This window comes from Geodermatophilus marinus (assembly GCF_003428645.1).
GTDB lineage: Bacteria > Actinomycetota > Actinomycetes > Mycobacteriales > Geodermatophilaceae > Geodermatophilus.
The window spans coordinates 56,143-110,423 of sequence record NZ_QVQH01000011.1 but is presented as its reverse complement, the minus strand read 5'-3'; the positions used below and the strand labels follow the sequence as shown (position 1 = coordinate 110,423).

The 54,281-nt window shown below is 76.4% G+C and carries 54 protein-coding genes and 1 tRNA gene (2 of these 55 only partly in view); 26 read left to right on the top strand and 29 right to left on the bottom strand.

Features of this window, described 5'->3' with window-relative positions:
- Together D0Z06_RS13970 and D0Z06_RS25395 are read right to left on the bottom strand one after the other, a co-directional pair.
- A protein-coding gene (locus D0Z06_RS13970; RefSeq protein WP_117378048.1) for an SDR family NAD(P)-dependent oxidoreductase crosses the window boundary here: on the bottom strand, nt 1-119 show its beginning. Its footprint begins 622 nt before the window's first position; 119 of the gene's 741 nt are visible here — the first part of the coding sequence; the start codon lies at nt 117-119; the stop codon falls past the left edge of the window.
- Nucleotides 120-233: 114 nt separating this feature from the next.
- Complete coding sequence (locus tag D0Z06_RS25395) at nt 234-698, bottom strand: hypothetical protein (RefSeq protein ID WP_158579989.1); 465 nt, start codon at nt 696-698, stop codon at nt 234-236.
- 83 nt (nt 699-781) lie between these two features.
- Here D0Z06_RS25395 and D0Z06_RS25390 point away from each other — a divergent pair, with 83 nt between their 5' ends.
- The 4 genes from D0Z06_RS25390 (at nt 782) to D0Z06_RS13955 (ending at nt 3,890) form a co-directional block, all read left to right on the top strand.
- Nucleotides 782-1,108 (top strand): TrkA C-terminal domain-containing protein, encoded by a 327-nt coding sequence (locus tag D0Z06_RS25390; protein WP_158579988.1) that lies wholly within the window; start codon nt 782-784, stop codon nt 1,106-1,108.
- A 65-nt stretch (nt 1,109-1,173) separates the two neighbouring features.
- A complete protein-coding gene (locus D0Z06_RS25385; protein WP_158579987.1) occupies nt 1,174-1,746 on the top strand; it encodes a GNAT family N-acetyltransferase in 573 nt (190 codons plus the stop codon).
- Nucleotides 1,747-1,811: 65 nt separating this feature from the next.
- Nucleotides 1,812-2,876 (top strand): winged helix DNA-binding domain-containing protein, encoded by a 1,065-nt coding sequence (locus tag D0Z06_RS13960; protein WP_233517673.1) that lies wholly within the window; start codon nt 1,812-1,814, stop codon nt 2,874-2,876.
- A 42-nt stretch (nt 2,877-2,918) separates the two neighbouring features.
- Nucleotides 2,919-3,890, top strand: coding sequence for an aldo/keto reductase (locus tag D0Z06_RS13955; RefSeq protein WP_117378046.1), 972 nt, complete (start codon nt 2,919-2,921; stop codon nt 3,888-3,890).
- 45 nt (nt 3,891-3,935) lie between these two features.
- On the opposite strand, the gene D0Z06_RS13950 is transcribed toward D0Z06_RS13955, so the two are convergent.
- Nucleotides 3,936-4,907: an ABC transporter substrate-binding protein gene (locus D0Z06_RS13950; RefSeq protein WP_233517672.1), complete on the bottom strand. Its 972-nt coding sequence runs from the start codon at nt 4,905-4,907 to the stop codon at nt 3,936-3,938.
- An 86-nt stretch (nt 4,908-4,993) separates the two neighbouring features.
- Nucleotides 4,994-5,437, bottom strand: coding sequence for a nitroreductase family deazaflavin-dependent oxidoreductase (locus D0Z06_RS13945; RefSeq protein WP_117378044.1), 444 nt, complete (start codon nt 5,435-5,437; stop codon nt 4,994-4,996).
- A 103-nt stretch (nt 5,438-5,540) separates the two neighbouring features.
- Here D0Z06_RS13945 and D0Z06_RS13940 point away from each other — a divergent pair, with 103 nt between their 5' ends.
- The 4 genes from D0Z06_RS13940 to D0Z06_RS13925 are packed head-to-tail and all read left to right on the top strand — an operon-like array spanning nt 5,541 to nt 8,716.
- The gene (locus D0Z06_RS13940) at nt 5,541-6,389 is read left to right on the top strand and encodes a formate/nitrite transporter family protein (protein ID WP_117378085.1); all 849 of its coding nucleotides are present in this window, start codon (nt 5,541-5,543) and stop codon (nt 6,387-6,389) included.
- The gene (locus D0Z06_RS13935; RefSeq protein WP_117378043.1) at nt 6,340-7,029 is read left to right on the top strand and encodes an SIMPL domain-containing protein; all 690 of its coding nucleotides are present in this window, start codon (nt 6,340-6,342) and stop codon (nt 7,027-7,029) included. Before D0Z06_RS13940 ends, D0Z06_RS13935 begins: the two co-directional genes overlap by 50 nt.
- Complete coding sequence (gene ypfJ, locus D0Z06_RS13930) at nt 7,026-7,934, top strand: KPN_02809 family neutral zinc metallopeptidase (protein WP_117378042.1); 909 nt, start codon at nt 7,026-7,028, stop codon at nt 7,932-7,934. Before D0Z06_RS13935 ends, ypfJ begins: the two co-directional genes overlap by 4 nt.
- Nucleotides 7,935-7,936: 2 nt before the next feature.
- Nucleotides 7,937-8,716 carry an enoyl-CoA hydratase/isomerase family protein gene (locus tag D0Z06_RS13925; protein ID WP_117378041.1) on the top strand — a complete coding sequence of 260 codons (780 nt, stop codon included), beginning with the start codon at nt 7,937-7,939 and terminating at the stop codon, nt 8,714-8,716.
- 18 nt (nt 8,717-8,734) lie between these two features.
- On the opposite strand, the gene D0Z06_RS13920 is transcribed toward D0Z06_RS13925, so the two are convergent.
- Nucleotides 8,735-9,580, bottom strand: a complete 846-nt coding sequence (locus D0Z06_RS13920; protein WP_117378040.1) for a siderophore-interacting protein — start codon at nt 9,578-9,580, stop codon at nt 8,735-8,737.
- Between the two features lie 382 nt (nt 9,581-9,962).
- Here D0Z06_RS13920 and D0Z06_RS13915 point away from each other — a divergent pair, with 382 nt between their 5' ends.
- From D0Z06_RS13915 to D0Z06_RS25380, 5 genes are all read left to right on the top strand, one after another.
- Complete coding sequence (locus D0Z06_RS13915) at nt 9,963-10,871, top strand: hypothetical protein (protein WP_117378039.1); 909 nt, start codon at nt 9,963-9,965, stop codon at nt 10,869-10,871.
- Between the two features lie 7 nt (nt 10,872-10,878).
- Entirely contained in the window at nt 10,879-11,406 is a 528-nt protein-coding gene (locus D0Z06_RS13910) for a phage holin family protein (protein ID WP_117378038.1), read from the top strand.
- A gap of 31 nt (nt 11,407-11,437) precedes the next feature.
- The gene (locus D0Z06_RS13905; protein WP_117378037.1) at nt 11,438-12,106 is read left to right on the top strand and encodes a DUF3618 domain-containing protein; all 669 of its coding nucleotides are present in this window, start codon (nt 11,438-11,440) and stop codon (nt 12,104-12,106) included.
- 128 nt (nt 12,107-12,234) lie between these two features.
- Complete coding sequence (locus D0Z06_RS13900) at nt 12,235-13,533, top strand: sensor histidine kinase (protein WP_147332051.1); 1,299 nt, start codon at nt 12,235-12,237, stop codon at nt 13,531-13,533.
- A gap of 99 nt (nt 13,534-13,632) precedes the next feature.
- A complete protein-coding gene (locus D0Z06_RS25380) occupies nt 13,633-14,328 on the top strand; it encodes a hypothetical protein (RefSeq protein WP_158579986.1) in 696 nt (231 codons plus the stop codon).
- Here D0Z06_RS25380 and D0Z06_RS13890 read toward each other — a convergent pair.
- Nucleotides 14,310-15,011, bottom strand: coding sequence for a response regulator transcription factor (locus D0Z06_RS13890; protein ID WP_117378035.1), 702 nt, complete (start codon nt 15,009-15,011; stop codon nt 14,310-14,312). The two genes, D0Z06_RS25380 and D0Z06_RS13890, sit on opposite strands and share 19 nt — an antisense overlap.
- Before the next feature lie 226 nt (nt 15,012-15,237).
- Here D0Z06_RS13890 and D0Z06_RS13885 point away from each other — a divergent pair, with 226 nt between their 5' ends.
- Nucleotides 15,238-16,497, top strand: coding sequence for an acyltransferase family protein (locus D0Z06_RS13885; protein ID WP_117378034.1), 1,260 nt, complete (start codon nt 15,238-15,240; stop codon nt 16,495-16,497).
- A gap of 22 nt (nt 16,498-16,519) precedes the next feature.
- On the opposite strand, the gene D0Z06_RS13880 is transcribed toward D0Z06_RS13885, so the two are convergent.
- Both D0Z06_RS13880 and D0Z06_RS13875 read right to left on the bottom strand, forming a co-directional pair.
- The gene (locus D0Z06_RS13880; RefSeq protein WP_158579985.1) at nt 16,520-17,086 is read right to left on the bottom strand and encodes a methyltransferase domain-containing protein; all 567 of its coding nucleotides are present in this window, start codon (nt 17,084-17,086) and stop codon (nt 16,520-16,522) included.
- Between the two features lie 151 nt (nt 17,087-17,237).
- On the bottom strand, nt 17,238-18,962 hold the full coding sequence (locus tag D0Z06_RS13875) for an HNH endonuclease signature motif containing protein (protein ID WP_117378032.1): 1,725 nt from the start codon (nt 18,960-18,962) through the stop codon (nt 17,238-17,240).
- A gap of 349 nt (nt 18,963-19,311) precedes the next feature.
- On the opposite strand from D0Z06_RS13875, the gene D0Z06_RS13870 reads away from it, so the two are divergent.
- From D0Z06_RS13870 to D0Z06_RS13860, 3 genes are all read left to right on the top strand, one after another.
- Nucleotides 19,312-20,370 (top strand): DUF2293 domain-containing protein, encoded by a 1,059-nt coding sequence (locus D0Z06_RS13870; RefSeq protein ID WP_199522314.1) that lies wholly within the window; start codon nt 19,312-19,314, stop codon nt 20,368-20,370.
- A gap of 102 nt (nt 20,371-20,472) precedes the next feature.
- A complete protein-coding gene (locus tag D0Z06_RS13865) occupies nt 20,473-22,725 on the top strand; it encodes a glycoside hydrolase family 3 C-terminal domain-containing protein (RefSeq protein WP_117378031.1) in 2,253 nt (750 codons plus the stop codon).
- A gap of 404 nt (nt 22,726-23,129) precedes the next feature.
- Nucleotides 23,130-24,440 (top strand): sialidase family protein, encoded by a 1,311-nt coding sequence (locus D0Z06_RS13860; protein WP_147332050.1) that lies wholly within the window; start codon nt 23,130-23,132, stop codon nt 24,438-24,440.
- A 253-nt stretch (nt 24,441-24,693) separates the two neighbouring features.
- On the opposite strand, the gene D0Z06_RS13855 is transcribed toward D0Z06_RS13860, so the two are convergent.
- The 4 genes from D0Z06_RS13855 to D0Z06_RS13840 all read right to left on the bottom strand — a co-directional run bounded on the left by D0Z06_RS13855 (nt 24,694) and on the right by D0Z06_RS13840 (nt 26,478).
- Nucleotides 24,694-24,766, bottom strand: a tRNA-Ala gene (locus D0Z06_RS13855).
- Between the two features lie 84 nt (nt 24,767-24,850).
- A complete protein-coding gene (locus D0Z06_RS13850; RefSeq protein ID WP_199522313.1) occupies nt 24,851-25,264 on the bottom strand; it encodes a VOC family protein in 414 nt (137 codons plus the stop codon).
- A gap of 20 nt (nt 25,265-25,284) precedes the next feature.
- On the bottom strand, nt 25,285-25,698 hold the full coding sequence (locus D0Z06_RS13845; protein WP_117378029.1) for a helix-turn-helix domain-containing protein: 414 nt from the start codon (nt 25,696-25,698) through the stop codon (nt 25,285-25,287).
- A 57-nt stretch (nt 25,699-25,755) separates the two neighbouring features.
- Nucleotides 25,756-26,478: a M23 family metallopeptidase gene (locus D0Z06_RS13840; protein ID WP_117378028.1), complete on the bottom strand. Its 723-nt coding sequence runs from the start codon at nt 26,476-26,478 to the stop codon at nt 25,756-25,758.
- A gap of 332 nt (nt 26,479-26,810) precedes the next feature.
- Between D0Z06_RS13840 and D0Z06_RS13835 the strand changes: the two genes are divergently transcribed.
- Both D0Z06_RS13835 and D0Z06_RS13830 read left to right on the top strand, forming a co-directional pair.
- The gene (locus tag D0Z06_RS13835; protein WP_117378027.1) at nt 26,811-27,962 is read left to right on the top strand and encodes a CDP-glycerol glycerophosphotransferase family protein; all 1,152 of its coding nucleotides are present in this window, start codon (nt 26,811-26,813) and stop codon (nt 27,960-27,962) included.
- On the top strand, nt 27,959-28,801 hold the full coding sequence (locus tag D0Z06_RS13830) for a phosphocholine cytidylyltransferase family protein (protein WP_117378026.1): 843 nt from the start codon (nt 27,959-27,961) through the stop codon (nt 28,799-28,801). Before D0Z06_RS13835 ends, D0Z06_RS13830 begins: the two co-directional genes overlap by 4 nt.
- 22 nt (nt 28,802-28,823) lie before the next feature.
- Here the strand turns inward: D0Z06_RS13830 and D0Z06_RS13825 are convergent, their stop codons facing one another.
- From D0Z06_RS13825 to D0Z06_RS13805, 5 genes are read right to left on the bottom strand one after another with little or no spacing between them, the layout of a single operon-like run.
- Nucleotides 28,824-29,894, bottom strand: a complete 1,071-nt coding sequence (locus D0Z06_RS13825; protein ID WP_117378025.1) for a hypothetical protein — start codon at nt 29,892-29,894, stop codon at nt 28,824-28,826.
- Complete coding sequence (locus D0Z06_RS13820) at nt 29,891-30,550, bottom strand: SCO family protein (protein ID WP_117378024.1); 660 nt, start codon at nt 30,548-30,550, stop codon at nt 29,891-29,893. Before D0Z06_RS13820 ends, D0Z06_RS13825 begins: the two co-directional genes overlap by 4 nt.
- The gene (locus tag D0Z06_RS13815; RefSeq protein WP_117378023.1) at nt 30,547-31,290 is read right to left on the bottom strand and encodes a YcnI family protein; all 744 of its coding nucleotides are present in this window, start codon (nt 31,288-31,290) and stop codon (nt 30,547-30,549) included. Before D0Z06_RS13815 ends, D0Z06_RS13820 begins: the two co-directional genes overlap by 4 nt.
- Nucleotides 31,291-31,319: 29 nt before the next feature.
- Nucleotides 31,320-33,113: a copper resistance CopC/CopD family protein gene (locus D0Z06_RS13810; RefSeq protein ID WP_117378022.1), complete on the bottom strand. Its 1,794-nt coding sequence runs from the start codon at nt 33,111-33,113 to the stop codon at nt 31,320-31,322.
- Complete coding sequence (locus D0Z06_RS13805) at nt 33,110-33,757, bottom strand: zf-HC2 domain-containing protein (RefSeq protein WP_117378021.1); 648 nt, start codon at nt 33,755-33,757, stop codon at nt 33,110-33,112. The genes D0Z06_RS13810 and D0Z06_RS13805 overlap by 4 nt, the downstream gene beginning before the upstream one ends.
- A gap of 85 nt (nt 33,758-33,842) precedes the next feature.
- Between D0Z06_RS13805 and D0Z06_RS13800 the strand changes: the two genes are divergently transcribed.
- Complete coding sequence (locus tag D0Z06_RS13800; protein ID WP_117378020.1) at nt 33,843-34,391, top strand: sigma-70 family RNA polymerase sigma factor; 549 nt, start codon at nt 33,843-33,845, stop codon at nt 34,389-34,391.
- Between the two features lie 273 nt (nt 34,392-34,664).
- On the top strand, nt 34,665-35,681 hold the full coding sequence (locus D0Z06_RS13795) for a sulfite exporter TauE/SafE family protein (RefSeq protein ID WP_117378019.1): 1,017 nt from the start codon (nt 34,665-34,667) through the stop codon (nt 35,679-35,681).
- A 152-nt stretch (nt 35,682-35,833) separates the two neighbouring features.
- Here D0Z06_RS13795 and D0Z06_RS13790 read toward each other — a convergent pair whose 3' ends face one another.
- From D0Z06_RS13790 to D0Z06_RS13770, 5 genes are all read right to left on the bottom strand, one after another.
- Nucleotides 35,834-36,814, bottom strand: a complete 981-nt coding sequence (locus D0Z06_RS13790; protein WP_117378018.1) for an NAD-dependent epimerase/dehydratase family protein — start codon at nt 36,812-36,814, stop codon at nt 35,834-35,836.
- A gap of 129 nt (nt 36,815-36,943) precedes the next feature.
- A complete protein-coding gene (locus D0Z06_RS13785; protein ID WP_117378017.1) occupies nt 36,944-37,432 on the bottom strand; it encodes a DUF5994 family protein in 489 nt (162 codons plus the stop codon).
- Nucleotides 37,433-37,690: 258 nt separating this feature from the next.
- Nucleotides 37,691-39,580 carry a translational GTPase TypA gene (gene typA, locus D0Z06_RS13780; protein WP_117378016.1) on the bottom strand — a complete coding sequence of 630 codons (1,890 nt, stop codon included), beginning with the start codon at nt 39,578-39,580 and terminating at the stop codon, nt 37,691-37,693.
- Between the two features lie 105 nt (nt 39,581-39,685).
- A complete protein-coding gene (locus D0Z06_RS13775) occupies nt 39,686-40,036 on the bottom strand; it encodes a hypothetical protein (protein WP_117378082.1) in 351 nt (116 codons plus the stop codon).
- A gap of 342 nt (nt 40,037-40,378) precedes the next feature.
- Entirely contained in the window at nt 40,379-40,945 is a 567-nt protein-coding gene (locus D0Z06_RS13770; RefSeq protein WP_117378015.1) for a YceI family protein, read from the bottom strand.
- Between the two features lie 88 nt (nt 40,946-41,033).
- Between D0Z06_RS13770 and D0Z06_RS13765 the strand changes: the two genes are divergently transcribed.
- Nucleotides 41,034-41,537 (top strand): MarR family winged helix-turn-helix transcriptional regulator, encoded by a 504-nt coding sequence (locus D0Z06_RS13765; RefSeq protein WP_117378014.1) that lies wholly within the window; start codon nt 41,034-41,036, stop codon nt 41,535-41,537.
- Nucleotides 41,538-41,679: 142 nt separating this feature from the next.
- Here D0Z06_RS13765 and D0Z06_RS13760 read toward each other — a convergent pair whose 3' ends face one another.
- From D0Z06_RS13760 to D0Z06_RS13750, 3 genes are read right to left on the bottom strand one after another with little or no spacing between them, the layout of a single operon-like run.
- Nucleotides 41,680-42,564, bottom strand: coding sequence for an enoyl-CoA hydratase-related protein (locus D0Z06_RS13760; RefSeq protein ID WP_117378013.1), 885 nt, complete (start codon nt 42,562-42,564; stop codon nt 41,680-41,682).
- Nucleotides 42,561-43,553, bottom strand: coding sequence for an acyl-CoA dehydrogenase (locus D0Z06_RS13755; protein ID WP_117378012.1), 993 nt, complete (start codon nt 43,551-43,553; stop codon nt 42,561-42,563). The genes D0Z06_RS13760 and D0Z06_RS13755 overlap by 4 nt, the downstream gene beginning before the upstream one ends.
- Complete coding sequence (locus D0Z06_RS13750) at nt 43,550-44,779, bottom strand: acyl-CoA dehydrogenase family protein (protein WP_117378011.1); 1,230 nt, start codon at nt 44,777-44,779, stop codon at nt 43,550-43,552. Before D0Z06_RS13750 ends, D0Z06_RS13755 begins: the two co-directional genes overlap by 4 nt.
- 109 nt (nt 44,780-44,888) lie before the next feature.
- Here D0Z06_RS13750 and D0Z06_RS13745 point away from each other — a divergent pair, with 109 nt between their 5' ends.
- Entirely contained in the window at nt 44,889-45,524 is a 636-nt protein-coding gene (locus tag D0Z06_RS13745; protein WP_117378010.1) for a TetR/AcrR family transcriptional regulator, read from the top strand.
- A 108-nt stretch (nt 45,525-45,632) separates the two neighbouring features.
- Nucleotides 45,633-47,204: a long-chain-fatty-acid--CoA ligase gene (locus D0Z06_RS13740; protein ID WP_199522312.1), complete on the top strand. Its 1,572-nt coding sequence runs from the start codon at nt 45,633-45,635 to the stop codon at nt 47,202-47,204.
- On the opposite strand, the gene D0Z06_RS13735 is transcribed toward D0Z06_RS13740, so the two are convergent.
- The 3 genes from D0Z06_RS13735 to D0Z06_RS13725 all read right to left on the bottom strand — a co-directional run bounded on the left by D0Z06_RS13735 (nt 47,143) and on the right by D0Z06_RS13725 (nt 50,398).
- Nucleotides 47,143-47,895, bottom strand: coding sequence for a DsbA family oxidoreductase (locus D0Z06_RS13735; RefSeq protein WP_117378009.1), 753 nt, complete (start codon nt 47,893-47,895; stop codon nt 47,143-47,145). The genes D0Z06_RS13740 and D0Z06_RS13735 overlap by 62 nt on opposite strands.
- Nucleotides 47,896-47,981: 86 nt before the next feature.
- Nucleotides 47,982-49,130: a glycerophosphodiester phosphodiesterase gene (locus D0Z06_RS13730; RefSeq protein WP_117378008.1), complete on the bottom strand. Its 1,149-nt coding sequence runs from the start codon at nt 49,128-49,130 to the stop codon at nt 47,982-47,984.
- Between the two features lie 416 nt (nt 49,131-49,546).
- Entirely contained in the window at nt 49,547-50,398 is an 852-nt protein-coding gene (locus tag D0Z06_RS13725) for a patatin-like phospholipase family protein (protein WP_117378007.1), read from the bottom strand.
- An 82-nt stretch (nt 50,399-50,480) separates the two neighbouring features.
- Between D0Z06_RS13725 and D0Z06_RS13720 the strand changes: the two genes are divergently transcribed.
- Entirely contained in the window at nt 50,481-52,223 is a 1,743-nt protein-coding gene (locus D0Z06_RS13720; RefSeq protein WP_117378006.1) for a class I adenylate-forming enzyme family protein, read from the top strand.
- A 114-nt stretch (nt 52,224-52,337) separates the two neighbouring features.
- Entirely contained in the window at nt 52,338-53,411 is a 1,074-nt protein-coding gene (locus D0Z06_RS13715; RefSeq protein ID WP_117378005.1) for a potassium channel family protein, read from the top strand.
- A gap of 21 nt (nt 53,412-53,432) precedes the next feature.
- Here D0Z06_RS13715 and D0Z06_RS13710 read toward each other — a convergent pair whose 3' ends face one another.
- Nucleotides 53,433-54,281 carry the 3' portion of an adenylate/guanylate cyclase domain-containing protein gene (locus tag D0Z06_RS13710; RefSeq protein ID WP_199522311.1) on the bottom strand. Its footprint extends 663 nt past the window's final position, so only the last 849 of its 1,512 coding nucleotides appear in the window; its start codon lies beyond the right edge, outside the window — the gene reads right to left on this strand; its stop codon occupies nt 53,433-53,435.

The window sequence follows — 54,281 nt, the reverse complement described above, 5'->3', positions numbered from 1 at the left end:
CCGTCCCGGTCGAGGACGACGACCCGCGCCGCCTCGGCGGTGAAGGCCCGGGCGACGGCCGCCCCGATGCCGCTCGAGCCGCCGGCCACCACGACCCGGCGTCCGGGGAGCCGCCTCACCGGGCCGCCCGCCGGGGGGCCGGGGCGGGGGGCTGCTGCTGGGGGTGGGGCATGGGCTCGCGTCTTCCGTCCGGGGGTGCGGTCCGCGCGCCCGTACCCACTCTCCCCCGCGTCTCACCACCTTCTTCCGGAACAACTCGTGCCGGACGGCCCGGCGGCGGGCGTGGGACGGCGCCGCCCGCGGTAGGCCCCGGGCATGGCCGCCGTCATCTCGCTGGTCGTCGTCGTCATGCTCGGGCTGGTCGTCACCCGGGTGGCCACCGTCGCCCTGACCATGACCGGGATGACCCTCCAGCACGCCCGGTTCCAGGCCCGGTCGGCCTTCACCGGGACCGGCTTCACGACGTCCGAGGCCGAGTCCGTGGTCGACCACCCCGCCCGCCGCCGGATCGTCATGGTGCTCATGCTGGTCAGCGGCGCCGGTGCGGTGTCGGTGCTGGGCACCCTCATCCTCAGCTTCACCGGCGTGGACTCCACCGCCGGCGGCTTCGCCCGGGCCGGGGTGATCGTCGGCTGCCTGGCGGTGCTGCTCTGGCTGGCCCGCAACCGGGCCGTCGACCGGGCGCTGCGTCGGGTCATCGAGCGCTACCTCCGGCGCTGGACGGACTTCGACGTCCGCGACTACGCCGCGCTGCTGCACTCGCGGGGGCCGGTGGCGGGTCGTGCAGCTCCCCGTGGCCGACGGCGACTGGGTCGCCGCCCGCCCGCTCGGCGAGCTGCGGCTGCCCGAGGAGGGCATCACCGTGCTGGGCATCGAGCGCGCCGGCACCTGGGTCGGCGCGCCGAGCCTGGACGAGCAGCTGTGCGCCGGCGACGTCGTCGTCCTCTACGGCCGGGAGGCGATGCTCGCCGACCTCGCCGAGCGCCTGCACGGCGAGGAGGGCGACGTGGCCGGCGAGAAGGCGCGGGCCTGGCACGCCGCGACCCCGCCGGTCGAGCAGCTGGAGCCGGGACCCCGGCGGCGGGCGCCGTCCCACCCGGTCGGCTGACCCCCGGACGTCGCGGCGCGGGCCGCCGGCGTGCGCGCCGCCGGTCCGCGCCCGAGGGTGAGGGGGTGCGCGAGGTGCGGCTGGTCCCCGTCGAGCCGGAGCACCTGCCGGCCGTCCGGCCGTGGTTCGACGACCCCGAGACGCGGCGGCGGCTGGGCGGCCCCGAGTGGCCGGTGCGGGAGCTGGCGCTGCGCGGTGCCGCCCGCGAGGAGGAGTTCCGCGGGGCGCGGGTGCTGCGGGCCCACTCCTTCGTCGCGCTCGACGACCGGGGCCGGCCCGTCGCGCAGATCGGCGGCGACGTCTACGACCGCTGGACGACGTGGGACCCGGCCACCGAGCGGGTGCTCGCGACCGACCCGCGGCGCAGCATGGGCGCCGCCTACGTCGTCGACCCGGCCCGCCGCGGGCAGGGGTACGGCCGGGCGACGCTGCGGGCGCTGGTCGCCGCACCCGCGACCGCGGACGTGGTGCAGTTCGTGCTCGGCATCGAGCCGGACAACGCCGCCAGCCTGGCCGTCGCCGCGGCGGCCGGGTTCGCGGTCCTGACCGCCGAGCCCGACGCGGAGGGCATGGTGTACCGGCACCTGGTGCGCGCAGCGGCCGTCCCGTCGCAGGGCCGTGCCAGGGTCGGGCCGTGACCACGTCAGCCGGGGGGACCGCGTCAGCCGGGGGGACCGCGTCAGCCGGGGGGACCGCGTCAGCCGTGCGGGTGTCGCCGCGGGAGGTCGCGCTCCTGCGCCTGGTGGCCCAGCGGGTCGCCGGGCCACCGTTCGCCGATGCCGCCGCGGCGGTCCGCGCCCTCGGCGCGGTGCAGGGCCAGGACCTCCCCGGTGCCCTGACCTCCGTGGCGCTGCGCACCGCCGGCCGGTCGCGGGCCGGGGTGGCGGCCGCGCTGGACGCCGGGGACGTCGTCCGCTCCTGGCCGATGCGCGGCACCCTGCACCTGGTCGCGGCCGAGGACCTGCCCTGGATGCTCGACCTGCTGGGCCCGCGGGTCCTGGCCGGGGCGGCGCGGCGCCGCGCGACCGTCGGCCTGACCGAGGCGGACCTCGAGCGGGCGCGGGAGGCCGCCGCCGGCGCGCTCTCCGGTGGCCGGCGGTCGGGCCGCACCGACCTGCTGGCCGCGATCGGCGCGGCCGGGGTCGACGTCTCGGGCCAGCGCGGCTACCACACCCTCTGGTACCTCGCCCAGACCGGGACGCTGGTCCTCGGACCGACCGCCGCCGGGGACCAGGCCTTCGTGCTGCTCGACGAGTGGGTCCGCTCGCCGCGGCGGCTCGAGGGCGAGGAGGCGCTCGGCGAGCTGGCGCTGCGGTACTTCACCGGCCACGGCCCGGCCACCGTCGCCGACCTCGCCCGGTGGGCGGGCACCACGGTCCGGGACGCCCGCACCGGGCTGGCGCTGGCCCGGCCGCGGCTGGAGACGATCACCGTCGAGGGCACCGAGCTGCACCTGGACCCGGCCACGCCCGAACGGCTGACCGCCTGCCGGGCCGAGGCCGGGGCCCTGCACCTGCTCCCCGGCTTCGACGAGTTCGTGCTCGGCTACGCCGACCGCACCTGCGCCGTGCCGGCCGAGTTCGCGCACCGCATCGTCCCCGGCGGCAACGGCGTCTTCCGGGCCACCGTGGTCAGCGGCGGCGGGGTCGTGGGCACCTGGCGGTGGACCGGGCGCGGCACCGGCCGCGCGGTGGCCGCCGAGCCGTTCACCGCCTTCGCCGACGACGTCGCCGCGGGCATCCCGGGGGCCGCCGCCCGGCTGCCGTGATCCGGGTGGCCGGGCCGCGGCCGCACGCGGTTGGCTGGGCGCATGGAGTACACGCGTCTGGGCAGCACCGGCCTCGAGGTCTCGCGGATCTGCCTGGGGATGATGAGCTTCGGCGACCCCGCTCGCGGCAACCACCCGTGGAGCCTGCCGGAGGAGGACAGCCGCCGGCTGATCGAGAAGGCGCTGGCCGCGGGCATCACCTTCCTCGACACCGCCAACGTCTACTCGGACGGCTCGAGCGAGGAGATCACCGGCCGGGCGATCCGGGACTTCGCCGACCGGGACGACGTCGTCCTCGCCACCAAGGTGCACGGCCGGATGCGCCCGGGCCCCAACGGCGCGGGGCTGTCGCGCGTGGCGGTCATCCGGGAGTGCGAGGCCAGCCTGCGGCGGCTGGGCACCGACCACGTCGACCTCTACCAGATCCACCGGTGGGACCCGCACACGCCGGTCGAGGAGACGCTGGAGGCGCTGGACTCGCTCGTCCGCTCGGGGAAGGTGCGCTACCTCGGCGCCTCGTCGATGTGGGCCTGGCAGTTCGGCAAGGCGCTGCACACCGCCGGCGAGCGCGGCTGGCACCGCTTCGTGTCGATGCAGGACCACTACAACCTGCTCAACCGCGAGGAGGAGCGGGAGATGCACCCGCTGTGCGCCGACCAGGGCATCGGCGTGATCCCGTGGAGCCCGCTGGCCCGCGGCCGGCTGACCCGCGACTGGGAGGAGAGCACGCAGCGCTCGGGCACCGACGAGTTCGGCAAGCGCCTCTACGACCAGGCCGGCGACCGCGAGATCGTCGCCCGGGTCGCCGAGGTGGCCGCCGCGCGGGGGGTCCCACGCGCCCAGGTGGCGCTGGCCTGGGTGCTGTCCAAGCCGGTGGTGACCGCCCCGATCGTCGGCGTGACGAAGGAGGCGCACCTGGACGACGCCGTCGCCGCGGTCGACCTCGGGCTGACCGACGAGGAGGTCGCCCGGCTGGAGGAGCCCTACACCCCCCACGCCGTGGTCGGGTTCTGACCACCGGTGCCCGGCCGGCCCCGCGCGGGGCCGGCCGGGCGCCGTTCAGCTCTCGAGCCCGGCGGCGAACTGCTCGAGGTCGTCGAGCACCAGCCCGGCGCCGAGGGGGCCGATGGCGAGGAACCAGCGGTCGTCGTCCACCTCGAAGGCCCGCCCCTGCTGCACCGCGGGGATGGTCTGCCACAGCCCGCCACCGGTGACCTCCGCGGCCGCGCCGGCGCCCTCCTCGCCGTAGGAGGACCAGAAGACCACGTCGCCCCCGGCCTGGGCGATCTCCTCCGGGCCGACCTCGACGAAGGTATCGGCGGTCCGCTGGACCTCGGGCCGGGCGAAGCCGACGTCGTCGAGGACGGCGCCGATGAAGGAGCCCTCGCCGTAGAGCCGGATCGCGGTGGGGTCGGTGAACCGCACCATGCTGACCTCGGTGCTCGCCGGGTCGCCGTAGAGGGCGCCGACCTCGGCGGCCCGCTCCTCGTGGTCGACCAGCAACTGCTCGGCCTCGTCCTCGAGGCCCAGGGCCTCCCCGGCCAGGAGCAGGTTCTCCTGCCACGTCTCGCCGATGTCCTCCGCCATGACCGTCGGGGCGATCGCGCTCAGCTGGTCGTAGATGGCCTCGTGCCGGATGACGTTGGAGAGGATGAGGTCGGGCTCCAGCGCCGCGATCTCCTCCAGGTTCGGCTCCTGGATCGTGCCGACGTTGGCGATGTCGGCCGGGTCGGCCCCGGCCTCCTCGATGTAGGCCGGCAGCTCGTCGCTGACCGCGGTGCGGACCGCGCCGACCGGTGTCACGCCGAGGGCCAGGGCCGTGTCGAGCTCCCCCGTGTCGAGGACGACGACCCGCTCGGGGGTGCCGGTGACCTCCGTGCTGCCGAGCGCGTGCTCGACCGTGCGGCTCTGCTCGGCCGCCGGCTCCGTCGTGGTCGTCGTCGCGCCGTCGTCGGCCGATCCGCAGCCGGCGAGCAGCAGCCCCGCCACGGCGGCGAGCGCCCCCCGGCGGTACCGCACCGTTGCCTGCACCGTCGTCCTCCTCCCGCGCGCCGGACGGTCCGGCGCACTGGGGAGAACTTAGGCGAGCCTCACCTCAGCGGGTCGGGCGGGCCGGGTCAGCGGCGCTCGACGACGAAGACCGGGATCTCGCGGTCGGTCCGCTCCTGGTAGTCGGCGTACGGCGGGTAGGCGGCCACCGCCCGCTCCCACCAGGCGCGCCGCTCCTCCCCGTGCACCTCCCGGGCCAGGCCGTCCCACGGCTCCGGCCCGTCCTGCACGGTCACCTGGTCGGGGTGGGCGCGCAGGTTGGCCACCCAGGCGGGGTCCGCCGGCGCCCCGCCCTTGGACCCGACCATGGCGTAGGCGCCCCCGTGCTCCACCCGCATGAGCGGCTGCTTGCGCACCTTCCCCGAGCGGGCGCCGCGGGTGCTGAAGACGACGACCGGCAGGCCGGTGTCGCGCAGCGTGTTGGCCTCGCGCCCCCCGGTGGCCTCGTAGCGCTCCACCTGGTCGCGGACCCAGGCCTCCGTGCTCGGTTCGTACTCGCCGTCCAAGGGCATGACCCGACCCTAGGGGTCCGCCGCCGTGCCCGCCGCCCGTCGGGAGGCGGCCCCGTTCCGGCCGCCGGCGCTCCCGCCCCGGGACCGCTGCAGGGAGGTGCTCATGCCCGCACGGCAACCCGCCGAGATGGCGCAGGCAGCCAGCGAGACCGGCGCGAAGAAGGTGCACCGGACGTGGGACCGGGTCACCGTCAGCGCCTTCCTGGCCGGGGCCTACATCGCCTTCGGCGGGCTGGTGGCGATCACCGTCTCCTCCGGCCTCGACCCCGCCACCTGGGGCACGCTGCCGACGCTGTTCACCGGCGCGGTGTTCACCCTGGGCCTGGTCCTGGTGCTGATCGCCGGCTCGGACCTCGCGACCGGGAACATGCTGCTGGTCCCGCTCGGTGCGATGCAGGGCCGGATCGGGGTCGGCGACGTCGTCCGCAACCTGACGCTGGTGCTGCTGGGCAACCTGCTCGGCGCCCTCTTCGTCGCCTACTTCCTCGCGGTCTCCACCGGCGTCATCGGCGACGCCGGGGCCGAGCCGGGCAGCAGCGGCGCCCTCACCTACGAGCGGCTGGCGGGCATCGCCGAGGGCAAGGCCGGCGGGCACACCGCGTGGGAGACGTTCCTGCGCGCGGTCGGGTGCAACTGGCTGGTCTGCCTGGCCGTCTGGATGTCCCTGGCGGCGACCACGGTGTCCGGGAAGATCCTGGCCGTCTTCTTCCCGATCATGGCGTTCGTGGCGATGGGCTTCGACCACGTCGTCGCGAACATGTTCTTCCTGCCCGCGGCGATCTTCGCGGGGGTCCCCGACCTGGGCTGGGGCGACGCGCTGCTCAACTGGCTGCTCGCGGGGGCGGGCAACCTCGTGGGGGCCGTCGTCTTCGTCGGCACCTCCTACTGGTACCTGTTCCTCCGTGACCAGCCCGCAGAGCCCGCGCAGGCCGAGGAGGCCGAGCGCAGCTGAGCCCCCCGCGCCCGAGGTCGCCGTCCGCGGCGAGGCGCTGCTGGTCGTCGACCCGGAGGTCGCCGACCTGGGCGTCTCGGTGCAGGTCCGGGCTCCCGACCGGCAGCGCGCCCTGGAGCGCTGCACCGCGCGGCAGGAGGAGGTCGCCCGCCTGCTCGACGCGGCCGGTGACGCCGTGGAGGACCGGCGCACCACGGGTCTGGCGCTGTTGCCCGAGGACCGTCCCGGGCGCCCGGGCTGCCGGGCGTCGCTCACCACCCGGGTGACCGTCCCGCCCGGTGCGGTGGCCGACCTCGCGACGGCGCTGGGGCGGCTGGAGGACGTCGCGGTCACCGGCCCGCACTGGCGGCTGCGGCCCGGCAGCCCCGCGCTCGAGCAGGCGCGCCTGGCCGCCGTCCGGGACGCCGTCGTCCGGGCGCAGCAGTACGCGGCGGCGTTCGGCGCCCGCCTGACGGTCCTGCTCGAGGTGGCCGACGCCGGGCAGGGCGGCCCCCGGGTCGCGGCCCCCCTGGCGGCGGTGGCACGGTTCGGGTCCGACGAGCCGCGGCTCGACCTCACGCCGGCCCCCCAGGAGGTCCACGGCGCGGTCGAGGTGCGCTTCGCGATGTCGCCCCCCGACCCGGAGGTCTTCGGAGCATGAGGTACCGCGAGGACGCCAGCCTGGACACCTCCGGCGTCCGCGACCGCCGCGGGGTGCCGGGCGGCCGCGGGCTGGCCGTCGGTGGCGGCGGGCTGGGGCTGGTGGGCGTCGTCGTCCTCGTGCTCGTCCAGCTGCTCGGCGGCGGGGACGGCGGGGGTGCGGGCGCCGCGCTCGGCGGGCTGTCCGGCCTCGACCAGGGCGAGACCGCGGACAACACCCAGCTGGCGCAGGAGTGCCGCACCGGGGCCGACGCCAACGCCTCGCGCGACTGCGCTGTCGTGGCCGACATCGAGTCGATCCAGGACTACTGGACCGGGGTGCTCGGCAGCGCCTACGCCCCCACCGAGACCGTCTTCCCCGGCTCCGTGCAGACCGCCTGCGGCGGGGCCACCAGCGGCTCCGGGCCGTTCTACTGCCCGGCCGACCGGCTCGTGTACATCGACCTGACCTTCTTCGAGGACCTGCGCACCCGGTTCGGCGCGGAGGGCGGCGCCTTCGTGGACGCCTACGTCATCGCCCACGAGTACGCCCACCACGTGCAGGACCTGCTCGGCACCAACCAGCAGGTGCGGCCCGGCGAGACCGGCCCCCTCTCCGGGACCGTCCGGCTGGAGCTGCAGGCCGACTGCTACGCCGGGGCGTGGGCGCGGCACGCCGAGACGGTGCCCGACGACTCCGGCGCCCCGCTGATCGCCGAGATCACCCAGGATGACGTCGACCGGGCGCTGGACGCCGCCGGCCGGATCGGCGACGACTTCATCCAGCGCGAGCTCGGCGGCGGCACCGTCGACCAGGACGCCTTCAGCCACGGCACCTCCGAGCAGCGGCAGCGCTGGTTCCTCACCGGCTACGAGACCGGCGACCCGGCGCGGTGCGACACCTTCGCCACCGACGACCTGGGCTGACCGTGACCGACTCCCTGCGACTGGCCACCGACGGCCCCGTCGCCGTCCTCACCGTCGACCGGCCGGAGAAGCGCAACGCCTTCAGCGCGGCCATGTGGGCGGCGCTGCCCGAGGTGCTGGCCGGGCCGGCCGCCGACCCGGCCGTCCGCGTGCTCGTGGTCACCGGCGCGGGCCGGAGCTTCTGCGCCGGCGCCGACATCGGCGACCTGCTCGGCGGCCCGGACACCGAGGACCCGATGGCCGCCCTGCGCCGGGACAACCTCGCCGCGCAGGCCGCGCTGCGGTCGTTCCCCAAGCCGACGGTCGCGATGGTGCGCGGGCACTGCATCGGCGGCGGGGTGGAGCTGGCCACCTGCTGCGACCTGCGCCTGACCGACCCGACCGGCCTGTTCGGGGTGACCCCCGCCAAGGTCGGTGTCGTCTACGCGCCCGAGTCCACGCGGGCGCTGCTCGACCTGGTCGGGCCCGCGACGACCCGCTGGCTGCTGTTCAGCGGCGAGCTGCTCGACGCCGACGCCGCCCTGCGCACCGGGCTGGTCGACCGGGTGGTGCCGGCCGACGACCTCGAGGCGGAGGTGACCCGGCTGGCCGGGGTGCTGGCCTCGCGCTCCGCGCTCTCGCAGCGGGCGACCAAGGAGGTCGTCGCGGCCCTGACCGCCCGCCGGGACGGGCAGGCCGAGGCGGCCCGGTGGTACCGGGAGACGATCGCCTCCGGCGAGCTGGCCGAGGGGGTCGCCGCCTTCGCCGCCCGCCGCCCGCCCCGTTTCCCCTGGCGGGGCTGACGCCCGGGCCGGCCCCGGTCAGGAGGCCGCCGCGAGCTCCTGGTCGTCGGCCTCGACGGCGGCGTTCCAGTCCGCCTTCTCGGCCCGCCACCCCTCGTCGGTGCGGCCGAGCCGCCAGTAACCGGAGGCGGAGAGCAGCTCCCGCGGCACGGCGAGCTCGGCGCGCAGGTGGCGACGCAGCTCGCGGACGGCGCCGGCCTCGCCGTGCACGAAGGCGTGCACCCGGCCGGCGGGCAGCCCGGCGGTGCGGACGGCGTCCACGAGGGCCGCACCCGGGCGCCCGTCGCGGTGCACCCACACCAGCTCCACCCGCGGCGGCAGGTCCAGCGGCTGCTCCTCCGCCGCGTCGGCCACCTCGACGAAGACGCGGGCGGTCGCCCCCTCGGGGAGCCGCTCCAGGGCCGCCGCGATCGCCGGGAGGGCGGTCTCGTCACCGGCCAGGAGGTGCCAGTCGGCCTCGGGCAGCGGCGCGTAGGCGCCCCCGGGGCCCAGCAGCTGGACGAGGTCCCCGGGGCGCGCGGCGACCGCCCACGGTCCGGCCACGCCCTCGTCGCCGTGGACCACCACGTCGAGGGTGAGCTCGGCGGCCGCGGCGTCCCAGCGGCGGACCGTGTAGGTGCGCAGGACGGGCCAGTGCTCGCGCGGGTGCTCCTGCTGCACGGCCTCCATGTCGAAGGGGGCGCGGTAGCCGGCGCCGGGCGGCGGCAGGACCAGCTTGACGTAGGAGTCGGCGTGCTCCGGGGCGAAGCCGGCCAGCCCCTCCCCGGAGAGGACCAGGCGCACCAGGTGGGGCGTGACCCGCGAGACCTGGCGGACGGTGGCCAGCCGCGGGGTACGCGGACGGCGCCGGGCGGGTTCGGGCATCGGGACTCCTCGCCTGCGGGTCAGGGAAGGCTCACCTTACCCGGGCGGGCCGGGTCGGCGGTCCTCCCACCAGCGCACCTGCGGACGGACCCGTTTCGCGGGGGCGCGACCCGGGGTACCCAGACAGCGGTGCGCGGCAGCCGGCCCCGCACCCGGCCCCCGCGGCCGACGAGCGGCCGCCACCGGCGCCCGGTCGCTCCCCGCCACCCGATCGCACCGTCCCGCGCCCGTCCGGGCCCTCCGTGACGCCACACGGTGCGCTGACCTGCACACGGCCGGTAGACGGCCGTCGATCGTAGATGTGTGGGTGATCGCGTGGTGGGTACGCGCCTCGACCGACACCAGATCGTCACATTCGTGACCCACCCGCCCAGGAGGAGCGATGACCCACTCCGTAGACACGCCGTTCCCGCCGCCCCCCGCAGCCGGTGCGGGCGGCTCCGGCGCGACGTCCCCCCAGACCGCGACGTCCCCCCAGACCGCGACGTCCCCCCAGACCGCGACGACCTCCCAGGGCGCGTCCACCGCGGACGTCGCCAAGGACGAGGCCCGCGCCGTCGGCCAGACCGCCGGCCAGCGCGGCAGCCAGGTCGCCTCGACCGCCGCGGACCAGGCCAAGGAAGTCGCCGCCGAGACCAGGCAGCAGGCCCAGGCGCTGGTCGACCAGGGCCGCAGCCAGCTGCGCTCGCAGGCCGTCTCCCAGCAGCAGAAGGCCGCGCAGGGGCTCACCGGCATCGCCGACCAGCTGCGCTCCATGGCCGAGGGCAACGGCGCGCCGTCCGGCCCGGCCCGTGACCTGGTCACCGAGGCCACCGACCGCGTCGAGCAGGTGGCCCGCTGGCTGCAGGACCGCGAGCCGGCCGACCTGCTCGACGAGGTCCGCTCCTTCGCCCGCCGCAAGCCCGGCACCTTCCTGCTCGGCGCCGCGCTCGCCGGCGTCGTCGCCGGCCGCCTCACCAGCGGCGTGAAGGCAGCGCACTCCGACGACGGCCGCGGCCGCTCCGCCGACCACCGGCAGACCAACTACGTCGACCCGGCGCCGGCCTACTCGACGACGACCCCGGGCTACGAGACGACCTCGGGCTACGCGGCGACCCCGGGCTACGGCGAGACCACCGCGTACGCCGAGACGAGCACGCCGACCACGACCGCCCCGACGGCCGGCACGACCGCGGGCACCGCCGTGCCGCCGCCGCCGTACGGCACCGTGCCGCCGGCCGGCACCGCCGTCCCGCCGACCACGCCGGCCGGCTGGGACGACCCGACCCGCCGCCCGGGCCAGGGGGTGTGAGGCAGCGATGAGCTCCCCCTACTCCGGCGCGACGCCGGTGACCCAGCAGTCCCCGCAGGCCGCGGGCCCCACCCACGGCGACTACGCCGTGCCCCCCGACCAGGGCGCACCGCACAGCGGGTCCATCGGCACCCCGATGACCGCCGACGGCCGCCCCGATGTCGAGGGCACCAGCGTCGGCCAGCTCTTCGGCGAGGTCGCCAAGGACCTCTCCACCCTGATGCGCCAGGAGCTCGCCCTGGCCAAGGCCGAGGTCAAGGCCGAGGCCGGCAAGGCGGGCAAGGGCGCGGGCATGCTCGGCGCCGCCGGGTTCGCCGGCTACATGGTGCTGCTGTTCCTCTCCTTCGCCCTGTGGTGGGCCCTGGAGAACGTGATGGACGCCGGCCTGGCCGCGCTGATCGTGGCGGTGCTCTGGGGCGTCATCGGCGGCATCGCCTACGCGATGGGCAAGAAGGAGCTCAAGCGCGTGAACCCGAAGCCCGAACGCACCGTGGACACGCTGCAGCAGGTGCCCGGCGCCCTCAAGCCCCGCTGACCCCGCCCTCCCGAGACCTGGAGCGACAGACATGACCACGAGCAACGACCCGGACGCCATCCGCCGGCAGATCGAGCAGACCCAGCGCGAGATCAGCTACGACGTCGACGCGCTCAACGAGAAGGTGAACCCGGCCCGCGTCATGGACCGGCGGGTCACCTCGGCCAAGGGCCGGTTCTCCCGGATGCGCGACCGCGTCATGGGCAGTGCCCACGACACCCGGGACTCGGCGCGGTACCGGGCCCACGACGCGGCGGGCTCGGTCCAGGACCGCGCCCACGGGGCGGCCGAGTCCGTGCAGGGCGCGGCGTCGTCGGCGGCCTCGGCCGTCCAGCAGGCCCCGGACACCGTCGTCCGCCAGACCCAGGGCAACCCCCTGGCCGCCGGCGTCATCGCCTTCGGTGTGGGGTGGCTGGTCTCCAGCCTGCTGCCCGCCTCCGAGCGCGAGCGCGAGCTGGCCCAGCAGGCCGAGCAGGCCGTCCGCGAGCACAAGGACGAGCTGCTGCAGCCGGCCAAGCAGGCCGCCCAGGAGATGCGCGAGGAGCTCCAGCCGGCCGCCGAGCAGGCCGTGCAGGAGGTCAGGTCCACCGCGCAGGACGCCACCGAGACGGTCAAGCAGGAGGGCCAGTCCGCGGCCCAGGACGTGCAGGGCCGCGCCCAGCAGTCCCGCGAGACCGTGCAGAGCCGCTCCGGCAGCTGAGCCCCGCGCACCCCGCGCCCCCCGTCCGGCACCGCCGGGCGGGGGGCGCGGTGCGCCCGCTCCCCCGTCGGGGTGAGGTCCGCACCGGTCGGCTGCGGCCGGCGGGCCGGGCGGCCGACGTCCTGGGTGTGCCGCCCGCGCCCGCCCTGCCCCCGCGCGCGCCGGCGGGCACGGACCCGCCGGTCGAGCCGGCCGAGCTCGCGCTGCGGGCCGAGGTGGAGCGGCTGCGCGCCGAGAACGCCGAGCTGCGCGCCCTGCTGCGGCGGCCCGGCGGTGACCAGGCCGCCGACCCGGCGACCGCGGCCCGGATGCTGGCCGCGCGCGCCCGCACGATGACCAGCGTCGTCGACGCGGTCACCGAGCAGTCGATCATCGGCACCGACCCCGATGGTGTCGTCCGCGTCTGGAACCCCGGCGCGGAACGGCTGCTCGGCCTGCCCCGCACCGCCGTGGTGCGGCGACGGCGGGTCACCGACTTCCACCTGGCCGAGGAGCTCGACGCGGCCGGCGGCGGGCTGGAGGCGCTGGTCGCCGCCGCCCGCGCCGACGGCCGCGACGTGCGGGACTGGACCTACGTCACCGCCGGCGGCCGGCGCCGGACCGTCTCGGTCGCCGTCACGCCGCGCACCGACGAGGACGGTGCGCCCGCGGGGTGGAACTTCGTCGGCACCGACGTCACCGACGCGCGCGAGACCGAGCGGCTCAAGGAGCAGTTCCTGGCGCTGGTCAGCCACGAGCTCCGCACGCCGCTGACGTCGATCCTCGGCTACCTCGAGCTCGTCCTCGACGCCCCCGGCGACGCCCTCCCCGAGCCGCTGCGCGGGTACCTGGCGACGGTGGGCCGCAACGCCGAGCGGCTGCAGCGCCTGGTCGGCGACCTGCTGTTCACCGCCCAGGTCGACGCGGGCCGGTTCCCCCTCGACCGGGCCGCGGTGGACCTCGCCGAGGTGGTGCGGGCGGCCGAGGAGTCGCTGCGGGTGAGCGCCCGCGCGGCGGGCGTCGCGGTGACCGTCGCGGTGCCGCCCGGCGGGCTGCTGGTCTCCGGGGACGCCGGCCGGCTGGGGCAGGTCTGCGACAACCTGCTGTCCAACGCGGTCAAGTACACCCCGCGCGGCGGCCTGGTGGAGCTGTCGCTGGCCGGGGCGTGGCGGGCCCCGGACGGCACGGTCACCCCGGACGAGGTCCCCGGGGCCGTCCCGGTCGCCCGCCTCACCGTGGCCGACACGGGGATCGGCATCCCGGAGGACGAGCAGGGCCTGCTCTTCGCCCGCTTCGCCCGGGCCTCGACGGCCCGCCGCTCCGGGGTCCCCGGGATCGGCCTCGGCCTGGCGGTGACCGCGGCCATCACGGCGGCGCACGGGGGCGACCTCGCGGTCGCCAGCGCCGAGGGCCGCGGGACGACGGTCACGCTCACCCTCCCCCGCTGAGCAGCCCGGGTCTTGCGGCGCTCTTGCGGTCGCCGGGCGGCGCCGCTGCGGCCGGCCCGCCACGGTGGACGGCGCACCCCACCGACTCGGAGGACGCGCATGCCCACCCACCGGCCGCCGCCCGCGGCCAGCCCGACGGCCCTCGTCGTCGCCGAGGACCCCGCCGACCGCGGCCGCGCCGCCGGCCTGCTCGCCGCCGGCGGGTGGGTCGTGTCCGCCGCCGCGGACGTCCGGGAGGCCGTGCGGGCCGCGCGCCGGACGGGCCCCGACCTGGTGGTCAGCGCCCTGGCCCAGCCCCGGGAGAGCGCGGCGCTGCTGCGGCGGCTGCGGCTGGCCGGCTGCCGGGCGCACCTGGTGGTCGTCGCGCGCGGCGCGCGCGCGGGCGACCGCGCCGAGCTCCTGGCCGCCGGGGCCGTGGCCTGCCTGCCCGAGCTGCCCGAGCCCGGGCTGGTCGCGCGGCTGCTGCTCACCCGGTTGCCGCCGGTGGCCGCCCCCGCGCCCGGTCCGGCGCTCCCCGACGACCGCGAGGTGGGACGGCTGGAGGCCGGGCTGCGGGAGGACCACGCCCGGGCGCTGCCGGGCCGGGTGCGGGCCGTCGCCGACGCGGCGCACGGCGGGGACCCGGTCGCGCTCGCCGCGGCCGCCGGCGCGCTGGCCGGCGTCAGCGGCCAGCTCGGGGACGCCGAGGTGGCCGGGCTCAGCTCGGCGATCGCCCGGGCCGCGCGTCGCGGCGAGGTCGCCGACGACCTGGTGGGCGTGCTCGTGACCGTCGCCGGTCAGCCCACGAGCCGGTAGCCGACCCCCCGGACGGTGCGGATCTCGGCCTCGGCCAACCCCGCGGCCTGCAGCTTGCGGCGCAGGTTGGACATGTGCGCCTCGACCAGCCGGACGCTGCCGGCCCAGTCGGTCTGCCACACCTCGCGCAGCAGGGTCTCCCGCTGCAGCACCCGGCCCGGCCGCGCGGCCAGCGCGGCGAGCAGGTCGAACTCGGTGCGGGTCAGGTCGACCGCGACGCCGTCCACCCGCACCTCGCGGGTGTCCTCGTCGACCTCGAGGTCGGCCAGCCGGAGGACCGTCCCCGCCGGCTCGGCGCCGGCCGGCCCCGCCGGCACCCGCGGACGGCGCAGCATGACCTGCACGCGGGCCACCAGCTCGCGCGGCGAGAACGGCTTGGCCATGTAGCCGTCGGCGCCGACGGCCAGGCCGACCAGCAGGTCGACCTCCTCGGCGCGCGCGGTGAGCATGAGCACGTAGCACCCGCTCGACGCCCGGATCTGCCGGCACACCTCGGTGCCGTCGGCGTCGGGCAGGCCCAGGTCGAGGACGACGAGGTCCGGTTCGGCGCGGCGGATCTCGGCCAGCGCCGCCGCGGCGGTCCCCACGGCCGCCACCGCGAGCCCGGCGCGGCGCAGCACCGTGGTGACGAGGTCGCGGATCTCCTCGGTGTCCTCGACGACGAGCACCGACTGCTCGGTCACGGCTCCCGTGCCTCCTCCCGGCCGCGGTGGACGCGGTCCTCCGCTGGCGTGGATCGGCACGCCCGCCGTCGGGGTGCAGCGTTGCCCGGCTCGTCTCCCCCGGGCGGATGAGGTCCTCCGGGCCGTGAGTCCGCTCACGTCGCAGGCCGCTGACCTGCGGGTCCGCGGCAGGGTCGGCTTCGTTACGGTTTCGTGACGGAAGCCGGGCGGGTATGCCTGGTTCCCGATGACCTCGACGCGCACCGACGAGCCCGCCCGCCGGCCCGCCCGCGAGCCCGCCCGCCGGCCGCCCGCCGCCGAGGCGGGCAGCCGCGTCCTCGACCTCGACGTCGTGCGCGGGGTCGCCATCGTGCTGGCGCTGGGCTGGCACTTCAGCCGGCACCCGAGCGGGTTCCCCGTGCTGGACGCGCTGCAGTGGCCGGGCGGGACGTTCGGCTGGGCCGGCGTCGACCTGTTCTTCGTGCTGAGCGGCTTCCTGGTCGGCTCGCTGGTGCTCCGCGAGCGGCGCCGCACCGGCCGGTTCGACGGCCGCCGCTTCACCGTGCGCCGGGCGCTGAAGCTGTGGCCGGTGCTCTACCTGTTCCTGGCCGTGCAGCTGCTGGCCGGGTCGGTGCCGTGGGACGACCTGTGGCACAACGCGCTGCACGTGCAGAACTACCTGGGCACGCCGGTGGTGCACCTGTGGTCGCTGGCCGTCGAGGAGCACTTCTACCTGGCGCTGGTGGTGCTGTTCCCGCTGGTGACCCGGTGGTCGCGCTCGGTGCGGCCGTTCGCGGCGCTGCTCTGCGGCGTCCTCGTGGCGGCGCTCGCGCTGCGCGTCTGGGGCACCGCGGCCGGGCTGCACGAGGTCACCCTGCAGTGGCGCACCCACTTCCGGGCCGACTCCCTGGCCTTCGGCGTCCTGCTGGCCGTCGTCGCCGTCCACCGGCCCGCGACCTTCGACCGGCTGCTGACCCGCCGGCGCCTGTGGGCCGTGCTCACCCTGCTGGGCGTCGCCTGGCTGGCGACGATCGGCAAGGACGGCGCGCTCGGCTCGACCCTCGGCTACACCGTCGCCTACCTGACCGCGGGCGCGTTCCTGCTCCTGCTGCACCGCGCGCCGCTGGTGGCGCGGGTGCCCGCGGTGTCGGCGCCGCTGGCCGCGCTGGGCCGGTACTCGTACGGCGTCTACATCTGGCACATCGCCGCGGCGCAGTTCGTGCTGGGCCGGCTGCCCGGGGTGGAGTACGCGTCGTGGACGCCGCTGGAGCAGGTCCTGAAGTACGCCGCGGCGGTCGCCGTCGGTATCGCCGCCACCCTGCTGGTCGAGCGCCCGGTGCTGCGGGTGCGCGACCGGCTGCTGCCCGCCGACGGCCGGCGGGCGGACACCGAGGCACCCACCTCGGGCTGGGGGGACGGCCCGGCGCACCCGGTCCCCCGCCACCGCGCCGAGGGGCCGGCGCTCCCGCTGGTGCCCGAGCGGGACCCGGTGCTCGCGCTGCGCTGACGTCGGCCGGGACGACCGCAGGTCAGCGCATGCCGGCCCGGTGCAGGACCACGGCCGCGGCCGGGGTCGGCGCCGTCGCCCCCCGGTGGACGGCCGTGACGACGAACCCGTGCGGTGCCGCGGCCCGCGCGACGGCGTCGGTGGTGCTGCGGTCGGCACCGGGGCGCATGACGGAGAACGCCACCACGGCGCGCCCGCCCGGGGCGAGGACGCGCTGCACGACGTCCCACTCGGGGGCCGGCGGGGTCCAGAACGCCCGCACGTCCACGGCGACCACGACATCGACCGCCCCGGGTGGGAGGTCGGCGGCCACGAGCGGCGCGGTGAGCAGCCGGACCGTGCCGGCGTCGACCGCGGCCCGGTTGCGCCGCGCGGCCGCCGCGGTCATGGTCGCCGAGCGGTCCACCGCGACGACCTCCGCGCCGGCTGCGACCAGCAGCGAGACCAGCACCCCGTGCCCGCACCCGACCTCGACGACGCGCTCGCCGGGGCGGGCGGCGACCACCCCGGCGACCCACGCGAGCCGCTCGGACGGCGCCGGGCCGACGGGTCGAGCACCGTCCTCCACCCCCTCGCCGCGCCGGCTCATGCCCGGACCACAGGACCCGGCACCGGCCTCGTGGCGCGGCACGACCGGGTGGACGGCCACGCCCGTCGTCGGCGCGTCGGGTGCCGCTTCAGGGGGCCCGGCCGAGGCCGGCGCACCGCGGCGTTCCCGCGGGAACGCCGGCGCCGGGAGCTCACCCCGCGTCCGTGACCGGGCCGCCATCGGCGGCCAGACGGAAGAGGTGGTCGCGGTACCCCATGAGGACGCTGACGACGTAGCCGAGGTCCATGCGCTCGCCGGTGGGGGCGAAGGCGGCGGGGAGGTCCGCTGTCGCCGAGCCCAGAGTCTCCGCGACCGTGCGTGGCACGGGCAGCGGGGCGGCCGCGCGCCGGACGCGGCCGGTACGGCTGCGGCGGCCGGGCCCACGGGCCGGGGCGGGCGCGGCCGGTCGCGCGCGACCCCCGTCCCGCCGAGCGGAGGGCTTCCGCGCGGCGGACCGTGCTGCCGTGCGGGAGCGGCCGGGCGCGGTCGCCGGTTCCGCGCTGGCGGGGGCCGCCGGACGGCGACCGACCTGCCGGTCGACGGGGTGGACACCCGCGAAGACCTCGTCCGGATCCGGCCCGGCACCCGGGTCGGCGGGGTGCGGGTCGGCGGGATCGGGGAGGCCGGTGGTGAACGCGGCGTCGGCCCGGCCCCAGACGCGCCGGCCGTCGGGGGTCGTGGCGATCAGCCGGCCGCCGCGGCGGACCATGACCAGGTCCAGGTCGTGGGCCAGACCGTGGTCGACATCGCAGAGCAGCACCAGGTTGGTCAGGTCGGTGCGCCCACCGAACAGCCAGTGCCGCAGGTGGTGGGCGTGCAGCCGCTCGATCCGGGTCTCCTCGCAGCCGGGACGGGCGCACCCGCCGTCGCGGCGCAGCAGCGCCCGGCGCTGGGCGCGGGTGGCCAGCCGGCGGCGCCTGCCGCAGGCGAGCACCTCGGGACCGTCGTGCACCATGCCCACGACGGTGGCCTGGCAGGTCAGGCGGCGCACCTGGGCCGGCGAGAGGGCCGGCCCGCCCTCGAGGTGCGCGCGGCCGGCCGCCGCGTCGTCGGCCAGCACGGCGGCGTCGACGTGCACGACCACCTCCCGGCGCGGCGGGTCACCGGCCCGCCGGCCGGTGTCGGCGGCGGCCTCGGCCAGGGACAGGAGAGCCGCACAGCGACGAGCAGTCGTCACCGAGCGGTGCGCTCGCAGGTCACCGGCGCACGCACCCGCACCCGGGGCGCTCTCAGGATGCGTCGCCGCGGTGCCCTGCGCCGCGGCTGTCGCGGCCTTCGTCGCCGCCGCCCGCTCGCGGCGGGCGGTGCGCTCGGCGAGTGAGTCGACGGCAGCCAGCAGGCGGGCGCCTTCCTCGGCCGGGAGCCGGACCCGCAGCTGCAGGCTCCCGTCCTCCGCCCAGTCGACGTCGAAGCGCGGCTCGGCCGGAGGCGGGGCCGGGTCGGCCTGCTCGTCGGCGGTGCGGTCGGCGCGGCGCCACTGCCGGACGACGCGCTCGGTCTGCGCGGCGGTGGCGGCCCGGGCGAACTCCAGCAGCGCGGTCTCGGTGTGCGGCTCGGCCACCCGGGTCAGCGCGCGCACCTTGGCGTAGGACAGCCGCCCGGCGGCGTACGCGGCCGCCGTGACCGGCAGGCTGCGCAGCGCCCGGGCGACGCGGACGTGCTCGCGGGCGGCGCCGGGGGACAGGCCGCACTGCCAGGACAGCCAGTGCGCGCAGGAGCGCACCCCGTACCCGCCCCAGCCCTCGCGCGCGTCGAACTCCGCGACCAGCGCCAGCCAGGCCGCCCCGGCCGCGGCCAGCCGCACCGCACCGGCGCAGATCTCCCGCGCCAGCTCCTCCACCGACCGCGCACCGCCCTCGTCGCCACTCGAACCCATGTTCGCACCGTAGGACCCGCTACCGACAGAACCGCAGGTCAGCAGCATCGGTGCGAGCGCGGGACCGCGGGCGAGAGCCCCGGGTCGCAGGCAGGGCGGCTCGGATGCGCCCACTCCTCCCGGACACCGGCGTTCCCGCGGGAACGCCGGCGGACGCACGGGATCCCTTCCGGAGCACGTCCGGCGCACAGTGGGTGCGGGGAGCGGTGGGTCGGACCGCAGGCGTTCCCGCGGGGACGTCGCCGGCGCCGGTGGCCCGGACGAGGCCACGGAGGCGCGGGGCAGACCTCGACAGCCGGGGACGCCGCGCCGGTCCCCGAGCCGACGGTGCCGCGGTAGGAACGCCGTCGTGGGACGCGGGTCGTCGATCGAGGAACGGGTCGCCCGAGCGGCCGAGGCCGCGCTGCAGGAGCACGGGTACGTGGCACCCGTCGACGTGCTGGTGCGCATGGGCTGGCTGCAGCCGGTGCACCGTGATCATTGGCGGCAGGGGCGCGTGCGGGATCTCGAGCAGGTCGTGGAGGCCGGTCCGGGCAAGGTCTCGACGGCGATGCGGGCGTTGCAGCGCTGGGCCCGCGAGGAGGGGCTGCAGCCGACCGAGACGGACCACCTCGCCGGGACGCGCGACCGCCGGGGCCTGCAGTTCTCCGCCGGCGGCGCCGCCGCCGTCGAGCGGGAGTACCGCACGCACTGGATCGCCCCGACCGCGTCCGGGGCCGAGCGCGCCCGCCTCCGCGAGCGGGGCAACCGAGCGCCGGACCTCGTCGTCGTCTCACCGCTCAGGGACTGGACGTGCGCGGCGTGCGGCGGCACCGGGCACCTGCTGCTGATGGAGGACGACGCGCCGCTGTGCCTGGTCTGCGCCGACCTCGACCACCTGACCTTCCTGCCCGCCGGCGATGCCGCCCTGACCCGGAGGGCGAGGAGGGCCAGCCGCCTGTCGGCGGTGGTGGTGCGCTTCAGCCGGTCCCGGCAGCGCTACGAGCGGCAGGGCGTCCTCGTCGAGGAACGGGCGCTGGTGGAGGCCGAGGCGTCCTGCCTGGCCGACGAGGAGGCACGGGGTCGCCGCCGCGACCGCGACGCGGAACGGCGGCGTGCTGCCGACAGCCGGCTCGCCGAGCAGATGGCCGCGGAGGTCAGGCGCCTGTTCCCCGGGTGCCCGGCGGAGCGCGCCGCCGCGATCGCCGAGCACACCGCGGCGCGGGGTAGCGGTCGCATCGGCCGCACCGCCGCGGGCCGGCGTCTCGACGAGCACGCGGTCGAACTGGCGGTCGTTGCCTCCGTCCGCCACCGCGACACCGACTACGACGCGCTGCTCATGGCCGGCCTGCCGCGCGACGAAGCCCGCGCGCGGGTCCGTGCGGCCGTCGACGCCGTCCTCGACCACTGGCGCACCGTCCCACGGTGAGGCGATGCCGGCCGAGCTGCCCTGGCTGCGGGCCCGGTTCGAACGGCTCCTCCCGGAGGCGGTCGAGGCGCGGAGGAAGGGGCGGAGGGCGAAGGTGGACCCATGAGCGCACGCGCAGGACCCGGCGCGGACACCGTCGCGTCCCTGACCGTCGCGGAGAGAGCGGCCCTGTGCCTGGGGTCGGACTTCTGGCACACCGCCGCCGTCGAGCGTGCCGGCATCGAGGCGATCACGCTGTCCGACGGCCCGCACGGGTTGCGCGTGCAGCCGGCCCAGGGCGACCACGTCGGCATCTCCGGCAGCCTGCCCGCCACCTGCTTCCCCACCGCGTCGGCCCTCGCTGCGACCTGGGACGTCGGCCTGATCGGCGACGTCGGGGCGGCGATCGGACTCGAGGCGCGGGCGCAGGGCGTCGCCGTCGTCCTCGGGCCCGGCGTGAACATCAAGCGGTCCCCGCTGTGCGGCCGCAACTTCGAGTACTTCAGCGAGGACCCGCACCTCTCCGGCCGGCTCGGCGCAGCGCTGGTGAGCGGCATCCAGTCCCAGGGCGTCGGCGCGTCGGTGAAGCACTTCGCGGCGAACAACCAGGAGACCGACCGGCTGCGGGTGAGCGCCGACGTCGACGAGCGCACCCTTCGGGAGATCTACCTGCCCGCGTTCGAGCACGTCGTGACGGCCGCCGGCCCGTGGACGGTGATGTGCGCCTACAACCGGGTCAACGGCGTGCACGCTTCGCAGAACCGGTGGCTGCTCACCGAGGTGCTGCGCGACGAGTGGGGCTTCGACGGCCTGGTCGTCTCCGACTGGGGTGCCGTCGTCGACCGGGTCGCCGCCCTCGCCGCCGGCCTGGACCTGGAGATGCCGCCGAACCTCGGGGTCAGCGACGTCGCGGTCGTCGACGCCGTCGCCTCCGGTGCGCTCGAGGAGGCGGTGCTCGACACCGCCGCCGGCCGGGTGCTGCGGCTGGTCGAGCGCGCCCGGGCCCGCCGGCCCGCCGAGATCGACGTCGACGCCCATCACGCGCTGGCCCGGCGCGCCGCGGCCCGCGGGATCGTGCTGCTGAAGAACGACGGCGACGTGCTGCCGCTGACCGCCGCCCGCGTCTGCGTCGTCGGCGAGTTCGCCCGCACCCCCCGCTTCCAGGGCGCCGGCAGCTCCGAGGTCAACCCCACCCGCGTCGACACCGCGCTCGACGAGCTGCGCCGCACCCAGCCCGACCTGACCTTCGTGCCGGGCTTCGACCTCACCGACCCCGGCCGCGATGGCGCCCTCTCCGACGAGGCGGTCACCGCCGCGCGCGACGCCGACGTCGTCGTCGCGTTCCTCGGCCTGCCGCCGGAGGACGAGTCGGAGGGCTTCGACCGCACCCACATGGACCTGCCGGCGGCGCAGACGACGCTGCTGGACCGGCTGCTCGACGGGCCGGCACCGGTCGTCGTCGTGCTCGCCAACGGCTCGGCGGTGCTCCTCACGCCCTGGCACGAGCGCGCAGCTGCCGTCCTCGAGTGCTGGCTCGGCGGGCAGGCCGCCGGCGGTGCCGTCGCGGATGTGCTCACCGGCGTGGTCAACCCCTCCGGGCGGCTGACCGAGACCATCCCGCTGCGGCTGCAGGACACCCCCTCCTACCTCAACTTCCCCGGAGAGGAGGGGCACGTCCGCTACGGCGAGGGGGTGTTCGTCGGCTACCGCGCCTTCGACGCGGCCGACCGGCCCGTCGCCTACCCGTTCGGCCACGGCCTGTCCTACACCGGCTTCGACTACACCGACCTCGCCATCGACACGGCCGGCAGCGTCGACGGCGACGACCTGGTCCTCACCGCGCGGCTGACGGTGACCAACACCGGCGCGGTCGCCGGCCGGGAGGTCGTGCAGCTCTACGTCGGCGCGCCGCCCGGCCGTGTCGCCCGTCCGCCGCGGGAGCTCCGCGGGTTCACCACGGTGGACCTCGCGCCCGGGGACGGCACCGCCGTCGAGTTCACCCTCGGCGCCCGCGACCTCGCGTACTGGTCGACCGCGCACCGCCGGTGGGTCGTCGACCCCGGCACGTACCGCATCGCGGTCGGCGCGTCGTCCCGGGACATCCGGCTCACGTCCGGCGTGCACGTCGACGCCACCCCACCGCGGCCCCGCCTGGACGGTTCGGCGACGCTGCAGGAGTGGCTGACCGACCCCGACGGTGAGGCTGCCCTCCGCGCCGCCGTCGGGACCGACGGGGACGGGCGGCCGAAGGGGATCCTGGGCGACGTCGCACTGCTCCGGGTGATCGGCAACTTCCCCCTGGCCACGCTGGCCGCCTTTCCCGGGCTCGGCATCACCCACGACCTCGTCCGCGACGTGACCCGCCCCGGACGGTGAACGACCGGCCACCTCGGTGAACGCCACGTGCCACCCCGGGCACGCCGCACCGGCGTCCGCGTTGCACTGGTCCTACCGCACGCCGATGCCTGTTGCAGCCCAGCCGGGAGCACTACCATCGCCTCCGCCCACCGGGCCCCGCTGTCGGCCGACGGACCCGACATGTCAACGAGCAGAAGCCTCTGACCGGCTCTGCAGCTCTGTGATCCCGCCGTCCCGAGGTGGTCGTCGTGCGTGCATCTCGTGTCCTCGTCGTCACCCTCGGAGCGCCGGTCCTGGTGGTCGGGACCACCTTTCCGGCCGGAGCCCATCCGCTCGTCGCCGGTCCGGCGATCCCGGTCTCGGGACCGAGCCCGTTCGCCGGCTGCCCGGTCGGGGCGGCCCCCGGGGAGGATCCCGGCACCGTGTACACGGACACCGAGGTCGAGCCGTTCGTGGCGGTGGATCCGACCGACCCCAGCAACGTCATCGGCGTGTACCAGCAGGACCGCTGGTCCGACGGCGCGGCTCGCGGGTTGGTGGCCTCCCGTTCCGCGGACGGCGGCCGGACGTGGACGGAGAGCTACGCGGCCTTCAGCGAGTGCTCCGGAGGAGATCCGGTGTACGACCGCGCGACGGACCCGTGGGTCACCTTCGACGCCGCCGGCGACGCCTACCAGATCTCGCTGTCGATCTCCGCGGACCAGGCGACGTCGGCCATCCTGGTGTCCAAGTCGACCGACCAGGGTGCGACGTGGGGTCCGCCGGTCACGCTCGTCCGTGACGACACCCTGGACAGGTTCAACGACAAGGAGTCGATCACCGGTGACCCGACGCGACCCGGCCACGTCTACGCGGTGTGGGACCGGGTCACGTCCCCCCTCGGCCTCCCCGGCCGGCCTTTCGACCTTCCCTCGGTGCTCCGCCATGGCGTGCCGCTGTTCTCCCGGACCACCGACGGCGGCCAGACGTGGTCGACGCCGACCGCGATGACCGGGGGACTCCTCGGCACCGTCGGCAACCAGATCGCCGTGCTCCCGAACGGCACGCTCGTGGACGTCTTCTTCGGCTACAGGCGCGCGGGGTTGCTGCCGACCCCGAACTCGCTGTTCATCGGTGTGGTGGTGAGCACGGACGCCGGGGAGAGCTGGTCGCGTCCGATCCCGATCTCCGACTACGTGCCGGCCGTCTCCTGCGACGGCGAACAGGTGTGCGACCCCGACAGCGCTGATCCGGTGCGGGCCGGGACGAACCTCCCCGACATCGCCGTCGACCCGGCCACCGGCCGGGTGTACGTGGTATGGGCCGACGCCCGCTTCTCCGGCGGCGGGACCACCGACGTGGTGCTCTCCAGCTCGGACGACGGGACGAACTGGTCGACACCGGTGAAGGTCAACCAGACCCCGACGCCCGTGGCCGCCTTCAACGCGACGGTGGACGTGTCGTCGGACGGCACCGTCGGTGTCCTCTACTACGACTTCCGGGAGAACACCCCGGCACCCCCCCTGCCGACCACGGTGCTGCTGGCGCACTCCCACGACGCAGGGGCGACCTGGACCGAGCAGCGGCTCGCCGAGCCGTTCGACATGCAGAACGCACCCGTCGCCCGGGGTTTGTTCCTGGGTGACTACCAGGGGCTGGACAACATCGGGCGGGACTTCCTCGCGTTCTTCTCGCGGACAGGGGCGGCGGACGACACCGCCGACGTGGTGTCCGTCCGGGTCAGCGCCCCGTAGGCCGCGAGCGGCAGCAGCGACGCTGCTGCTCGTGGAGGGCGCCCACCCCGGGTCGTCATGGAGGTGCTCGGCCACGCACGGATGCGCACGACGACGGACACCTACGGCCACGTCATGCCGGCCCGCGGTCGCGACGCCGCGGACCGCATGGGCACGGCGCTGTGGGAGTGGTCCGGCACCCCATCAGCTCCGGTGGCCACCGGACACGACCAAGGCCGCTCTCCCGGAGGGAGAACGGCCTTGGTCGTCGGGGTGGAGCTGAGGGGACTCGAACCCCTGACCCCCACACTGCCAGTGTGGTGCGCTACCAGCTGCGCCACAGCCCCGTGCTCGCCGGCCCGGTGCGAACCCCGAGCCGCCAGCAACTGTACAGGGCCGTGCGCGCCCCCCGGGGCGGGGGGTCCGGCGGGTCAGCCCTCCTTGAGCTGCGCGATGCGGACGTGGTTGCCGAACGGGTCCCGCAGGCCGAAGTCGATCCCGTAGGACTGCTCGGTCGGCTCCTCGGTGAGCTCGACCCCGCGCGCCCGGAGCTCGGCGTGCACCGCGTGGGCGTCGTCGACGGCGAAGAAGAGGTGGCCGCCCGCCGCCCCCTTCGTGACCAGGTCGCGGACCTGCACGGCGGTCTCCTCGCTCATCGCCGGCGGGCTCGGCTGCTCGAGCAGGATCTTGTGGTCGGGGTCGCCGGGGACGCGGACGGTCAGCCACCGCATGAACCCCAGGTCGACGTCGGTGTCCACCTCGAGGCCGAGCTTGCCGACGTAGAAGTCGAGCGCCCGGTCCTGGTCGAGGACGTAGATGCCGGAGATGTTCAGTCGCTTCATCATGGGCAGCACGCTAGGGACGGTCATGGCGGCGGCGCTTCTCCGAAACTGCTCGGTCGCAGCCAGGCCCGCGCGAAGCAGGAGGGGACGGGGCCGATCGGCCCGCGGCGGCGGTAGGCCGACGGTGGCTCCCCGACGATGTCGCGGAAGACCCGGCTGAACGTGCCCAGGCTGGTGAAGCCGACGTCCATGCAGATGTCGGTCACCGAGCGGTCGGTCGTCCGGAGCAGGAACATCGCGCGCTCCACCCGCCGCCGCTGCAGGTAGCGGTGCGGCGTCTCGCCGAAGACGGCCCGGAAGCTGCGGATGAAGTGCGCCTCGGAGACCAGCGCGATCCGGGCCAGGGCCGGGACGTCGAGCGGCTCGGCGAAGCGCCGGTCCATCGCGTCCCGGGCGCGCAGCAGCCGGCGGTTGGCGTCCTCGGTGGCCGGCCCCACGGCGGCATCCCACCACGGCGGGCGGCCGACCGGGGGCGGGGACCGGCCGTGGCGGGCTCACACCTCGACGCCGCGCGCCTCCAGCCACGGGATCGGGTCGACCCGCTCGCCACCGACGCCGCCCTCGTGCACCTCGAAGTGCAGGTGCGGGCCGGTGGACTGCCCGCGGTTGCCCAGCAGGGCGATCGTCTCCCCCGCCTGCACGTACTGCCCCGGCTCGACGAGGATCTCGTCCATGTGGCCGTAGACGGTGACGTCGCCGTCGTCGTGGAGCAGGTAGACGGCCAGGCCGAACCCGCTGGCCGCCCCGGCCCGCAGCACGACCCCGTCGACCGCCGCGTACTCGGGGGTGCGCATCGGGGCGGCGAGGTCGATGCCGTGGTGGAAGGTCCCCCACCGGGCCCCGAAGCCGCTGGTCAGCCGGGCCCCGTCGACGGGGAGCACGGCCTTGGGCCGGGCTGCCTCGCGGGCGGCCTCGGCGGCCGCCGCCTCGGCCTCCGCTCGGGCCGCCCGGGAGGCGGCGACCTCGGCCAGGCGGGCCTGGGCCTCGGCCACGGTGATGGCCGCCTGCGGCAGCAGCGGCAGCTCGTCGTCGCCGGTGAGCAGCTCCTGCTGCGCGGCGAGGACCGAGGTCGGCCCCGCGGCCGCCTCGGAGGCCCCGGCCCCCCCGGTCACCCCGGCGACGAGCCCGCCGGCGACGAGCGCGGCGAGCAGGAAGGGCACCCGGCGGGCGAGCGGCACACCGGTCACCCGGGTGGTCGCGCGACGCCGTCCAGCCATGCACCTGCCCCGTCTCGTGGGAGGACGTCCGTTCGCGCCCGGTCCGGTGGCCGATCCAAACACTGCGTGACCGACCTGTGACCGGCAGTCCGGCGTGTCGGATCGGGACGCGCCGACCCGGCACCCCGGCCGCCCCACCGGCCACACCCGCCCCACGGCGTCGGCCGCTGTGATCCGCGTCCCCCGGGTCGACGGCCCCGGCCTCCGCCGTGTAGTCATGACACCGACACCCGCACCACCCGACGACCCCGGTCCCGACGACGCCGGCCCGGGCGGGTCGACCAGCGCGTGAGGGGGACCGACCGCACCGACGACGCCGAGGGTGGTGCCGCATGCCGACCGCACCGGGTCCCACCGGGGCGCGGGTCCGCCGCGAGCCGCCCCACCACGTCGTCTGGTCCTGCTTCCGCGGTCTCTACGGCGACAACCCGCGCGCCCTCCACGAGGGGTGGCCGAGCCGTGGCGTGCCCGCCCGCCACACGTGGCTGTGCCTCCCCGAGACCGTCGGCACGGTGCCCGCCGGGGTCACCCCGGTCCTGTACCGCACCCCCGAGGCCCGGGCCGCCCTGGAGTCCGCCGACGTCGTGGTCGCCAACGACTGCCTCTCCATGGAGTGGGACAAGCAGCCGGGCACCTTCTACCTGCAGACCTGGCACGGCACCCCGCTCAAGCGCATCCACCACGACGTGCAGCCGGCCCGGCCCGGCTGGCTGGACGCCGCGGACCGGGACGTCGCCCGCTGGGACCTGCTGCTGTCGCCCAACCCCGTCTCGACCGCCCGGTTGCGCGGCGCCTTCGGCTACACCGGAGAGGTCGCCGAGACCGGCTACCCGCGCAACGACGCCCTCAGCGCGCCGGACCGCGACGCCGTCCGGGCACGCGTCCGGGCCCGGCTCGGCATCCCCGACGGCGTCACCGCCGTCCTCTACGCCCCGACCTGGCGCGACGACCTGGTGCTCGACCGGGCCGGGGACGCGCCGGACTTCGAGCTGCCCGTCGACCTCGCCGACTTCGCCGGCCGGCTCGGCGGCGACCACGTGCTGCTGGTGCGGTTGCACAACATCGTCTCCGGCCGGCTGGCCGTCCCGCCCGGCCTGCCCGTCGTGGACGTCACCGACGACACCGACACCGCGGGGCTCTACCTGGCCGCCGACGTGCTCGTCACCGACTACTCCTCGGCGATGTTCGACTTCGCGGTGACCGGCAGGCCGATCCTGCTGTTCCCCTACGACCTCGAGCGCTACCGGGACTCGCTGCGCGGGTTCTACGACGACCTCGAGGAGATCGCCCCGGGCCCGCTGCTGCGCACCAGCGCGGAGCTGGTCGGGGCGATCCGAACCGTGACCGAGCACTCCGCGCGTTGGGCCGGCGCATACGCGCGCTTCCGCGACACTTTCTGCTCCCTCGAGGACGGGCACGCGACCGACCGCGTGCTCGACCTCCTGTTCGGCACCCGGCCGACGACTCCACCAGGAAGGGGATGACCGTGCGGACCCACGACCGAGCCTCGACGAGCGCTCCGCGAGATCTGGCCCGCCCCGCGGCGCCCCGGCTGCTGCACCCACCGGTGCAGGTGGTGATCCTCGCGGCCGGCATGGGCACCCGGCTGGGCCGGCCCCACCCCAAGCCGCTGACCCCGCTGCACGACGGGCGGAGCATCCTGCAGCGCCAGCTCGACGTGCTCGACGCGGTGCTCGGCCCCGGCGTCGACGTGACCGTCGTGGTCGGGTTCGAGGCCGAGCGGGTGATGCGGGCGGTGCCGCAGGTCCGCTTCGCCTACAACCCGCAGTTCGCCGTCACCAACACCTCGCAGAGCCTGCTGCGCGGGCTGCGCAGCTCCCGCGACGGCGGCGTGCTGTGGTTCAACGGTGACGTCGTCTTCGAGGCGGGCGCGCTCGACCAGGCGCTGCCGGCCCTGCGCGCCGACGAGAGCTTCGTCTGCGTGGACACCTCCACCGTCGCCGACGAGGAGGTCAAGTACACCCTCGACGCGGAGGGCTTCATCGCCGGGCTGTCCAAGACCGTGGCGGGCGGGCTCGGCGAGGCGGTCGGCATCAACTACGTCTCCGCCGCCGACAAGCCGGTGCTCGTCGAGCACCTGGCCGCCTGCGGCGCCCAGGACTACTTCGAGCGCGGCATGGAGACCGCGATCGCCACCGAGGGCCTGCGTTTCCGGCCGCTGGACATCTCCCGGTTCCCCGCCGTCGAGGTCGACTTCGAGACCGACCTGGTGCGGGCCAACGAGCTGCTCGCGGCCCGCGCGCGGCTGCAGGCCCTGACGGGGGACATGGCCGGGGACGCGGCCGCGACCGTCACCGCCTGACCCACCGCCGCCGGCCGCCCGCTCAGCCCACGGGCTGCGGGTCGCCGGCCGGCTCGGTCCGCCGGCCGGTCTCCCGGAACCGCCGCCCCGCCGCGAGGCCACCGAGCACCAGCCCGGCCCCGAGGGCGACCAGCACGGCGACGGCCGCCCGGGCCGGCAGCGCCGGCCCGGCGGCGAGCACGTGCGCGGTCCACAGGACGTCGACGTCCGGCAGCCCCTGCACGAGCAGCAGCCACCCGAGGACGACGGCGAGCAGGCCCACCAGCGACCCGCGACCTCGGCGCGCCGCCCACAGCCCCAGGCCGGCCACGGCCAGGGCGGTGAGCGCCGGCAGCAACGCCGACGCGATCGCCCCGGCGTGCGAGGCGACGCTCGCCGGCGGCTCCGGGGTGGCCAGCGCGTGGTAGAGGGCTGCGACGCCCCCGAGCAGCAGGAGGGCGCCCAGCGGCCGGGGCGTGCGGGCGACCAGCCCGGCGGCCGTCCCGGCCAGGGCGAGCAGCGCGTACGCCGGCCACACCAACCAGGCCGGGGGCGGCGGGCTCCAGGTGAGCTCCCCGCGCACGGCCAGCGGCGTGCCGCCGTGGCTCATCGGCACCAGCCACTCGACGACCAGGTGCTGCCGGGTGGGGTCGGCGGCGACCGCCGGGGGCAGCACCCCCTCGCTCATCCAGTGGGTGCGGTGGTCGTGCCACACGTAGGCCGGCTGCGTGGAGACCTGCTGCCAGTCCGGCGCGGCGTCCGGGTCGGCGGAGGGCGGCAGCGCCGTGCGGCCGAACCGATCGAGGTTGATGTAGGTGGCCGGGCTGTTGGCGTTGCGCCAGACGCCGTCCGGGCCGATGCGCAGGTAGGGCTCGTCGGAGTAGCCGGGCACCTCGACCTCGGCGGCGGTGCGGTTGACCACCTCCAACTCGTCGCCGGAGGAGAGCACCCGCACCGACACCCCGGGCACGGCCGGCTCGACCGACAGCACCCGCGCGTCGAAGTCGCTGCCCGCGGCTCCCCCGCCCACGTGCGCGGTGGCCGGCCCGGCGAGGAGCAGGGCGGCTCCCGCGGCGAGGACGACGACCAGCAGGCGGGCCGCCGCGCGGATCACCCGCCCGCCACCTGGGTCAGGTCGGCGGCGATGTCGCGGCTGGTGTTGCCGGCGTCGAAGGCCACGTGCGCCTGGTCGTCGGCGCCGTACAGCAGCAGCAGCGAGGAGTGCAGCCGGCCCTGGTCCTCGGCCAGCGGCACGCCCGCGGCCAGCTGGGCCTGGTCGATCGCCCGCTGGTCGCCGGTGAGGCCGGTGAAGGGCACCGGCAGGTCGGCGTCGAAGCGGTCCAGGTACCCGCCGAGCACCTCGGGGGTGTCGGTGGCCGGGTCGGTGGTGACGAACACCACCTGCACCTGCTCGGCCAGCGCGGGGTCCACGCCGCGCAGCGCGACCGCGACGTCGGCCATCGTCGTGGGGCAGATGTCGGGGCAGTTCGTGTAGCCGAAGAACAGCAGCGTCGGCCGGCCGGCGGTGGCGGCCCGGAAGTCGTAGGGCTGCCCCGCGCCGTCGGTCAGCGTGAAGGAGGGCCGCTGGTAGGGGTCGGGCAGGTCGATGCCGGCGAAGCGGTCCTCGGGGCCCTCGACGACCGCGGCACCACCCGAGTGGTCGTGGCCGGCGGCGGTCCCCTCGTCGGCGGCGGCACCGCCGCAGCCGGCCACGGCGAGGCCGGCCGCGAGGGCCAGGGCGGCGGTCCGGCTGCGGCGGTGCGAGCTCACGAGGACACGGTACGACGCCCGGCGCGCCAGCCCAGGAACGCACCGGCGGCGCCGAGCAGCAGCGCGACGACGGCGAGCACTAGGGCCACGGTCCCGGTGCCGCCGTCGTCGGACGCCGACGCGGCCTCCTGCACGGCCGGCTCGGCGGCACCGTCGCCGGCCGCGGCGGCGTCCCCCCCGTGCCCGCCGGTGCCCCCGGTCAGGGCCAGCACGGGCGCCGGCCGGTCCGGCTCGGCCTGCCCGTCGACGGTGGGCTCGATCCAGGCCGCCTCGGTGCCGTCGCTGTAGACCTGCACGGCCGGGAAGGTGAGCGAGGTCGCATCGGGCAGCGGGCCGCCGGAGAGGGCGAACTCCTGGAACTGGCCGGGCTGGATGCCGGCGCCGTCCTCGGCGCGGAACTCGACCACGGACACGTAGGAGGTGATCTCCCGGCCGTGGCTCTCCAGCGGCTCGGCCGGCTCGGAGGTGGTGAGCGTGGCGGTCCAGCCGGGCACCGGCTGCACCCGCAGCGAGGCCATGGCCGACTCCTCGGGGATCGAGATGCGCAGCGCCACGGTGCCGGCGGTGTCGCTCTCGTTGGGCACCCGGAAGGTCAGCTTCCCGTACCCGCCCGGGGCGGCGTCGGCCGAGGACACGGTGACGTGCGCGGCGGCGGCGCCGGCGCCGGCCAGCAGCGCGGTGAGCACCGCGAGCAGGACGACGCCCAGCCGGGCGAGCGGTCGGGTTCGGGACGAGGACACGGTTCTCCTGTTCGTCGTGCGGGGCCCGGTCAGCGGACCGGGAGCGTGGTGGTCGCGGTGCCGGCGGTGAACTCGTCGAACCGCACGGTGACCGCGAGGGTCCAGGTGCCGGCGCCCGGGACGGTCATCCCGTCGCCGACGTAGTGGCCGGGCCCGGCCGGGGCGAGGTCGACCTCCAGCGGGCCGATCTCCTGGGCGGGCTCGGCGAGGGTGACCCGGATGCCGGCCGGCTGGGTCAGCCGGCCGGCCTCGTCGAAGAGGTAGAGGTGCAGCGTGTTGGGGCCCACCGCGGCGGGGTCCACCGAGACCTGCAGGCTGCCGGCGGCGCCGGCGGAGGTCTTCACGGGCAGGGTGACGTCGACCGGCTGCGCCACCGCGGACCGGGCCGGCGGTGTGCCGACCAGCACTGAGGTGACGGCGAGCACGACGACCGCGACGCCGAGCTCCACCAGCACCGAGCGGCGCAGCGCCGGGCGCTCGGCGACGGCGGCCTCGGCCAGCTGCCCGGCGCGGGCCTCCGCGGCGGAGGTCACCGCCGGGTCGGCGCCCGCGGTGGCGGCGACGGCCTGCGCGGGGACCCGGCGGCGGCCGGCGGGGCGGGGCCGGGCGACGCCCAGGTGCTGCTGGACCCACACCCGGGACACCCCCGCGGCGGCCAGCAGGAGCAGGACCAGCGCCACCTTGGCCAGCAGCAGCCAGCCGTAGGTGGTCGACACCAGCGCCGCCGGGGAGCCGACCTCGCGGACCGCCTGGACCACGCCGGTCACCACCAGCGCCGTCACCGAGGCCGATGCCAGCCGGGAGAACGGGGGCAGCGCGGCGGCGAGGTCGGCGGCCGGCGCACCGGCGCGCAGGACGCCGGCCACCAGCGCGGCCAGGCCGCCCAGCCACACCGCCATGGCCGCGACGTGCACGGCCGCGGCGGCGACCGCGAGCACGGGCCAGGGCCCGGCGACCGGGTGCCCGACGGCGGCGGTGGCCAGGACCAGCGCGCCGGCGAGCACGCCGGCGACGACCACCTGCGGCCGTTCCGGCGAACGGCCGGCCTGCCAGGCCGGTCGCAGCACGACGAGCACCGCGGCGGCCAGCACCGCTCGGACCAGCAGGGCGCTCCCGGTCTGCGAAGCGAGCGTGGCCCGCAGCAGCGCGGGGTCGAGAACGGAGCCCGGACCGCTGCCGGCCGCGTAGGGCCCCTGCAGCAGGAGGGCGAGCAGCGCCGAGCCCGCGGTGACCGCCAGCCCGGCGGTGGCCAGGGCCCGCAGCCGCGGCGACGCCCAGCCGGCCGGCCACCCCGCGAGCAGCAGCACGGGGATCCCGAGGCCGAGGGCCAGCCCGGCGAAGCCGAGCCAGCGGGTCAGGGGCAGGGCCGCCGCCACGACGGGGTCGGTGTCCCCGCCGGCCGCGGCGGCGCCGGCCGGGACGAGCTCGCCGTCCCCCACCGCGAACGACCACGCCCCGGACACCGGGTGCGAGTCGGCCGACACCACCCGGTAGGTGACCAGGTAGCCGTCGTCCTCCAGGTCGCCGCGCAGGGGGATGACGACCGTGCCGCCCTCGACGGTGGCGGTGCCGGTGTCCACCCGGTCGCCGGCGGAGTCGAGCACCCGCGCGTAGCCGGCACCGAGCCCCACGCCCTCGGTGAACGTGAGCGTGACGCGCTCGGGGGCGGCCTCCAGGCGGGCCCCCTCCCCCGGGTCGGTGGCGACCAGCTCGGCGTGCGCCGCGGCCGGCCCGGCGGTGGCGACGCCGGCGAGCAGCCAGCCCGCGAGGAAGAGCAGCAGCAGCGCGGGCCGGGGCCGGGCGGGGGCGGTGCGGGGTGTCATGCGGCCACCCGGTCCCGGGCCAGCGCCGGGAGGGCGCGCGACCGGCGGCGCCGGCGCCAGGCGATGGTCGCCACCAGGGAGAGCCCGGCCAGCAGCAGCAGGTGGGCGACGGCGCGGTCGGCGTGCACGTGGCCGGCCCGCAGGTCCGCGACCGTCAGCGTGGCGAGGAGGGCGGTGAAGGTGCCGAGGAAGGGCAGGGTGCCCGGCGCCAGGCGGGGGGCGGCCGCGACGGCGAGCAGGGCGGCGGCCACGCCGAGGTTCCAGGCCCCGGTCTCGTGGGCCAGGTGCACCGGGGCGCTCATGGCACCTGCCCCGCTGGTCAGCGCCGGCCACGCCCAGGCCGCCTGCGCGACCCCCACCGCCAGCAGCGCCAGGCGGAGCGCCGAGGTGACCAGCCGGGACCGGGCGGCCACCCGGGCACCGGGCAGCGTCCGCGGCAGCGCGGCGAGCACCTCCCGGGTGAGGTCGGGCACCGGTGGCGCCGGGGCCAGCCGCGCCCGCCGGGTGACCAGCTCCGTCCGCTCGGCCCACCCTGCGCACGCGGCGCACCCGGCCAGGTGGCGGTCGAGCTCGGCGGGGTCGACCCCGGGCGGCTCGCCGTCGAGCCGTGCGGAGAAAGCCTCGCGGCATGCGGGACACTGCATACCGCAGTAGTCGTCGGGGGCGCCCGGCTGGTTCCCCCCTTCTCAGGGATGTCCGCGCGCCCCCCGCCCGGGGAGGATGCGGAACATGGACGAGCTGGAGCGGCTGGCCGCCGACGCCGCCGGCGGGGACCCGCTCGCGGCGGCGGCGCTGGTGCGCGCCACCCAGTCCGACGTGTGGCGGCTGTGCGCGGCGCTGGGGGACCGCCAGTCGGCCGACGACCTCACCCAGGAGACCTACGCCCGGGCCTTCGCCGCGCTGCACCGGTTCGAGGGGCGGTCCTCGCTGCGCACCTGGCTGCTCGCCATCGCCCGTCGGGTGTGCGCCGACGCGATCCGCGCGCGCCGCCGGCGGCGGCTGACCCTGGTCCGCGACGACGCCGACCTCGAGGCCCTCGGCCCGGCCGGCGCCGGCGACGGGGTGGCCGAGGGCGCGGCGGTCGGCGACCTGCTCGCCCGGCTCGCCCCCGACCGCCGGGAGGCCTTCGTCCTCACCCAGCTGCTGGGCCTGCCCTATGCCGAGGCCGCCGAGGTGGCCGGGTGCCCGGTCGGCACGATCCGCTCCCGGGTGGCGCGCGCCCGCGCCGACCTGGTCGCGGCCCTCGGCGAGGAGGAGGCCGGGTCGGCGAGGGCGTGAACCGGCCACCCTGATGTCGGCCACCCCGCCCGGAGGGCGTCCCGCTGTGCGGGATCCCCGAGGCGCATATCCCGATCGATCTGGTAGACATTCCGCCGTGGCGGCGACGACGGTGCTCCTGGTGGGGCGGATCCACGTCGACCTGCTGCGCGTCTGCACCGCCTGCTGTCCGGGCCGCTGACCTCCCGCGCGCGCCGCGCGCCCCCGTCAGACCCCTCGCCGTGCTGCGCCCTGCCGCGCGCCCGCGGCCCTCCCCGGATCCGGAGACGCACCGTGAAGACCCTCGTCCTGCTCGCCCTCGTGGGCCTGGGCGCGCAGCTCGTGGACGGCAGCCTGGGCATGGCCTACGGCGTCACGTCGACCACGCTGCTCCTGGCCCTCGGCACCAACCCGGCCGCGGCGTCGGCCACCATCCACCTCGCCGAGATCGGCACGACCCTCGCCTCGGGGCTGTCGCACTGGAAGTTCGGCAACGTCGACTGGCGGGTGGTCGCCAAGGTCGGCGTCCCCGGCGCGGCCGGTGCGTTCCTCGGCGCAACGGTGCTCTCGAACCTGTCCACCGCGGTCGCCGCCCCGGTCATGTCGCTGATCCTGCTCTCCCTCGGGGTCTACCTGCTGGTCCGCTTCACCCTGCGCGGGGTGGACCGCCGGCACCTCGGCAAGCCGGTCCGCAAGCGCTTCCTGGGCCCGCTGGGGCTGGTCGCCGGGTTCGTCGACGCGACCGGCGGGGGTGGCTGGGGGCCCGTCGGCACCCCGGCCCTGCTGGCCAGCGGCCGGATGGAGCCGCGCAAGGTCATCGGCTCGATCGACACCTCGGAGTTCCTGGTGGCCCTCGCGGCCAGCCTGGGCTTCCTGGTCGCGCTCGGCTCGCAGGGGATCGACGTCCTGTGGGTGCTCGGCCTGCTGGCCGGCGGGCTGGTCGCCGCGCCGATCGCCGCGTGGCTGGTGCGGCACGTGCCGCCGCGGATGCTGGGCTCGCTGGTCGGCGGTGTCATCGTGCTGACCAACACCCGCACCCTGCTGCGCAGCGAGTGGGTGGACGCCGGGGACGCGGTGCGCTACCCGGTCTACGCGCTGCTCGTGCTGGTCTGGGTCGCCGCGGTGGTGCACTCCTTCCGCGAGTACCGCAAGGACCGTGCGCTGGAGTCGGCCGACGCGCTGGCCGCCGACGCCGCCCGGGTGCACGACGGGGCCCGGGTGCGCGACGAGATCGAGCTGCCGGCCGACGCCGCCGACGCCGCCGACCTCGGCCGGGTGTCCTCCGGCCGGCCCAGCGCCCCCCGCGACTAACGGGCCTCGACCGCGTCCTGGCTCACGGTCGCCGTAGAAGGACCCCGTCCTCCCCACCCCTCGCTCCGCTCGGGGCGGTGCCCTGGACGGGGCCGTGGTGAGCCAGGACCGGCGATGACCAGCTCAGCTGATCATCGGAGGGCAGCGCCCCGTCAGCGGACCGCGAGCAGGACCGCCTCCAGCTCCCGCGGCAGGCCCGGGCGGGGCAGCCCGTGCGGCGGCTCGGGCAGGGCGTCGACCGTCTGCAGCCACGCCCAGGTGTCGGCCACCGTCTCCCGCAGCGGGCGGCTGGGCAGGCCGAGCTCGCGGGCGCGGGTGGTGTCGACGTCCCACGCCGTCCGCGCCGTCTCCCGCGGCAGCCACAGCGGCAGGTGCACCCACGGCTCGACCCCGGCGGCGAGCAGCTCCTCCTCGGGCACCGGCACCCACCGGGCGTCCCCGCCGGTGACCTCGCGGCACAGCTCCAGCAGCCCGCCGAGCGTGGTCATCCCGGCCGGGCCGGTCGCGTTGACCGCCCCGGCCCGCCCGGCGGCGGCCGCGTCGACCAGCCAGCCGGCCAGGTCGCGCGCGTCGACGGCGGCGATCGGCTGGTCCAGCGCGTCCGGGACGACGACCGGCCCACCGGCCGCGATCCGGCGCAGCCACCAGCCCAGCCGGTCCACGTCGTCGAAGGGGCCCGCGATCAGCCCGGCGCGGGCGGTGAGGAAGCGCCCGGGGTGCGCCGCGGCGAGCACCCGTTCCGCCTCGGCCTTGACCGGGCCGTACTCCTCGGCGTCGCTCTCCCAGGTCGGCTCGCCGTCCTCGGGGCCGATCGGCCCGGGCGGCCAGCCGGCGTAGGCGTTCAGGCTGCTGACGAACGCGTAGCCGCGGACGTCGCCCAGCGCCGCGGCGGCGTTGCGGGCGGCCGCCCGCGACTGGCAGGAGGTGTCGACGACGGCCTCGGGCGCCCAGCCCCCGAGCGCCGCCGGCAGCGCCGCCGGGTCGTCGCGGTCGCCGTGCAGCGCGCGGGCACCGGCGGGCGGGGCGCCCGAGACGCCCCGCGTGAAGGTCGCCACCTCGTGCCCGCGGTCCAGCGCCGCCGCGACGACGTGCCGGCCGAGGAAGTGGGTGCCGCCGAGGACGAGCAGTCGCATGGGAGCACCCCAGCCGAGCACCCGCCCCGCCGTCCAGCCGGTTCGCCGACGGCGCAAGGCCGGCCCCGGCGGCCCCTCCCGGGCACCGCCCCGAGCGGAGCGAGGGGTGGGGAGGAGGGGGGTCCTCCTTCAGACCGCCCGGGAGTCCACCTGCGCGACGACGTGCGGGACGGGCGAGGTGCGCGCGGCCGCGAGCACCAGCTGCGGCGAGCGCGGCAGGTTGCGGCGGGTGCACAGGCGCAGCGCCCGCGACCCGGTGATGACGTCGGTCTCCGGCGGGACGACGAGGAGGTTGCCGCGCCGGTTGCCGCCGGCCCAGCTCAGGCACACCAGGTTGGGGTCCATGCTGCGGAACCCGCCGGTGCGCACCACCCGGCCGTTGACGACCACCTTGCGCGGCGCGGGCAGCCACGGCTCGATGGGGTGGGTGAACCGCTCCACCCGGATCCCGTGCCGCTCCAGGGCCGCCACGAGCTCGGGGACCTCGACGGCGAGGTCGCGGCTGCGGGGGAACCAGGCCCCGTCGAAGGCCGCCTCCCCGGCACCCGCATCGCTGCGCACGCTCACCCGGACGTCGATCCCGCCGCGGAAACCGCCCGGCACCTGCGCACTGCTCATCGAGGTCCGCCCTCTCCTTCTCCGCTCCCGGGGCCGCGGGGAGACGACCCCGACCCGACCGTAGGCGGGCGGCACCGGGGCGCCCGGCGAGCCGGGGACGGGCGGGTCGGCGGCCTCCGGCTCGTCATCACCACCGGTCACGGTCTGGTCACGACGCCCCGGCCGGTCGGCGGCCGGCCAGCGCGCGGCTCGAGGACCGCGCTGCCGTCGTGACGGCGACTCCCCGGCCTCCCGGCGGGCGTGCGAGAAGGCCCTCCCTCAGACCTTGGGCTTCCGGTTGCGGGACTTGGCCCGCTCCGTCTGGTCGAGGACCACCTTGCGGACGCGGACGGCGGCCGGGGTGACCTCGACGCACTCGTCCTCGGCGCAGAACTCCAGGGCCTGCTCCAGGTTCAGGATCCGCGGCGGCACCAGGCGCTCGAGCTCCTCCGCGGTCGAGGACCGCATGTTGGTGAGCTTCTTCTCCTTGGTGATGTTGACGTCCATGTCGTCGGGCCGGGAGTTCTCACCGACGATCATGCCCTCGTACACCTCGGTGCCGGGCGCCACCATCAGGGAGCCGCGCTCCTGCAGCGAGAACATCGCGTACGACGTCGCCACGCCCTGCCGGTCGGCCACGAGCGAGCCGGTCGGCCGCGCGCGCATGTCACCGGTCCAGGGCTCGTAGCCCTCGAGGTTGTGGTTGAGGACGCCGGTCCCGCGGGTCTCGGTGAGGAACTCGGTCCGGAAGCCGATCAGCCCGCGCGAGGGGACGACGTACTCCATCCGCGCCCAGCCGGTGTCGTGGTGGACCAGGTTCTCCATGCGGCCGCGGCGGGTGGCCAGCGCCTGGGTCAGCGTGCCGACGTACTCGCCGGGGGTGTCGATGGTGACCCGCTCGACCGGCTCGTGCAGCTTCCCGTCGATCTCCTTGGTGACGACGGTCGGCCGGCCGACGGTGAGCTCGAACTCCTCGCGGCGCAGCTGCTCGACGAGGATCGCCAGTGCCAGCTCGCCGCGGCCCTGCATCTCCCAGGTGTCGGGGCGCTCGGTGGGCAGCATCCGCACGCTGACGTTGCCGACCAGCTCCTGGTCGAGCCGGTTCTTGATGAGGCGGGCGGTGAGCTTCTTGCCCGCGCGGCCGGAGATCGGCGAGGTGTTGATGCCGATGGTGATGGAGATCGACGGCTCGTCGACGGTGAGCGGCGGCAGCGGCCGCGGGTCGTTGGGGTCGGCGAGGGTGTCGCCGATCATGATGTCCTCGATGCCGGCGATGGCGACCAGGTCGCCGGGGCCGGCGCTCTCGGCCGGGGTCCGGGTGAGGCCCTCGGTGACCAGCAGCTCGGTGATCTTGACCCGCGAGACCGACCCGTCGGTCTTGCACCAGGCCACCTGCTGCCCGCTCTTCATCGTCCCCGAGTGGATGCGCAGCAGCGCCAGCCGGCCGAGGTACGGGGAGGCGTCGAGGTTGGTGACCTGCGCGCGCAGGGGCTCCTCGGCGTCGTAGGTCGGCGCCGGGATCGTCTCGAGCAGGGTCGCGACCAGCGGGGCGAGGTCGGGGCTGTCGGGGCTGGTGCCGTCGGCCGGCCGGGTGAGGGAGGCCTGCCCGGTCTTGCCGTTGGAGTAGACGATCGGGAACTCGAGGGCCTCGGGGTCCATGCCGTTGTCCTCGAGCAGCTCCATGAACAGCTCGTAGGTCTCGTCGACCACCTCGGCGATGCGGGCGTCGGACCGGTCGGTCTTGTTGACCACGAGGATCACCGGCAGCCGCTTGGCCAGCGCCTTGCGCAGCACGAAGCGGGTCTGCGGCAGCGGGCCCTCGGAGGAGTCGACCAGGAGGACGACGCCGTCCACCATCGACAGCCCGCGCTCGACCTCGCCGCCGAAGTCGGCGTGGCCGGGGGTGTCGACGATGTTGACCGTCACGGGGTTGCCGTCGGCGTCGGCGAGCCGGATGGCGGTGTTCTTGGCCAGGATGGTGATGCCGCGCTCGCGCTCGAGGTCCATCGAGTCCATGACCCGGTCCTGCGTCGAGTCGTTGTCCGTGCCCTCGCCCTTGGCGCGGCCGAGCGCCCCGGCCTGGCGGAGGAGGGCGTCGACCAGCGTGGTCTTGCCGTGGTCGACGTGGGCGATGATCGCCACGTTGCGCAGGTCGTCGCGGGTGGGCATGCGGAAGGGCACCTCAGGAGGTCTCGGTGGGTCGGCGCGCCCGACTCGTCCACGGGGCGCCCAGACACCAGGGGTAACGGCCGCCGGCCCGGCGACCTTCCCAACCTACGCGCCGGCGCCCGGACGGGGACGGTCCGCGACGGCCCAGGTGACCCCCGCGGCGGCGATCGTGACCAGACTCACCGCCAGCCAGGCCGCCATCCCCATCCCGAGGGCGAGGACGTGGGCGAGCACGAAGGCGCCGACGTACAGGGCGCCCAGGCCGAGCGCAACGGCCCACCCGCGTCGCTGCACCCACAGCCAGGCCGCGGCCAGCCCGCCCAGGGCGAAGACCGCGCCGCCGAGCGCCCGGACGCCGGTGCCCTGCGCGACCCCGAACCCGGCGGCCAGGCCGACGGCGACGAGGACGGCGGAGGGGAACCGGGTGCGGGCACGGGTCAGCGTCGAGGTCGTCATGGCGCCAGTGTCCCCGCGCGGGCTCAGGCGGTGGCCGCCTCGACCGCGGCGCGCAGCCCCTCGGCGGTGCACGGCGCGGACGGCGGTGTCCGGGTCCGGCAGCTCCAGCGCGCCGGCCACCGGGAGCACACCGCCCAGCACCAGGCGCGCCGCGGTCGCCAGCCAGGGCAGCGGGGACCTCTCCACGCCATCGTGGTCGTCCGGGACGGGCCGGGAGTCCCCGGGCGGGCCCCTGGGACCCCGTGCGCCACCCGCCCCGGGCGCGCCAGGGCCCCGGGCGCGGTGCCCGGGGCCCTGGTGGCGTACGGGGACGGCCGCCCAGCGGAGGAGGGCGGTCCTGCCTCAGGCGGTGCGCAGCACGGCCTCGATCTCCAGCTCGATGGCGACCTTGTCGCCGACGACGACGCCGCCGCCGTCCATCGGCATCTTGATGTCGACCCCGAAGTCGTTGCGGTTGATCTCGGTGCGGGCGGAGAAGCCGGCGCGGTAGCCGCCGTAGGCGTCGGCGCCGAAGCCGTTGAGCTCGAGGGCGAGGGTCACCGGGCGGGTGCGGCCCTTGAGGGTCAGCTCGCCGTCGACGAACCAGTCCCCGCCCTCGGCGCGCACGCCGGTGGACCGGAAGGTCATCCGCGGGTGGTTCTCGACGTCGAAGAAGTCGGCCGAGCGGATGTGCGCGTCGCGCTGCTCCTGCCGGGTGTCGATCGAGGCCAGCTCGACGACGGCGGTGACGCCGTTCCGGGCCGGGTCCTCGGCGGTGACGATCTCGCCGCCGAACTCGCGGAAGTAGCCGCGGACCTTGCTGACCATCATGTGGCGCACCGAGAAGCCGACCGTCGAGTGGCTCGCGTCGATGTCCCAGGTGCCGGCGACGTAGCCGGGGATCTGCGTGGCGGAGAGGGTGCTGGTCACGGTGACCTCCAGGTAGTTGAGCGCTTGACCTTCTGCGCAGACGGTAGCGTAGTTGAAGACTTGAGTATTCCGCCAGTACTCTCAACGCATGAGTTCGCACGCGTCCCCGGGCCCCGACGCCCCCGGCTCCCCCACGGGGGAGCCCCGCTGGCTGGACGCCGAGGAGCAGAAGGCGTGGCGCGCGTGGCTCTACAGCACCCTGCTGCTGCAGGACCGGCTGGACCGCGAGCTCTCCCACGGCACCGGCATCTCGCACGCCTACTACGAGATCCTGGTCCAGCTGTCGGAGACGCCGGGCCGCATGATGCGCATGAGCGAGCTCGCCGACCGGTGCCTGTCCTCCCGCAGCCGGCTCTCGCACGCGGTCTCCCGGCTGGAGGAGCGCGGCTGGGTCCGGCGGCAGGTCTGCCCGGAGGACGGCCGCGGGCAGCTCGCCGTCCTCACCGACGAGGGCTTCGCCGCGCTCGAGGCCGCCGCCCCGGTGCACGTGGAGAGCGTGCGCGCCCACCTGTTCGACCAGCTGACCCCCGCGCAGGTCGCGGCCATGCGGGACCTCGGGGAGACCCTGCTGCGCCACCTCTCCCCGCGCTGAGCCGCACGGGGCGGCCGAGCAGCGGCGGGCCGAGCAGGACCTCGGTCTCCTCCGGCAGCACGTCCCGCACCCGCCGGTCGCCGCCCTCGCCCGAGGTGAGCGGGGTGGATCCGTCAGTGTGACGCCGACGGATCCACTCCGCTCACGGCCCGGCGTCCTCCGGCGCGGCCGGCCAGCGCGGGACGCCGGCGACCGAGCCCTCCCCCAGCCGGGCGGCGAACCGGGGCGGGCGCTTCTCGAGGAAGGAGGTCACGCCCTCGACGGCGTCCGGGCCGGCGCCCAGCTCGGCCAGCGCCCGCGACTCGGCCCGGTGTGCGTCCCACGGGGACGGCGCCCCGAGCATCGACCACAGCAGCTGCCGGGCCGCACCGACGGCGATGCCGGAGGTGTTCTCGGCGATCTCCCGGGCCAGGCCCAGCGCCGTCGGCAGCAGCTCGTCGTCGGGCACCACCCGGGAGACCAGCCGGCCGCGGAGGGCCTCGGCGGCGTCGAACACCCGGCCGGTGGCCACCCACTCGACCGCCTGGCTGATGCCGACCACCCGGGGCAGGAACCACGTCGAGGCGGCCTCCGGCACGATGCCGCGGCGGGCGAAGACGAAGCCGAACCGGGCCGACTCGGCGGCGATCCGCACGTCCATCGGCAGCGTGATCGTCGCCCCGATGCCCACCGCCGGACCGTTGACCGCGGCGATGACCGGCTTGCGCAGCGCCGCGAACGGCAGGGACGCGATGCCGCCCCAGTCCCGCGGCACGCCGTCGATCGTGCCGCGCGGCACGGGGTCGGGCCGGGCGCCGCGGTCCCGGAAGGTGCCGCCCCCGCCGCCGAGGTCGGCGCCGGCGCAGAACGCCCGGCCGGCACCGGTCACCACGACCACCCGGACGTCGTCGTCGGCGTCGGCCTGCCGGGCCGCGGCCGCGAACTCGGCGGCCATGACCGGGGTGAAGGCGTTGAGCGACTCCGGGCGGGACAGGGTGATCGTGGCGATCCCGTCGGCGACCTCGTAGCGCAGCTGGGTGGGGGTCACGCGAGCGAGCCGGCCACCGCGAGCCGGGCCACCGCGTCGAGGTGCTCGGCGGCGTCCCCGAGCAGCAGCCGGTCGACCTTCGCGCGGCGCCAGTACAGGTGCGCGTCGTGCTCCCAGGTGAACCCGATCCCGCCGTGCACCTGGATGCAGGTCTCGGCGGCGCGCTCGACGACCTCGGCCGCCCACGCCTTCGCCGCCGAGGCCGCCAGCGGCAGCTCGTCCGGCGCGGCGTCGGCCGCCCACGCCGCCCACCACACCAGCGAGCGCAGCTGGTCCACCCCGACCCAGGCGTCGACCAGCATGTGCTTGACCGACTGGTAGGAGCCGATCCGCCGGCCGAAGGCCTCCCGCTCCTGCGCGTAGCCCACCGCCATCTGCACGCAGCGGTCGGCCGCGCCGAGCCCCTCCGCGGCCAGGACGGTGGCAGCGACCTGCCGTGCCCGCTCCCACAGCGCCGTCGCGTCCTCGGTCAGCACCCGCCGCGTGGTCATCCGCACCGAGGCCAGCCCACGGGTGGCGTCCAGGGGCGCGCCGGAGGTGGCCTCGCCCTCGCCGGCGACGAGCGCGCCGGAGTCGTCCAGGGCGAGGAACAGCGTCGCCCCGGCGGCGTCCAGCGACGGCGCGGAGCCGTCGACCGACCCGTCGAGCACGGCGAGCGCCGCCGAGCCGTCGGCCAGCTGCCCGGCGAGGTCGGGGTGGTCGGCGAGCAGCACCGCCGCCCGGGCCGCGGTGACCAGCGAGGGGCCGGCCAGCACGGCGCCGCCCTGCTCGGCGACGACGGCCAGGTCGAGCACCGAGCCGCCCGCGCCACCGGCCGCCTCCGGGACGGTGATGCCCAGGAAGCCGATGTCGGCCAGCGCCTTGTGCCCGGGGGCGACCGCACCGCCCTCCAGCGCGGCGCGGGCGGCGGCGGCCGAGGCCTGCCCGCGGTAGAACTCGCGGGCGCCGGCCGCCGCGTCGCGCTGGTCCGGTCCGAGGTCGAAGTTCACCGGGCACCCCCTGCGGGCCGGCCCGAGAAGGGCGCCGCCTTGTCCGAGCGCGGTTCCGGCGGCAGGCCCAGCACCCGCTCGCCGAGGATGTTGCGCAGCACCTGGTCGGTGCCGCCGGCGATGGCCAGGCCCGGCAGGTAGCCGTTGGTGCGCTGCCAGGAGTCGTCGCCGTCGGCGGCCGCCGCGTAGACCGCGTCGTCGCCGAGCAGCCGCACGCCGGCGTCGGCCACCAGCTTCGCCGCCGCGGTGCCGGCGAGCTTGCCGGCGCTGGCCTCCGGGCCGGGCACGCCGCCCTGGCTGAGCACGGTGAACCTCCGGTAGCCGGTGTAGCGGGTGGCCAGCGAGGCCACCACGGCCCGGCCCACCGCCTGGCGGGCCAGCACCTGCCGGTCGGGGTCGAGCCGGGGCAGCCGCTCGCGGGCGTGCCGGACCAGGGTCTCCACCGGCAGGCCCAGGTCGCCGCCCGCGCCGCCGATCGCCACCCGCTCGTTCATCAGCGTGGTGAGGGCGACCCGCCAGCCCTCGCCGGGCTCGCCGAGCCGCTCGGCGTCCGGGATGCGGACGTCGTCGAAGAAGACCTCGTTGAAGCCCGCCGAGCCGACCATCTGCCGCAGCGGGCGCACGGTCACCCCGGGGGCGTGCATGTCGACGACGAACATCGTCAGGCCGGCGTGCTTCGGTGTGTCCGGGTCGGTGCGGGTGAGCAGGATGCCGAAGTCGGCGACGTGGGCCAGCGTCGTCCACACCTTCTGGCCGTTGACCACCCAGTCGCCGCCGTCCCGGACGGCGGTGGTGCGCAGCGCGGCGAGGTCCGAGCCGGACGCCGGCTCGCTGAACAGCTGGCACCACACGTCGTCGGCCCGCAGCAGCCGGACGAGGTAACGGGCGCGCTGCTCGTCGCTGCCGTGTGCGATGACGGTGGGGCCGCACATGCCGATGCCGATGTGGTTGATCAGCGTCGGGACGCCGGCCCGGGCCAGCTCCTGCTGCACGATCGCCTGCTGGACCAGCGTGCCGCCCTGGCCGCCGTACTCCCGCGGCCAGGTGACGCCGACGAGGCCGGCCTCGGCCAGCACCCGCTGGGTGCGCCGCAGCTCGGCCTCGTGGGTGCCGGCGTCCACCCGGTCGCCGGCGCCGACGTGCAGCAGGTCCCCGGCGGCGCGTTCCAGCCGGGCCCGGACGTCGGCCCGGTAGGCCGCCTCGTCGGGGGTGTCGTCGAAGTCCACGCCTGCCTCCTCCTCGAGTCGAGCGCTCGGGTGCGCAGCGTGGCAGCGGTCACCCGGAACGGTCAACGGTGACTGTCCGTGCGGGCGTCGCGCGCCTACCCTGCCCCGGGTGACCGCCGAGCCAGCACCACCGCGGAGCCGGTCCGCGCGGACCGCCGACAGCCGGGCGCTCATCCTGGACGCCGCCGTGGCCTGCCTGGTCGAGTCCGGCTACGCGGGCGCCTCCACGCTGGCCGTGCAGGCGCGGGCCGGGGTGTCCCGCGGCCGGCTGCTGCACCACTTCCCGTCGCGGGCCCAGCTGCTGGTCGCCGCCGCGGGGCACCTGTCGACCACCCTGCTGGCCGAGGTCCAGGCGCGGGCCGCGGCCCTGATGACCGACCAGCCGCCCGGGCCCGAGCGGGTCGACCGGGCCATCGACCTGATGTGGGCCACGTTCCACGAGCCGCCCTTCTGGGCGGCGATGGAGCTGTGGACGGCGGCCCGCACGGACCCGGAGCTGCGAGGCGCGCTGCAGGCGGAGGAGCGCCGGCTGCGGACCTCGATCCGGCTGGTCGCCGACGGCATCTGGGGCCCGGAGATCGCCGCCGCCCCGCTCTACGCCGAGCTGTGCGAGCTGCTGTTCACGAGCATGCGCGGGGTGGCCTGCGTGTACGCCTTCGAGGCCCGGCCGGCGGCCACCGACCCGCACCTGGCGCTGTGGAAGCGGCTGGCCGCCCGGATGCTCTTCCCGCGCCCGGAGGGGTGACGGCGCTCCTCGTCGGGGCGGTGGCCCGGGTCGGCGGACGGTCAGGGTTGACCGTCCGCCCCGGCCCCGACAGCATGACCCGCGTCACACCCCGTGCGAGGAGGGCCCGTGGACGTCTCCATCCCCCGGTTGCAGGGCCGCGGCATGACGGTCAGCGACCAGCTCGCCCGCTGGGCGCGGCGGACGCCCGCGGCGACGGCGCTGCGCTTCGAGGGCACCGGGCGCAGCTACGCCGAGTTCGACGAGCGGGTGACCCGGCTGGCCCGGGCGCTGGCCGACCGCGGCGTGCGGCCCGGCGACCGGGTGGCCGTCCTCGGGCTGAACTCCCTCGAGGTGTGGGAGTCCTACCTCGCGGGCGTGCGGCTCGGCGCGGTCGTCGTCCCGGTCAACTTCCGGCTGGTCGCCGACGAGGTCGCCTACGTGCTGGCCGACAGCGGCGCCGTCGCGCTCGTCGTCGACCCGCCGCTGGCCGAGGTGGCCGCCAAGGCCCGCGCCCAGGTGCCCGGCGTGCACACCGTGCTGACCATCGGCGAGGAGCTCGAGTCCGCCCTGGCGGCGGCCGGGGCCGAGCCGCTCGACGTCGACGTCGACGAGGCCGACCCGGCGTTCATCATGTACACCTCCGGGACCACCGGCCGCCCCAAGGGCGCGGTGCTCACCCACCGGAACCTGGTCATGCACGTCTTCAGCCAGGTCACCCACCTCGGCGTGGACCCCTCCGACCGGGTGGGGGTGCCCGGCGCGCCGCTGTTCCACATCGCCGGGCTGGCCGGTGGGCTGCCCGCGCTCCTGTTGGGCGGCACCCACGTGATCCTGCGCTCGGGCGGCTTCGACCCGGTGGCCACGCTGGACCTCATCGAGCGCGAGCGGGTCACCAACATCTTCCTCGTGCCGGCGATGTGGGCGGCCGTGGTGGCCGTCCCCGACATCGCCGCGCGGGACCTCTCCTCGCTGCGGCGCATCTCCTGGGGCGCGGCGCCGGCGTCCACCACGCTGCTGCGGAAGATGATCGACACCTTCCCCCAGGCCGAGGTGGTCACCGCCTTCGGGCAGACCGAGTGCAGCCCGGTCACCTGCTTCCTGCGCGGCGAGGACTCGATCCGCAAGATCGGCTCGGTCGGCACCCCGATGCTGAACGTCGAGGTGCGGGTGGTCGACGAGGCGATGCAGGACGTCCCGCAGGGCGAGGTCGGCGAGATCGTCTACCGCAGCCCGATGGTCATGAAGGAGTACTGGGGCAAGCCCGAGGCGACCGCGGAGGCCTTCGCCGGCGGCTGGTTCCACTCCGGCGACCTCGTGCGCCAGGACGAGGACGGCTACTACTACGTCGTCGACCGCAAGAAGGACATGATCATCACCGGCGGCGAGAACGTGTACTGCGCCGAGGTGGAGGACGTGCTGGCCGGGCACCCGAAGGTCGGCGAGGTGGCGCTCATCGGCGTCCCGGACACCCGGTACGGCGAGGCACCGCTGGCCGTGGTCGCCCCGCGGGACCCGGCCGACCCGCCGTCCCCGGCCGAGCTCGACGCCTGGTGCCGCGAGCGGCTGGCCCGGTACAAGAACCCGCGGGAGTACTCGATCGTCGAGGCGCTGCCGCGCAACCCGAGCGGGAAGGTGCTCAAGACCACGCTGCGCCAGGAGCACTCGGCCGGCTCCCTGGTGGCCGAGCCCGCGGTCTAGGGCCGCCCGCGCCGATCAGTCGGCCGGGACCAGCGGGGGGGCGCTCGGCCCAGGCCCGCTCCAGCGCCTGCAGCAGGACGTCGGCCGGCTGGGCCCCGGAGACCCCGTACCTGCGGTCGAGCACGAAGAACGGCACGCCCCGGATGCCCAGCGCCTGCGCCTCCGCCTCGTCGGCCCGCACGGCGTCGGCGTGCCGCTGGTCGGCGAGCACCGCCCGGACCTCCTCGGCGTCCAGCCCGGCCTCCCCGGCCAGCCGCACCAGCGTCTCCCGGTCGCCGACCGCCTCCCCCTCGGCGAAGTAGGCCCGCAGCAGGCGCGCCTTCACGGCGTCCTGCACCCCGCGCTCGCCCGCCAGGTGGATCACCTGGTGGGCCTGGAACGTGTTGGCCCGCACCGCCCGGTCGAAGCGGAACTCCAGGCCCTCCGCGGCCGCGGCCTCGGTCATCGAGTCGACCATCCGCTGAGCCGAGGCGACGTCGGTGCCGTACTTGGCCGCCAGCCGTTCGGCGTACCCGGTCGCCCCGGCCGGCTGCCCGGCGGGTTCGGAGCCCGCCGCGGGGTCGAGCTCGAAGGCCCGCCACACGACCTCGACGTCCTCCCGGTGCGGGAACCGGGACAGCGCCTCCTCGAACCGGCGCTTGCCGATCGCGCACCACGGGCAGACGACGTCGGACCAGATCTCGACCTCCACGACCGGCGCAACGCGCCCCCGCCGCCCGGACTTCCCGGTGGGGCGCCACAGCGCGCGGAATGCGCCCGTGTCACCCCACCGGGGGCTCAGGCCGCCGGCCGTTCGGCGCCCTCCTCGAACAGCTCCCGCGAGACCACGCCGGTGTCCGGGTTGTCGGTGAACAGGCCGTCCACCCCGGCCTCCCAGAAGGCGAGCTGCTCCTCGATGGCCCGCCCGTAGTCGTCCTCGGCCCCGCCATCGCGCAGGTCGGCCGGCAGGAAGGTGTTCTCGTTGCGGAACGTGTACGGGTGCACCAGCAGGCCGGCGGCGTGCGCGTCGTCGACGAAGCCGGTCGGCTCGCCCAGCGTGCCGTCGTCCTCCCGCGGGATCACCTGGGCCTTCTCGGGGCCGACGCCGTCGGCGTACCCGGCGACGTCCGCCAGCCCCTCGGCGGTGGAGAGGTCGGCGTAGGTGCGGTCGTCACCGGTGGCGACCAGGTCGTAGGGCGCCCCCGACGCCGACAGCAGCTGCACCAGCGGCACGCGGACGCCGGCCTGGTCGAGCTCCTGCAGGTTCGCCGTCTCGAAGGACTGGATGAACACCGGGGAGCGGTGGTGGTCCAGGCCCGCCTCCCGGAGGTCGGCCAGCAGGAGCTCCTCGAGGGAGAGATCGATGCCGTCGAAGTAGGTCGGGTGCTTGGTCTCGACGTAGACGCCGATCTCCCGGCCCAGCTCGCGGGACAGCTCGGCCCGCAGCTCCAGCACCTCGTCGAGGGTGGGCACCTGGTAGAGGCCGTCGTAGAGGGTGTTCTCCTCCCGGATCTCGGGCAGCCGCTCGACGGCCCGCAGGCTGCGCAGCTCCTCGAGGGTGAAGTCCTCCGTGAACCAGCCGGTGAGCTCGACGCCGTCGATGGTCCGGGTGGTGCGCCGGTCGGCGAACTCGGGGCGCTCCGCGACGTCCGTCGTCCCGGAGATCTCGTTCTCGTGCCGGGCCACGAGCACACCGTCGCTGGTGCTCACGACGTCTGGCTCGATGTAGTCGGCACCCATCCGGGCGGCCAGCTCGTAGGAAGCCAGGGTGTGCTCGGGCCGGTAGCCCGAGGCGCCGCGGTGACCGATGACCAGCAGCTCGCCGGCGGTCTCGCCGCCGCGCGGCACCTCGTGCGGCGGGGCGGCCGCGGCCGGCGCAGTCACCAGCAGCGGGACGGCGAGCGCCGAGGCGGTCAGGACGGCGGTCCGGCGGTGGGTGCGTCGCACGAGGCCTCCAAGGGCTCCGGCGACGCCCTTCGCCGCCGGCCCCCGCTGATCCCAGGGGCCCCCGGTGTCCGCGGCCCGGCCGCCCGGCGAACGCCCGGCGACGGCTCGCCAACCGGCCGGTGCGGCCGCGGTCAGTCCTGCCCGAGTTCGGCAGCAGGGTGTGACAGATGTGCGTCATCCCGCCTGGTCCTGCTCACCGGACGGGGTGGCGGCAGAACACCCGACCTGCGCCCGCAGGGGCGCGCTGGCCTGCTCCGGCTCAGCCCCATCGGCGGCCATTCCATGCGGCTCACCAGGGTTGACCCGCGTCGTCGGACGTGGGGCCGGGTCACAGGGCGGCTCCACGTTGGGCCGCGCGGCTCGACCCGCACCGGAGCGCGCCGACTTCCCACCCAGATCACACCTTGCGGCCGTACTCAGCCCTGCCAGACCTCGGCGACCTCGGCGAGCACGGCGGCCGCCTGCGCCCGGCCCGCGCGGGCGGCGGCGGCCCGGGCGGCGGGGTCGAGCACGTTGCGGCCGATGGCCCGCCGGGCTGCGGCGTCGGGCGAGACCACGGCCACCCGCGCGACCATCGCGCCGACCTGGGCGTCCACGCTCGCCATGGGCCCGAACCCGCGCGGCAGGGGCGCGAGGACGACGACCCGCTCGAAGCCCGCGGCCAGGTCGGCGTTGGCCGCCGAGCGCATCCCGCCGTCGACGTAGCGCCGCCCGCCGATGGTCACCGGCGGGTAGACCCCGGGCACCGCGCAGCTGGCGGCCACCGCCTGCACCAGGGGGACCCCGGAGCCCCGGTCGAACGGGGTGAACTCGCCGCTGCCGGCGTCGACCGCGGTGATCGTCAGCGGCCGGTCGGGCCACTCGGTGCTCACCAGCCGGGAGCCGATGACGTCGAGCCGCTCCTGCTCGGACGGCGTCCGCCCGGCCCGCTCGGCGGCCAGCGCGACCTGCCCGATGCGCCGGCGGAACTCCGCGTCCCGGCCCCGGCTGCGCAGCGCGGCCCAGGCGAACCAGGCCAGCGAGGAGCGGCGCAGGTGCGCCGCCCGCTCCCCCACCGGGGGCTGGAGCTGGCGGGCGTAGGCGGCCTCCAGGTCGGCGCCGCAGGTGACCTGCGCCCCCACCACCGAGCCGGCCGAGGTGCCGACGACGAGGTCGGCACCGGTGAGGTCCACCCCCGCGCCGGCCAGGCCGGCGAGGACGCCGATCTCCCACGCGATGCCGGTGATCCCGCCGCCCCCGAGGACGAGGGCCGTGCGCTGGTCGCTCATGCCCCCATCCTGACCTGCGGTGACCTCTCGACACCCGCTGTGACGTGAGCCACGCTGGGGCACCCGCAGAGAGAGGATCCGCATGACCGCCACGCAGGACGCGCCGACCCCCACCGCGAACAGCTGGCCGCCCGGCCTGCCGCGCTCGCTCGACTACCCGGAGGTCGCGGTCGGCTCCATCCTGCGGGCGGCGGCCCGCCGGTGGGGTGAGCGGCCCGCGTTCGTCGACCACGACGTCCCGCTGACCTTCACCGAGCTCGCCGAGCGGGCGCACGCGGTGGCCAACTGGCTGGTCGACCACGGCGTCGGCCGGGGCGACGTCGTCGCGGTGCACATCCCCAACTGCCGGCAGTACCCGCCGGTCTACTACGGGGTCCTGCTGGCCGGTGCGACGTTCTCGCCCACCAACCCGCTGCTGCCGGCCGCCGACCTCGCCGCCCAGCTGACCGACGCGGGCGCGACCGTGCTGGTCACCTGGGACCAGGTGCTGCCCTTCGCCCGCCCGGCACTGGCGCAGACCCCGGTGCGCACGGTGGTCGTCACCGGCGAGGCGCACATCACCGACTTCGCGGCGACCGTGGCGCACGAGGCGGGCGAGACCGACCTCGCCGAGCTGCTGGGCGGCGACCCGACCGACCGGCGCCACGACGCCGCGGTCGACCCGGTGGCCGACCTGGCGCACCTGGCCTACACCGGCGGCACCACCGGCGTCAGCAAGGGCGTCGAGCTGCCGCACCGCAACGTCGTCACCAACGTGCTGCAGTCGGCCTGCTGGACCTCGGGCTCGCTGCCGGAGCTCGACGAGCACGGCGACGTCACGCTGCGGCAGGTGCTCGCGCCCGAGGAGATCCCGACCCGGCTGGGCGAGGGGGTGCTGGTCAACCTGACCCCCTGGTTCCACGCCATGGGGGCGATCGGCTACCTCAACGGCATGGTCCTGAGCGGGACGACCGTGGTCATCCACATGCGCTTCGACCCCGCGCGCTACGTGGAGGACGCCGTCCGGTACCGGGTGACCAGCATCGGCGGCGCCCCTCCGGTGTTCGTGGCGCTCCTGCAGGTGCCCGGCATCGGGAGCGCGGACCTCTCGCGGGTGCGGGGCGTCTCCAGCGGCGCCGCCCCGCTGCCGGTACCGCTCATCGAGCGGCTGACCGCCCTCCTGCCGGAGGCGGTGATCGGCGAGGGCTACGGCCTCACCGAGGTGACCATGCAGGCCACGGGCAACCCGTCGTTCCGGTCGGGCACCCGCAAGGCCGGCACGGTCGGGGTGCCGGTGTTCGACACCGAGATCAGCATCCAGCCGCTCGGCGGGGGCGCCCCGCTGCCCCCCGGGGAGCGCGGCGAGGTCTGCATCCGGGGCCCGCAGGTCATGCGCGGCTACGCGCACCGCCCGGGGGCCACGGCCGAGGCCATCGACGCCGACGGCTGGTTCCACACCGGGGACGTCGGGGTGCTCGACGAGGACGGCTACCTGGCGATCGTCGACCGCACCAAGGACATGCTGCTCTACAAGGGCTACAACGTCTTCCCGCGCGAGCTCGAGGAGGTCCTCTTCGGCGTCCCGGGCGTGGCCGGCGCCGCGGTGGTCGGCCGGCCGGACGAGGAGGCCGGCGAGCTGCCGGTGGCCTACGTCGTCCGCAAGGACGACGCTGCGGGCGCGGCGCTCACCGCGGAGTCGGTCATGGCCGCCGTCAACGACCGGGTGACCCCCTACAAGCGGCTGCGGGACGCGGTCTTCATCGACGCGATCCCGGTCTCGGCCGCGGGCAAGGTGCTCAAGCGGGAGCTCGCCGCGCGGGAGCGCGCGGCCGCCACCGGCGGCTGACCGGGGGCTGACCGGGGGCTGACCGGCGGCCGACCGGCCCCGCCGCCCCGCCCGGCTCACCCGGGCGGGGCGGCGGGGCGGCACGAGGCGCTCGGGCTCACTATCGTCCGGCGGGTGGCGAGCGAGACCGAGACAGGCACCGAGCACACCGGCGTGCAGATCGCGCACGTCGAGGACTCGCCGATCCGGCAGGTGACGCGCCGCCTGGTCATCGCGGCGGCCATCCTGCTGCTCACCATCCTGCTGGTGTGGCTGGACCGGGACGGGTACCGGGACAACGCGGACAACGACGTCACGCTGCTCGACGCCGCCTACTACTCCACGGTGTCGCTCTCGACCACCGGCTACGGCGACATCGTGCCCGTGACCGACGGCGCCCGCCTGTTCAACTTCGCCGTCATCACGCCGCTGCGCGTGATGTTCCTCATCGTCCTCATCGGGACCACCCTCGAGGCGCTCACCGCGCGCTCCCGGGAGGAGTTCCGCATCCGCCGCTGGAGGTCTCGCGTGCGCCAGCACGTCATCGTGTGCGGCTACGGCACCAAGGGCCGCAGCGCCATCCGTTCCCTGCAGGCCAACGGCACACCCCTGGACCAGATCGTCGTGGTCGACCCGGAACCGCGCGCCATCGACGAGGCGAACTCGGTCGGGTTGACCGGCATCGTCGGCGACGCCGGGCGCACCGAGGTGCTGCGGCGGGCCTCGATCGAGCGGGCCCGCGCGGTCATCGTGGCGGCCAACCGGGACGACGCCTCGGTGCTGATCACCCTCACCGTCCGGCAGCTCAACCCCAGCGTGCCGATCACCACCAGCGTGCGCGAGGAGGAGAACGCCAACCTGCTGCGCCAGTCGGGCGCCGACACGGTCATCACCACCTCGGCGACCTCCGGGCGGCTGCTCGGGCTGTCCACCGACGCCCCGCGGGTGGTCGCCGTCGTCGAGGACCTCGTGACCGGCGGGCAGGGCCTGGACCTCAAGCAGCGGCGGGTCACCGCCGGGGAGGTCGGCCTCGGCCCCCGGCAGCTGCGCGACATCGTGCTGTCCGTGACCCGGGGCGGGCGCACGCTGCGCTTCGACGACCCGCTGATCGGCACCCTGCAGGCCGACGACGTCCTCGTGGTGGTCAAGTCGCACCCGAACACCGGGCAGCCCAGCGGCGGCGCCGAGGGCCGCGCCGCCGCCGTCTGACGAGGACGGGGCCGGGCACCGTCAGTCGGTGCGGCGCACCCAGGTGGGGGTGGGCTCGCCGCGGCCGCGCAGCTCCACCACCGCGCCGGGCAGCCAGGCACGCCGCTCCTCGCCGGCCGCCGCCGCCGCGGCGTCGCTGGCCACCGCGCGGCCGGGTACGGCCTTGGCCAGCTCGGCCAGCCGCGCGGCCTCGTTGACCGCGTCGCCGATCACCGTGTACTCCAGCCGGCGCGCCGCGCCGACCTGGCCGGCCCAGACCGGCCCGGCGGCGACCCCCACGCCCACGTCCAGCTCGCCGGCGGCCCGGACCGCCGCGCAGATCCGGCGGGCCGCGCGCAGCGCCGCCGCGGCCGCCGCGGGGTGCTCGGCCGGTGCGCCGAAGACGCACAGCGCGGCGTCGCCCTGGAACTTGTTCACCAGCCCGCCCTCCTCCTCCACCGCGTCGACGACGACGGCGAAGAACCGGTTGAGCAGGCCCACCATCCGCTCCGGCCCGGTCCGCCGGACCAGCGCCGTGGAGCCGGCGACGTCGACGAACAGCGCGGCCACCGGGCGGACCTCGCCGTGCAGGGCGGCGCCCGCGGTCAGCGCCCGGGCGGCCACCGGCGTCCCGACGTGCCGGCCGAAGAGGTCGCGCAGCCGCTCCCGCTCGGCCAGCCCGCCGGCCATGGTGTTGACCCCCTCCTGCAGCAGGCCGATCTCGCCGGCGTCGTCCAGCCGCACGCGCACGTCGTGGTCGCCGCGGCCGATCCGCTGCACCGCCCGGCGCAGCCCGCGCAGCGGCTCACCGACCGAGCGGGCGGTGGTCGCGGTGGCCAGCAGGCCGAGGAGGAGCGCGGCGACGAGCAGCAGCACCACCGGCCCGCGGCG

Excerpts from the sequence above, each read along its gene's own strand:
- D0Z06_RS25395 (WP_158579989.1), bottom strand. The coding sequence starts at position 698 with ATGACCCGACGCAGCGCCCGGTCGACGGCCCGGTTGCGGGCCAGCCAG.
- D0Z06_RS13955 (WP_117378046.1), top strand. The coding sequence starts at position 2,919 with ATGGAGTACACGCGTCTGGGCAGCACCGGCCTCGAGGTCTCGCGGATC.
- D0Z06_RS13945 (WP_117378044.1), bottom strand. The coding sequence starts at position 5,437 with ATGCCCTTGGACGGCGAGTACGAACCGAGCACGGAGGCCTGGGTCCGC.
- D0Z06_RS13940 (WP_117378085.1), top strand. The coding sequence starts at position 5,541 with ATGCCCGCACGGCAACCCGCCGAGATGGCGCAGGCAGCCAGCGAGACC.
- ypfJ (WP_117378042.1), top strand. The coding sequence starts at position 7,026 with ATGAGGTACCGCGAGGACGCCAGCCTGGACACCTCCGGCGTCCGCGAC.
- D0Z06_RS13920 (WP_117378040.1), bottom strand. The coding sequence starts at position 9,580 with ATGCCCGAACCCGCCCGGCGCCGTCCGCGTACCCCGCGGCTGGCCACC.
- D0Z06_RS13915 (WP_117378039.1), top strand. The coding sequence starts at position 9,963 with ATGACCCACTCCGTAGACACGCCGTTCCCGCCGCCCCCCGCAGCCGGT.
- D0Z06_RS13910 (WP_117378038.1), top strand. The coding sequence starts at position 10,879 with ATGAGCTCCCCCTACTCCGGCGCGACGCCGGTGACCCAGCAGTCCCCG.
- D0Z06_RS13905 (WP_117378037.1), top strand. The coding sequence starts at position 11,438 with ATGACCACGAGCAACGACCCGGACGCCATCCGCCGGCAGATCGAGCAG.
- D0Z06_RS25380 (WP_158579986.1), top strand. The coding sequence starts at position 13,633 with ATGCCCACCCACCGGCCGCCGCCCGCGGCCAGCCCGACGGCCCTCGTC.
- D0Z06_RS13885 (WP_117378034.1), top strand. The coding sequence starts at position 15,238 with ATGACCTCGACGCGCACCGACGAGCCCGCCCGCCGGCCCGCCCGCGAG.
- D0Z06_RS13880 (WP_158579985.1), bottom strand. The coding sequence starts at position 17,086 with ATGAGCCGGCGCGGCGAGGGGGTGGAGGACGGTGCTCGACCCGTCGGC.
- D0Z06_RS13875 (WP_117378032.1), bottom strand. The coding sequence starts at position 18,962 with ATGGGTTCGAGTGGCGACGAGGGCGGTGCGCGGTCGGTGGAGGAGCTG.
- D0Z06_RS13865 (WP_117378031.1), top strand. The coding sequence starts at position 20,473 with ATGAGCGCACGCGCAGGACCCGGCGCGGACACCGTCGCGTCCCTGACC.
- D0Z06_RS13850 (WP_199522313.1), bottom strand. The coding sequence starts at position 25,264 with ATGATGAAGCGACTGAACATCTCCGGCATCTACGTCCTCGACCAGGAC.
- D0Z06_RS13840 (WP_117378028.1), bottom strand. The coding sequence starts at position 26,478 with ATGGCTGGACGGCGTCGCGCGACCACCCGGGTGACCGGTGTGCCGCTC.
- D0Z06_RS13835 (WP_117378027.1), top strand. The coding sequence starts at position 26,811 with ATGCCGACCGCACCGGGTCCCACCGGGGCGCGGGTCCGCCGCGAGCCG.
- D0Z06_RS13830 (WP_117378026.1), top strand. The coding sequence starts at position 27,959 with ATGACCGTGCGGACCCACGACCGAGCCTCGACGAGCGCTCCGCGAGAT.
- D0Z06_RS13810 (WP_117378022.1), bottom strand. The coding sequence starts at position 33,113 with ATGACACCCCGCACCGCCCCCGCCCGGCCCCGGCCCGCGCTGCTGCTG.
- D0Z06_RS13805 (WP_117378021.1), bottom strand. The coding sequence starts at position 33,757 with ATGCAGTGTCCCGCATGCCGCGAGGCTTTCTCCGCACGGCTCGACGGC.
- D0Z06_RS13800 (WP_117378020.1), top strand. The coding sequence starts at position 33,843 with ATGGACGAGCTGGAGCGGCTGGCCGCCGACGCCGCCGGCGGGGACCCG.
- D0Z06_RS13790 (WP_117378018.1), bottom strand. The coding sequence starts at position 36,814 with ATGCGACTGCTCGTCCTCGGCGGCACCCACTTCCTCGGCCGGCACGTC.
- D0Z06_RS13785 (WP_117378017.1), bottom strand. The coding sequence starts at position 37,432 with ATGAGCAGTGCGCAGGTGCCGGGCGGTTTCCGCGGCGGGATCGACGTC.
- typA (WP_117378016.1), bottom strand. The coding sequence starts at position 39,580 with ATGCCCACCCGCGACGACCTGCGCAACGTGGCGATCATCGCCCACGTC.
- D0Z06_RS13775 (WP_117378082.1), bottom strand. The coding sequence starts at position 40,036 with ATGACGACCTCGACGCTGACCCGTGCCCGCACCCGGTTCCCCTCCGCC.
- D0Z06_RS13765 (WP_117378014.1), top strand. The coding sequence starts at position 41,034 with ATGAGTTCGCACGCGTCCCCGGGCCCCGACGCCCCCGGCTCCCCCACG.
- D0Z06_RS13725 (WP_117378007.1), bottom strand. The coding sequence starts at position 50,398 with ATGAGCGACCAGCGCACGGCCCTCGTCCTCGGGGGCGGCGGGATCACC.
- D0Z06_RS13720 (WP_117378006.1), top strand. The coding sequence starts at position 50,481 with ATGACCGCCACGCAGGACGCGCCGACCCCCACCGCGAACAGCTGGCCG.